The 56,559-nt window shown below is 61.6% G+C and carries 53 protein-coding genes and 1 pseudogene (2 of these 54 only partly in view); 28 read left to right on the top strand and 26 right to left on the bottom strand.

Translation table 11 applies throughout. The features are described 5' to 3' along the window. The 5 genes from E3Z29_RS27895 to E3Z29_RS27875 all read right to left on the bottom strand — a co-directional run. A protein-coding gene (locus E3Z29_RS27895; RefSeq protein ID WP_027612913.1) for a zinc-dependent peptidase crosses the window boundary here: on the bottom strand, positions 1-236 show its 5' portion. It extends 577 nt beyond the left edge of the window; only the first 236 of its 813 coding nucleotides appear in the window; it begins with the start codon at positions 234-236; the stop codon falls past the left edge of the window. A gap of 4 nt (positions 237-240) precedes the next feature. Next, positions 241-891, bottom strand: a complete 651-nt coding sequence (locus E3Z29_RS27890; RefSeq protein WP_003228594.1) for a DedA family protein — start codon at positions 889-891, stop codon at positions 241-243. Between the two features lie 346 nt (positions 892-1,237). Continuing rightward, positions 1,238-1,699 carry an N-acetyltransferase gene (locus tag E3Z29_RS27885; RefSeq protein WP_134787418.1) on the bottom strand — a complete coding sequence of 154 codons (462 nt, stop codon included), beginning with the start codon at positions 1,697-1,699 and terminating at the stop codon, positions 1,238-1,240. Positions 1,700-1,813: 114 nt separating this feature from the next. Then, positions 1,814-2,638: an ethanolamine ammonia-lyase subunit EutC gene (eutC, locus tag E3Z29_RS27880; protein ID WP_134787417.1), complete on the bottom strand. Its 825-nt coding sequence runs from the start codon at positions 2,636-2,638 to the stop codon at positions 1,814-1,816. Positions 2,639-2,643: 5 nt separating this feature from the next. Continuing rightward, positions 2,644-4,038 carry an ethanolamine ammonia-lyase subunit EutB gene (locus E3Z29_RS27875; RefSeq protein ID WP_096796313.1) on the bottom strand — a complete coding sequence of 465 codons (1,395 nt, stop codon included), beginning with the start codon at positions 4,036-4,038 and terminating at the stop codon, positions 2,644-2,646. 42 nt (positions 4,039-4,080) lie between these two features. Between E3Z29_RS27875 and E3Z29_RS30095 the strand changes: the two are divergent. Then, positions 4,081-4,170 (top strand): annotated as a pseudogene (locus tag E3Z29_RS30095) (DUF4381 domain-containing protein); the annotation flags it as partial. A gap of 59 nt (positions 4,171-4,229) precedes the next feature. Here the strand turns inward: E3Z29_RS30095 and eat are convergent. Both eat and E3Z29_RS27860 read right to left on the bottom strand, forming a co-directional pair. After that, positions 4,230-5,600 carry an ethanolamine permease gene (gene eat, locus E3Z29_RS27865; RefSeq protein ID WP_098965792.1) on the bottom strand — a complete coding sequence of 457 codons (1,371 nt, stop codon included), beginning with the start codon at positions 5,598-5,600 and terminating at the stop codon, positions 4,230-4,232. A gap of 303 nt (positions 5,601-5,903) precedes the next feature. Beyond that, positions 5,904-7,424 carry an aldehyde dehydrogenase family protein gene (locus tag E3Z29_RS27860; protein ID WP_025108675.1) on the bottom strand — a complete coding sequence of 507 codons (1,521 nt, stop codon included), beginning with the start codon at positions 7,422-7,424 and terminating at the stop codon, positions 5,904-5,906. 479 nt (positions 7,425-7,903) lie between these two features. On the opposite strand from E3Z29_RS27860, the gene E3Z29_RS27855 reads away from it, so the two are divergent. From E3Z29_RS27855 to E3Z29_RS27840, 4 genes are all read left to right on the top strand, one after another. Beyond that, entirely contained in the window at positions 7,904-9,811 is a 1,908-nt protein-coding gene (locus tag E3Z29_RS27855; RefSeq protein ID WP_134787416.1) for a sigma-54-dependent Fis family transcriptional regulator, read from the top strand. Between the two features lie 157 nt (positions 9,812-9,968). Next, positions 9,969-11,318 (top strand): UDP-N-acetylmuramate:L-alanyl-gamma-D-glutamyl-meso-diaminopimelate ligase, encoded by a 1,350-nt coding sequence (gene mpl, locus E3Z29_RS27850; RefSeq protein ID WP_096796310.1) that lies wholly within the window; start codon positions 9,969-9,971, stop codon positions 11,316-11,318. Then, positions 11,315-11,962: a flavin prenyltransferase UbiX gene (gene ubiX, locus E3Z29_RS27845; protein ID WP_134787415.1), complete on the top strand. Its 648-nt coding sequence runs from the start codon at positions 11,315-11,317 to the stop codon at positions 11,960-11,962. The genes mpl and ubiX overlap by 4 nt, the downstream gene beginning before the upstream one ends. Further along, positions 11,955-12,239: a YceK/YidQ family lipoprotein gene (locus tag E3Z29_RS27840; protein WP_096796309.1), complete on the top strand. Its 285-nt coding sequence runs from the start codon at positions 11,955-11,957 to the stop codon at positions 12,237-12,239. The genes ubiX and E3Z29_RS27840 overlap by 8 nt, the downstream gene beginning before the upstream one ends. Positions 12,240-12,356: 117 nt before the next feature. Here E3Z29_RS27840 and E3Z29_RS27835 read toward each other — a convergent pair whose 3' ends face one another. From E3Z29_RS27835 to E3Z29_RS27825, 3 genes are all read right to left on the bottom strand, one after another. Beyond that, positions 12,357-12,998, bottom strand: coding sequence for an oxidoreductase (locus E3Z29_RS27835; protein ID WP_134787414.1), 642 nt, complete (start codon positions 12,996-12,998; stop codon positions 12,357-12,359). Between the two features lie 27 nt (positions 12,999-13,025). Further along, a complete protein-coding gene (locus tag E3Z29_RS27830) occupies positions 13,026-14,753 on the bottom strand; it encodes a C13 family peptidase (protein ID WP_134787413.1) in 1,728 nt (575 codons plus the stop codon). A gap of 110 nt (positions 14,754-14,863) precedes the next feature. Next, positions 14,864-15,319 carry a MaoC family dehydratase gene (locus tag E3Z29_RS27825; RefSeq protein WP_003228575.1) on the bottom strand — a complete coding sequence of 152 codons (456 nt, stop codon included), beginning with the start codon at positions 15,317-15,319 and terminating at the stop codon, positions 14,864-14,866. A gap of 180 nt (positions 15,320-15,499) precedes the next feature. On the opposite strand from E3Z29_RS27825, the gene E3Z29_RS27820 reads away from it, so the two are divergent. The 3 genes from E3Z29_RS27820 to E3Z29_RS27810 are packed head-to-tail and all read left to right on the top strand — an operon-like array spanning position 15,500 to position 17,179. Further along, positions 15,500-15,862 carry a CidA/LrgA family protein gene (locus E3Z29_RS27820; protein WP_095139173.1) on the top strand — a complete coding sequence of 121 codons (363 nt, stop codon included), beginning with the start codon at positions 15,500-15,502 and terminating at the stop codon, positions 15,860-15,862. Then, positions 15,862-16,578, top strand: coding sequence for an LrgB family protein (locus E3Z29_RS27815; protein ID WP_134787412.1), 717 nt, complete (start codon positions 15,862-15,864; stop codon positions 16,576-16,578). The genes E3Z29_RS27820 and E3Z29_RS27815 overlap by 1 nt, the downstream gene beginning before the upstream one ends. 10 nt (positions 16,579-16,588) lie before the next feature. Next, on the top strand, positions 16,589-17,179 hold the full coding sequence (locus E3Z29_RS27810; protein ID WP_134787411.1) for an LON peptidase substrate-binding domain-containing protein: 591 nt from the start codon (positions 16,589-16,591) through the stop codon (positions 17,177-17,179). Positions 17,180-17,182: 3 nt separating this feature from the next. Here the strand turns inward: E3Z29_RS27810 and E3Z29_RS27805 are convergent, their stop codons facing one another. Continuing rightward, a complete protein-coding gene (locus E3Z29_RS27805) occupies positions 17,183-18,499 on the bottom strand; it encodes a bifunctional DedA family/phosphatase PAP2 family protein (protein WP_134787410.1) in 1,317 nt (438 codons plus the stop codon). 190 nt (positions 18,500-18,689) lie between these two features. Beyond that, entirely contained in the window at positions 18,690-19,388 is a 699-nt protein-coding gene (locus E3Z29_RS27800; RefSeq protein ID WP_096796304.1) for a DNA-3-methyladenine glycosylase, read from the bottom strand. Positions 19,389-19,565: 177 nt separating this feature from the next. Here E3Z29_RS27800 and E3Z29_RS27795 point away from each other — a divergent pair, with 177 nt between their 5' ends. The 13 genes from E3Z29_RS27795 to E3Z29_RS27735 all read left to right on the top strand — a co-directional run bounded on the left by E3Z29_RS27795 (position 19,566) and on the right by E3Z29_RS27735 (position 32,106). Next, positions 19,566-20,837, top strand: a complete 1,272-nt coding sequence (locus E3Z29_RS27795) for a glutamate-5-semialdehyde dehydrogenase (protein ID WP_095139181.1) — start codon at positions 19,566-19,568, stop codon at positions 20,835-20,837. Then, positions 20,806-21,528: a nicotinate-nucleotide adenylyltransferase gene (gene nadD, locus E3Z29_RS27790; protein WP_049827899.1), complete on the top strand. Its 723-nt coding sequence runs from the start codon at positions 20,806-20,808 to the stop codon at positions 21,526-21,528. The genes E3Z29_RS27795 and nadD overlap by 32 nt, the downstream gene beginning before the upstream one ends. Positions 21,529-21,600: 72 nt before the next feature. After that, positions 21,601-22,095 carry a ribosome silencing factor gene (gene rsfS / locus E3Z29_RS27785; protein ID WP_007960601.1) on the top strand — a complete coding sequence of 165 codons (495 nt, stop codon included), beginning with the start codon at positions 21,601-21,603 and terminating at the stop codon, positions 22,093-22,095. Positions 22,096-22,104: 9 nt separating this feature from the next. Next, positions 22,105-22,572: a 23S rRNA (pseudouridine(1915)-N(3))-methyltransferase RlmH gene (gene rlmH, locus E3Z29_RS27780; protein WP_003185785.1), complete on the top strand. Its 468-nt coding sequence runs from the start codon at positions 22,105-22,107 to the stop codon at positions 22,570-22,572. Positions 22,573-22,582: 10 nt separating this feature from the next. Then, the gene (mrdA, locus tag E3Z29_RS27775) at positions 22,583-24,478 is read left to right on the top strand and encodes a penicillin-binding protein 2 (RefSeq protein WP_096796302.1); all 1,896 of its coding nucleotides are present in this window, start codon (positions 22,583-22,585) and stop codon (positions 24,476-24,478) included. Positions 24,479-24,509: 31 nt separating this feature from the next. Then, entirely contained in the window at positions 24,510-25,613 is a 1,104-nt protein-coding gene (gene rodA / locus E3Z29_RS27770; RefSeq protein WP_166497270.1) for a rod shape-determining protein RodA, read from the top strand. A gap of 17 nt (positions 25,614-25,630) precedes the next feature. Beyond that, positions 25,631-26,641, top strand: coding sequence for a lytic murein transglycosylase B (gene mltB, locus E3Z29_RS27765; protein ID WP_134787409.1), 1,011 nt, complete (start codon positions 25,631-25,633; stop codon positions 26,639-26,641). Further along, positions 26,641-27,651, top strand: coding sequence for a septal ring lytic transglycosylase RlpA family protein (locus E3Z29_RS27760; RefSeq protein ID WP_007960588.1), 1,011 nt, complete (start codon positions 26,641-26,643; stop codon positions 27,649-27,651). The genes mltB and E3Z29_RS27760 overlap by 1 nt, the downstream gene beginning before the upstream one ends. Positions 27,652-27,838: 187 nt before the next feature. Further along, positions 27,839-28,996 (top strand): D-alanyl-D-alanine carboxypeptidase family protein, encoded by a 1,158-nt coding sequence (locus tag E3Z29_RS27755; protein ID WP_003228546.1) that lies wholly within the window; start codon positions 27,839-27,841, stop codon positions 28,994-28,996. Positions 28,997-29,081: 85 nt separating this feature from the next. After that, the gene (locus E3Z29_RS27750; protein ID WP_027612895.1) at positions 29,082-29,357 is read left to right on the top strand and encodes a DUF493 domain-containing protein; all 276 of its coding nucleotides are present in this window, start codon (positions 29,082-29,084) and stop codon (positions 29,355-29,357) included. Then, a complete protein-coding gene (gene lipB / locus E3Z29_RS27745; RefSeq protein ID WP_098965778.1) occupies positions 29,357-30,004 on the top strand; it encodes a lipoyl(octanoyl) transferase LipB in 648 nt (215 codons plus the stop codon). The genes E3Z29_RS27750 and lipB overlap by 1 nt, the downstream gene beginning before the upstream one ends. A gap of 25 nt (positions 30,005-30,029) precedes the next feature. Then, positions 30,030-31,028 carry a lipoyl synthase gene (gene lipA / locus E3Z29_RS27740; RefSeq protein WP_160768663.1) on the top strand — a complete coding sequence of 333 codons (999 nt, stop codon included), beginning with the start codon at positions 30,030-30,032 and terminating at the stop codon, positions 31,026-31,028. Between the two features lie 127 nt (positions 31,029-31,155). Continuing rightward, positions 31,156-32,106, top strand: a complete 951-nt coding sequence (locus E3Z29_RS27735; RefSeq protein ID WP_134787408.1) for an LD-carboxypeptidase — start codon at positions 31,156-31,158, stop codon at positions 32,104-32,106. Between the two features lie 126 nt (positions 32,107-32,232). On the opposite strand, the gene E3Z29_RS27730 is transcribed toward E3Z29_RS27735, so the two are convergent. The 5 genes from E3Z29_RS27730 to leuS all read right to left on the bottom strand — a co-directional run bounded on the left by E3Z29_RS27730 (position 32,233) and on the right by leuS (position 38,358). Further along, positions 32,233-33,555 (bottom strand): lytic murein transglycosylase, encoded by a 1,323-nt coding sequence (locus tag E3Z29_RS27730; protein ID WP_134787407.1) that lies wholly within the window; start codon positions 33,553-33,555, stop codon positions 32,233-32,235. Positions 33,556-33,616: 61 nt separating this feature from the next. After that, complete coding sequence (arfA, locus tag E3Z29_RS27725) at positions 33,617-33,781, bottom strand: alternative ribosome rescue factor ArfA (RefSeq protein WP_027612891.1); 165 nt, start codon at positions 33,779-33,781, stop codon at positions 33,617-33,619. A gap of 199 nt (positions 33,782-33,980) precedes the next feature. Then, entirely contained in the window at positions 33,981-35,018 is a 1,038-nt protein-coding gene (gene holA / locus E3Z29_RS27720) for a DNA polymerase III subunit delta (RefSeq protein WP_003228535.1), read from the bottom strand. Between the two features lie 39 nt (positions 35,019-35,057). Beyond that, a complete protein-coding gene (gene lptE / locus E3Z29_RS27715) occupies positions 35,058-35,663 on the bottom strand; it encodes an LPS assembly lipoprotein LptE (protein ID WP_134787406.1) in 606 nt (201 codons plus the stop codon). An 88-nt stretch (positions 35,664-35,751) separates the two neighbouring features. Beyond that, positions 35,752-38,358 carry a leucine--tRNA ligase gene (gene leuS, locus E3Z29_RS27710; protein ID WP_098965771.1) on the bottom strand — a complete coding sequence of 869 codons (2,607 nt, stop codon included), beginning with the start codon at positions 38,356-38,358 and terminating at the stop codon, positions 35,752-35,754. Between the two features lie 255 nt (positions 38,359-38,613). Between leuS and E3Z29_RS27705 the strand changes: the two genes are divergently transcribed. Beyond that, entirely contained in the window at positions 38,614-38,937 is a 324-nt protein-coding gene (locus tag E3Z29_RS27705) for a hypothetical protein (RefSeq protein WP_096796296.1), read from the top strand. A 105-nt stretch (positions 38,938-39,042) separates the two neighbouring features. Next, positions 39,043-39,804, top strand: coding sequence for a YdcF family protein (locus E3Z29_RS27700; protein WP_134787405.1), 762 nt, complete (start codon positions 39,043-39,045; stop codon positions 39,802-39,804). Positions 39,805-39,976: 172 nt separating this feature from the next. Here E3Z29_RS27700 and lnt read toward each other — a convergent pair whose 3' ends face one another. The 5 genes from lnt to miaB all read right to left on the bottom strand — a co-directional run bounded on the left by lnt (position 39,977) and on the right by miaB (position 45,461). Beyond that, on the bottom strand, positions 39,977-41,500 hold the full coding sequence (gene lnt, locus E3Z29_RS27695) for an apolipoprotein N-acyltransferase (protein ID WP_134787404.1): 1,524 nt from the start codon (positions 41,498-41,500) through the stop codon (positions 39,977-39,979). Between the two features lie 17 nt (positions 41,501-41,517). Further along, a complete protein-coding gene (locus E3Z29_RS27690) occupies positions 41,518-42,357 on the bottom strand; it encodes an HlyC/CorC family transporter (RefSeq protein WP_027612886.1) in 840 nt (279 codons plus the stop codon). 5 nt (positions 42,358-42,362) lie between these two features. Next, positions 42,363-42,857, bottom strand: coding sequence for an rRNA maturation RNase YbeY (gene ybeY, locus E3Z29_RS27685; RefSeq protein WP_096795275.1), 495 nt, complete (start codon positions 42,855-42,857; stop codon positions 42,363-42,365). Further along, positions 42,850-43,848: a PhoH family protein gene (locus tag E3Z29_RS27680; protein WP_003228522.1), complete on the bottom strand. Its 999-nt coding sequence runs from the start codon at positions 43,846-43,848 to the stop codon at positions 42,850-42,852. Before E3Z29_RS27680 ends, ybeY begins: the two co-directional genes overlap by 8 nt. 284 nt (positions 43,849-44,132) lie before the next feature. After that, positions 44,133-45,461 carry a tRNA (N6-isopentenyl adenosine(37)-C2)-methylthiotransferase MiaB gene (miaB, locus tag E3Z29_RS27675; protein ID WP_064589373.1) on the bottom strand — a complete coding sequence of 443 codons (1,329 nt, stop codon included), beginning with the start codon at positions 45,459-45,461 and terminating at the stop codon, positions 44,133-44,135. A 133-nt stretch (positions 45,462-45,594) separates the two neighbouring features. On the opposite strand from miaB, the gene E3Z29_RS27670 reads away from it, so the two are divergent. Beyond that, a complete protein-coding gene (locus E3Z29_RS27670; RefSeq protein WP_003185742.1) occupies positions 45,595-45,924 on the top strand; it encodes a DUF1820 family protein in 330 nt (109 codons plus the stop codon). Positions 45,925-46,090: 166 nt separating this feature from the next. On the opposite strand, the gene E3Z29_RS27665 is transcribed toward E3Z29_RS27670, so the two are convergent. The 4 genes from E3Z29_RS27665 to E3Z29_RS27650 all read right to left on the bottom strand — a co-directional run bounded on the left by E3Z29_RS27665 (position 46,091) and on the right by E3Z29_RS27650 (position 49,609). Beyond that, a complete protein-coding gene (locus E3Z29_RS27665; protein ID WP_003228518.1) occupies positions 46,091-46,645 on the bottom strand; it encodes a tetratricopeptide repeat protein in 555 nt (184 codons plus the stop codon). 225 nt (positions 46,646-46,870) lie between these two features. Continuing rightward, the gene (gene hemL, locus E3Z29_RS27660) at positions 46,871-48,154 is read right to left on the bottom strand and encodes a glutamate-1-semialdehyde 2,1-aminomutase (RefSeq protein WP_134787403.1); all 1,284 of its coding nucleotides are present in this window, start codon (positions 48,152-48,154) and stop codon (positions 46,871-46,873) included. 15 nt (positions 48,155-48,169) lie between these two features. Beyond that, positions 48,170-48,793 carry a thiamine phosphate synthase gene (gene thiE / locus E3Z29_RS27655; protein WP_134787402.1) on the bottom strand — a complete coding sequence of 208 codons (624 nt, stop codon included), beginning with the start codon at positions 48,791-48,793 and terminating at the stop codon, positions 48,170-48,172. Positions 48,794-48,811: 18 nt separating this feature from the next. Beyond that, positions 48,812-49,609, bottom strand: coding sequence for a hydroxymethylpyrimidine/phosphomethylpyrimidine kinase (locus tag E3Z29_RS27650; protein WP_003228511.1), 798 nt, complete (start codon positions 49,607-49,609; stop codon positions 48,812-48,814). Between the two features lie 473 nt (positions 49,610-50,082). On the opposite strand from E3Z29_RS27650, the gene E3Z29_RS27645 reads away from it, so the two are divergent. From E3Z29_RS27645 to E3Z29_RS27625, 4 genes are all read left to right on the top strand, one after another. Beyond that, entirely contained in the window at positions 50,083-52,437 is a 2,355-nt protein-coding gene (locus E3Z29_RS27645) for a hybrid sensor histidine kinase/response regulator (protein WP_134787401.1), read from the top strand. 97 nt (positions 52,438-52,534) lie between these two features. Further along, the gene (locus E3Z29_RS27640) at positions 52,535-54,184 is read left to right on the top strand and encodes an acyl-CoA dehydrogenase family protein (RefSeq protein ID WP_134787400.1); all 1,650 of its coding nucleotides are present in this window, start codon (positions 52,535-52,537) and stop codon (positions 54,182-54,184) included. A gap of 182 nt (positions 54,185-54,366) precedes the next feature. Continuing rightward, positions 54,367-55,866, top strand: coding sequence for an AMP nucleosidase (gene amn / locus E3Z29_RS27630; RefSeq protein ID WP_167734182.1), 1,500 nt, complete (start codon positions 54,367-54,369; stop codon positions 55,864-55,866). Between the two features lie 72 nt (positions 55,867-55,938). Then, a protein-coding gene (locus tag E3Z29_RS27625; protein ID WP_134787398.1) for a pseudouridine synthase crosses the window boundary here: on the top strand, positions 55,939-56,559 show its 5' portion. The gene runs 15 nt beyond the window's last position; 621 of the gene's 636 nt are visible here — the first part of the coding sequence; it begins with the start codon at positions 55,939-55,941; its stop codon lies beyond the right edge, outside the window.

Below are 56,559 nucleotides of genomic sequence, written 5' to 3'. Positions count from 1 at the left end.
AACTGGGCCTGGGCGGCGAGCAGCAGGCGTTGTTCCTGATGCAGTTCGACACCGGGCAGGGCGGTCAGGTGTTTTTCTTCGAGAAACAGCACGCTGGCTTCACGCAACCATTGGTCTTCGGCGGCGCTGATGCCGTCGAGAAAGCTCAGGTGATGGCGCACCCGTTGCCACAGGTCGTCGGCAATCGGGTGCCTGGCCAGAATGCGCCGGCGACGCCAGGCGCTCAGTGACCACATCGGATCAGTGGGTTTCGGCTTTCGCGCCGCCGAAACGGCTGCGCACCACGCCGATGATCATCGGCACCAGCGACAGCAGGATGATGCCAACCACCAGCAACGACAGGTTCTTCTTGATGAACGGCACGTTGCCGAAGAAGTAACCCAGGGTCACCAGGCCGCCGACCCAGAGGATGGTGCCGAACACGCTGAACGCGAAGAAACGCGGGTAGGGCATTTTCCCGACGCCGGCGACGAACGGGGCAAATGTACGGATGATCGGCAGGAAGCGCGCCAGGGTCACGGTTTTGCCGCCGTGCTTGTCGTAGAAATCGTGGGTTTTTTGCAGGTAGTCGCGACGGAAGATTTTCGAGTTCGGGTTGCTGAAGAGTTTTTCGCCCGCCGTTCGGCCGATCACATAGTTGGTGCTGTCGCCGAGGATCGCCGCGAGCATCAGCAGCCCGCCCAACAGCACCGGATCCATGCCACCGCCCGCCGCCACGGCACCGGCGATGAACAACAGCGAATCACCCGGCAGGAACGGCATCACCACCAGACCGGTTTCACAGAAGATGACAGCGAACAGAATCGCGTAGATCCACGGCCCGTAGTTGGTGACCAGCAAATCGAGGTACACATCGAGATGCAGGATAAGGTCGAGCGGGTTGAAATCCATGGGGGCACCTGTGGTGACGGCCCGACTCGGCAGGCCTGTGCGGATGATTCGGGTGTAAGCCTACAGCGAGGTGTAGTTTTTCTTACAAGCCGGAAAGCTCGGGATTATACGGTCTGAGAGGTGAAAAGCGCGTTGGTTTTGTAGCGAGGGATGTCGGGGTGTGAACAAATGTCAGGCAGGCATTGATGGTGGCGGCAAGGTTGGTGTGGCGAGGGAGCTTGCTCCCGCTGGAGGGCGAAGCACTCCCAAGCCTTGATTTGCCTGACCTGTTGAGATGACTGAGGTGGGGCCGCTTCGCAGCCCGGCGGGAGCAAGCTCCCTCGCCACAACAGGCCCTTGATGAGTGCTAGAGCTCGTCGCTGATCGGCAGCACGTAGTTCTTGAACTCGGTGTCTTCCTTGAAGCCAATGGATTCGTAGGTTTTCTGCGCCACCTCGTTGTTGCTGCTGGTGGAAACGCGCATGCGCACAGCCTGGGTTTCCTTGGCCATTTTCTTCGCGGTGCGGATCAGGTTGTCGGCCACCAGTTGGCGGCGGGCGTCTTCGGCGACATAGATGTCGTTGAGGATCCACACGCGCTTGAGCGACAGCGAGGAAAAGCTTGGATACAGCTGGCAGAAACCCATGAGCTTCTCGTCGTCATCATCGGCCAGGGCCAGATAAATCACCGACTCCTTGCGACGCAGACGTTTTTCGAGAAACGCGCGGGAGGAATCCGGGTAGGGCAGGGAACCGTAGAACTCGCGATATTTGACGAACAACGGGGTCAGCAAATCCAGGTGTTCGAGGGTCGCTTGAATAATCCGCATGATAGGTCTCGTCTTCAAGTGGCTGTCTTCAACTGCTCTGACGGCGATGGGAAACCCTGCGGCCGTGCATCGATCCTGCCTGAAAGCAGCGCAGAAACGCAATGCGGAAACGGTTCAGGTTGTGGGCGGATCGAGTAGGAAGTTTCCCTTCATGTCCGCACCGGCGTCCGACTCCAGCGTCTGCACCTGTGCTTCGTCCTTCAGATTGACCCCCGACAGCTGCCGCCGGCAGGCCTCGCGCATCAGATACAGCAGGCGATGCGCCGCCATGCCGTAGCTCAAGCCCTCAAGCCGCACGTTGGAGATGCAATTGCGGTAGGCATCGGTCAGCCCGACTTTTGGATTGTAGGTGAAATATAAACCGAGGCTGTCGGGCGAGCTGAGGCCCGGACGCTCTCCGATCAGCATCACGACCATTTTTGCACCCAGCAACTGACCGATCTCGTCACCGATGGCGACGCGGCCCTGTTCCACCAGCACTACCGGGGCAAGCGACCAGCCGTCGGCGCTCATCTGCTCCTCCAGGCGGGTCAGAAACGGCAGGGTATGCCGATGCACCGCCAGTGCCGACAGGCCGTCCGCCACCACAATCGCCAGATCGACCCCGCCGGGGTTGGCCTGCGCGTAATCCCGCAGGCTCTGCGCCGAGGTGTCGCTGAGCTTGCGCCCCAGATCCGGGCGTTGCAGGTAGCTGTTGCGATCAGTCGCGGCGCTTTGAAGCAACAAGGTCTCGCGCCCGCGCTCGCTCAGTTGCGCGCTGAGCCCGGCATGATCGAACGGCAGATGCACCGCATCCCGTGCCTGAGCGTGGGCGAACTGGAAATCCAGCTGGGCGCTGGTCGGCAGGCTGGTGCCGGTGCGGCCGAGGGCGATGCGCGCCGGGGTCAGGCGGCGCAGTTCCAGCCATGGGTTTTGCGGGTCGACAGGCGGTTTTTCCATAACACTCATCCCAGTTGCGCCAGCGCCTGGCGGAAGGCCGGCGGCAGGTTGTTGCCAAAGCGAACCTTGCCGTCCGCCTGGGTGAAGATGCCCATGTTCGCCAGCCATTGCTCGAACTCCGGCGCCGGCTTCAGGCCCAGGGTCTGGCGCGCGTAGAGCGCGTCGTGAAACGAGGTGGTCTGGTAGTTGAGCATGATGTCGTCGGAGCCGGGGATGCCCATGATGAAGTTGATCCCGGCCACACCGAGCAGGGTCAGCAGGGTGTCCATGTCGTCCTGATCGGCTTCGGCATGGTTGGTGTAGCAGATGTCGCAGCCCATCGGCACGCCGAGCAACTTGCCGCAGAAATGGTCCTCGAGGCCAGCGCGGATGATCTGTTTGCCGTTATAGAGGTATTCCGGGCCGATGAAGCCGACCACGGTATTCACCAGAAACGGCTTGAAGTGCCGCGCCACGGCATAGGCCCGGGTTTCGCAGGTCTGCTGGTCGACACCGTGGTGGGCGTTGGCCGACAGCGCGCTGCCCTGACCGGTTTCGAAATACATCAGGTTCTGCCCGAGGGTGCCGCGCTTCAGGCTCAGCCCCGCGTCATAGCCTTCCTGCAATACATTGAGGTTGATGCCGAAACTGGCGTTGGCCGCTTCGGTGCCGGCAATCGACTGGAACACCAGATCCAGCGGCACCCCCCGGTTGATCGCCTCGATCGAGGTGGTGACGTGGGTCAGCACGCAAGCCTGGGTCGGGATGTCATAGCGCTGAATGATCGCGTCGAGCATCTCCAGCATCGCGCAGATCGAGGCGATGCTGTCGGTGGCCGGGTTGATCCCGATCATCGCGTCGCCATTGCCGTACAGCAGACCGTCGAGAATGCTCGCGGCGATGCCGGACGGCTCGTCGGTCGGATGGTTCGGTTGCAGCCGGGTCGACAAGCGCCCGCGCAGGCCGAGGGTGCCGCGAAATTTTGTGACCACGCGGATCTTCTGCGCCACCAGCACCAGATCCTGCACGCGCATGATCTTCGACACGGCGGCGACCATTTCCGGGGTCAGGCCGGGGGCGAGGGCGCGCAGGCTGGTTTCGTCCGCCGCATCGCTGAGCAGCCAGTCGCGGAAACCACCGACGGTGAGGTGGCTGACCACGGCGAAGGCTTGTTTGTCGTGGGTGTCGATGATCAGTCGGGTGACTTCATCGGCTTCGTAGGGAATCAGCGCTTCCTGCAGAAAATGCGTGAGCGGGATGTCGGCCAGCGCCATTTGTGCAGCCACGCGTTCGCCGTCATTGAGCGCGGCAACGCCGGCCAGAAAGTCACCGGAGCGCGCCGGGCTGGCCTTGGCCATGACGTCCTTGAGGCTGTCGAAGCGGTAGGTCTGGGCGCCGACGGAATGGGCAAATGCGGCCATGGGGCGGTGTCCTCCTGATTCTGTGGGTAACTCGGTCTCCCTGTGGGAGCGGGCTTGCTCGCGAAGGCGTCGTGTCAGACGACATCGTTGTTGGATGACACGACGCCTTCGCGAGCAAGCCCGCTCCCACAGGGGACCTTCATGCACTTCTATATAGCGGGCACCGGGCGACAGGCCCGGTGCCGGTGCAACTAGATACCTTCGAGCATAGCGTCTGCCGGGGCTTCGGCGCGTTGCTTGGCGGTGAGCTGGAAGTACAGATAACCAGCGGCCATGAAGCCAAGGAACACACAGCCGATCAGCGTGTTGAACCACGCCATCGCCACCAGGCACACCACCGCCAGAAACAGCGCAATTGCTGGCACCACCGGATAGCCCGGGGCGCGGAAGGTGCGTTCCAGGTTCGGTTCGGTTTTGCGCAGTTTGAACAGGCTGAGCATGCTGATGATGTACATCACGATCGCGCCGAACACCGACATGGTGATCATCGCTGCAGTCAGGGTCATGCCTTGCAGATTGACCAGTCCATCGCTGTAGATCGCCGCGATGCCGATCACGCCACCGGCCAGAATCGCCCGGTGCGGGGTCTGGAAGCGCGACAGTTTGGCCAGGCTTTTCGGTAGATAACCGGCGCGGGCCAGGGCGAAGAACTGTCGTGAGTAACCGAGGATGATCCCGTGGAAACTCGCCACCAGGCCGAACAGGCCGATCCACACCAGCATGTGCATCCACGATGAGTTATTGCCGACCACCGCTTTCATTGCCTGTGGCAGCGGATCATTGATGTTCGACAGTTGACGCCAGTCGCCGACGCCGCCGGCCATCACCATCACGCCGATGGCAAGGAACACCAGGGTCAGAATGCCGCTGACATAAGCCTTGGGAATCGTGCGTTTCGGGTCCTTGGCTTCTTCGGCGGCCATGGCCGCGCCTTCGATGGCAAGGAAAAACCAGATCGCAAACGGGATCGCGGCAAAGATTCCGGGGATCGAGCCCAGGGTGAACTCGTTGGCACCCGACCAGCCGTTGAGCACGAAGTTGCTGAAGCTGAAGCCCGGCGCGACCACGCCCATGAACACCAGTAATTCGGCGACCGCCAGCACGGTGACCACCAGCTCAAAAGTCGCGGCGATGCTGACGCCGAGGATGTTCAGGGTCATGAACACGAAATACGCGCCGACCGCTGCCACCTTCGGATCAAGCTCCGGGTACTGCACGTTGAGGTAGGCGCCGATGGCCATGGCGATCGCCGGTGGGGCGAAGACGAATTCGATCAGCGTGGCGATGCCGGCGATCAGTCCGCCTTTTTCGCCGAACGCCCGGCGGCTATAGGCAAACGGCCCGCCCGCGTGGGGGATCGCGGTGGTCAGTTCGGTGAAGCTGAAGATGAAGCAGGTGTACATGGTCGCGACCATCAGCGCCGTGACCAGAAATCCGAGGGTGCCCGCGGTGCCCCAGCCGTAACTCCAGCCGAAGTATTCGCCGGAAATCACCAGGCCGACGGCAATACCCCACAAATGCAGGGTGCCGAGTGTGGGTTTGAGCTGTGTGGTGGAAGTCATAAGTCCTCTCTGTTTTTTATTGTTCGATCTGTTGGACTTTCGGGTGCAGCGGTTGAGGTGGATGGATGCTGTTCACGCAGCGGCAGTTTTTGTGCAAAACCTGAATGACGGGTACGCAAGGGCCGTGCCAGAGCGGCCAGGCCTTGTGTCGTGTCATTTAGGACGCCATCGCTGGCAAGCCAGCTCCCACAGGTTTATGTGGTGAACCCATTATTGAGATCGAATTCAGATCCCTGTGGGAGCGAGCTTGCTCGCGAAGGCGGTTGAACAGGCGACACAGAAATATCTGTATCGCCCCGGGTTTTAGAAGAAACCCAACGGATTGATGTCGTAGCTCACCAGCAGGTTTTTGGTCTGCTGATAGTGATCGAGCATCATCTTGTGGGTTTCACGGCCGACGCCGGACTTCTTGTACCCGCCGAACGCGGCGTGCGCCGGGTACAGGTGGTAGCAGTTGGTCCACACACGACCGGCCTTGATCGCGCGGCCCATGCGGTAGGCGCGGTTGATGTCGCGGGTCCACAGGCCGGCACCGAGGCCGAACTCGGTGTCGTTGGCGATCGCCAGGGCTTCGGCTTCGTCCTTGAAGGTGGTGATGCTCACCACCGGGCCGAAGATTTCTTCCTGGAACACGCGCATTTTGTTGGTGCCCTTGAGCAGGGTTGGCTGGATGTAATAGCCGGTCGCCAGATTGCCCTCGAGTTTTTCCACCTTGCCGCCGGTCAGCAGCTCGGCGCCTTCACCCTTGGCGATTTCCAGGTACGAAAGAATCTTGTCGAATTGCTGCTCGGACGCCTGCGCGCCAACCATGGTGTCGGTGTCCAGCGGATCGCCACGTTTGATTTGCAGGACTTTCTTCATCACCACTTGCATGAATTCGTCGTAGATCGACTCCTGCACCAGCGCGCGGGACGGGCAGGTGCAGACTTCGCCCTGGTTGAAGAACGCCAGCACCAGGCCTTCGGCAGCTTTTTCGATGAAGGTCGGTTCGGCCTGCATGATGTCTTCGAAGAAGATGTTCGGCGACTTGCCGCCCAGTTCCACGGTCGATGGAATGATGTTCTCGGCGGCGCATTTCATGATGTGCGAGCCGACCGGGGTCGAGCCGGTGAAGGCGATCTTGGCGATGCGTTTGCTGGTGGCCAGGGCTTCGCCGGCTTCTTTGCCGAAACCTTGCACCACGTTGAGCACGCCCGGTGGCAGCAGATCACCGATCAGCTCCATCAGCACGCAGATGCCCAGCGGGGTTTGCTCGGCAGGCTTGAGTACCACGCAGTTGCCGGCGGCGAGTGCCGGGGCGAGTTTCCACGCGGCCATCAGCAGCGGGAAGTTCCACGGGATGATCTGGCCGACCACGCCCAGCGGTTCATGGATGTGATAGGCCACGGTGTTGCCGTCGATTTCGGCAGCGCTGCCTTCCTGGGCGCGTAGGCAACCGGCGAAGTAGCGGAAATGGTCGGCTGCCAGCGGGATGTCGGCGTTGAGGGTTTCGCGGATGGCTTTGCCGTTGTCCCAGGTTTCGGTGATCGCCAGCAGTTCGAGGTTCTGTTCGATGCGGTCGGCGATTTTCAGCAGGATCAGCGAGCGCGCCTGCACGGAGGTCGCGCCCCACGCATCGGCAGCGGCGTGGGCGGCGTCCAGTGCCTTGTCGATGTCTTCGGCAGTGGAGCGAGGAAATTCGGCAATCGGTTGGCCATTCACTGGCGAGGTGTTGGTGAAGTACTGACCTTTGACAGGCGCGACGAACTCGCCGCCGATGTAGTTACCGTACTTGCTCTTGAACGAGACTTTGGCGCCTTCAGTACCGGGGTGAGCGTAACGCATGATTTGTTCTCCTTGGCTTTGTACTTATTAGAGAAACGCGCAAGTGCGCTTGCTATAAGCGTAGAGCAAAGGTCGGGCCACTGCCGTGCAGGGCAGGCAAATCAAGGCTTTGCGTATTTTTTGTCGGACGGGCGGGCGGCGCCTGTGATGGTTTCGGTACAGAGGGGGTGACAGTTTGTACCGCTTTTGGCACAGCCAGTGACCGGCTGGTCTTGCCAGCATTGCAATGCGCCGATGGCTGGAGGATGCTGACTGCCAATCGCCCAGATGCACCCCTTGTGGCGAGGGGATTTAGCGAAACGTCGCACCGCCCCGATCGGCTGCGCAGCAGTCGTAAATCCGGTGTACGCGGTGAATCTAAGAAGCCACGTTGGTTTGATTGGGGCTGCTTCGCAACCCATCGGGGATAAATCCCCTCACCACAAGGTATGTGCCAGCCAATAAAGAGGCGGCACTGATCTCGGGGAGAATAATAAGAAATGCACGATAACCATTTGAGTCGCCATGCCCAGCAGGTTCTCACCGTCAGTCAGGGCAAGCCGCACCTGCACGGGCCCGGTGCCGATCCGTCGATTGCCCGCTCGTGGCTGCGCTGTCTTGAGGACTATCACCTCGACCCGGCCCTGACCATGGCGCCCACCGTGCTCGAACACGGGCGCGTGCTTGAAAGCCGCGAACGCCTGCAACAGGTGTTGCAGATCGCCGGCAATGAAATGAGCAGCCTGCATCAACAACTGTCGGGCGCCGGTCATGCGGTGCTGTTGACCGACGCGCGCGGGGTGATCCTCAACTGCGTCACCGCACCTGCCGAGCGCAAAATATTCGAACGTGCCGGCCTCTGGCTCGGCGCCGACTGGAGCGAAGCCTGCGAAGGCACCAACGGCATCGGCACCTGCCTGGTCGAGCGCCAGGCACTGACCATCCATCAGGACGAACACTTTCGCGGCCGCCACACCGGCCTGACCTGCTCGGCGAGCCCGGTGTTCGACCCGCACGGCGAACTGCTGGCGGTGCTCGACGTGTCCTCGGCGCGCCACGACGTTTCGCGGCAGAGCCAGTTCCACACCATGGCGCTGGTCAATCTGTCGGCGAAGATGATCGAGAGCTGCTATTTCCTGCGCTGCTTCGATAACCAGTGGCTGCTGCGTTTTCACTTGCAGGCCGAATCCGTCGGCTTGTTCAGCGAAGGGCTGCTGGCGTTTGACGGGGAAGGGCGGATCAGCGCGGTCAACCAGAGCGCGCTGAACCTGCTCGGGCATATTCGCGGTGGTTTGCTCGGCAAACCGGTGGAAGCATTTTTCGATTGTTCGCTGGACGAGTTGCTCGGTCGGGCCAGCGCCAATGCCAGCGCCAGTTGGCCGCTGCGCACCCGCGACGGACGGCATCTGTTTGCCTTGCTGCGTGGCGAATCGCGCAAGCCGGCGCCGATCCTGCCGGCTCCGGTCGTGGCCAAGCCGCAAGCGCTGGCGGGCATTTGCCTCGGCGACGCGGCGCTGCAAGCGGATTTCCGCAAGGCGCTGCGGGTGTTCGAACGCGACGTGCCGCTGCTGATCAACGGTGAAACCGGCTCCGGCAAGGAAGCATTCGCCAAGGCTGTGCATCACGCCAGCCAGCGCGCCAACAAAGCCTTCGTCGCCCTCAACTGCGCGGCGATCCCGGAAAGCCTGATCGAGAGCGAGCTGTTCGGTTATCGCGGCGGCAGTTTCACCGGCGCGCGCAAGGACGGCATGCGCGGCAAGCTGCAGCAGGCCGATGGCGGCACGCTGTTTCTCGATGAGATCGGTGACATGCCGTTGGCGCTGCAAACCCGGTTGTTGCGAGTGCTGGAAGACCGGCAGGTGGTGCCGATTGGCGGCGAGCCGGAGGCGGTCAACGTGCGGATCATCAGCGCCACGCACCGTAATCTGCTGGAGCGGGTCGAAGGCGGCAGCTTCCGCGAAGATCTGTATTACCGGCTCAATGGCCTGGAGGTCGCGTTGCCGGCGTTGCGTGAGCGCAGCGACAAGTCGCAGTTGCTGGATTTCCTGCTGGCCGAGGAGGCCGGCGGCGAGACAATCGTGATCGACGAACCGGCGCGCCAGGCGTTGCTGGCCTTCACCTGGCCGGGCAACGTTCGGCAGTTGCGCAATGTCTTGCGCACATTGGCGGCATTGTGTGACGAAGGGCGAATCGGGCTGGAGGATTTGCCGGCGATGATTCGGCAGGGGCGGCCAACGCTGGAGCTGAAGTCGGTTGAGTCCGAGCATCCGCTGGAAGACGCTGAACGTCTGGCGTTGCTCGATGTGCTGGAGCAAACGCGCTGGCATATGACCCAGACCGCGCAGCAGCTCGGGGTCAGCCGCAATACCCTCTATAGAAAGCTTCGTAAGCACGCGATCTCCCGTTAAACCGCGTCGCGCCATTCGCGAGCAAGCCCGCTCCCACAGGATCAGCGCCAACCTTGTGGGAGCGGGCTTGCTCGCGAAGGCGTCGGCGCAGGCGAAACACCAGGTGCGATTTTCCCCACCCTACGCTAACCTGCGGCCATGTTTTACGAGGTCGACTATGCACATTCATATTCTGGGTATCTGCGGGACTTTCATGGGCTCGATGGCGGTTCTGGCCAAAGAGCTGGGCCATCACGTGACCGGCTCCGACGCCAACGTCTATCCGCCGATGAGCACGCAGCTTGAGGCCCAGGGCATTCAGTTGACCCAGGGCTACGACCCGGCCCAGCTCGATCCGGCGCCGGATCTGGTGGTGATCGGCAACGCCATGTCCCGCGGCAACCCGGCGGTGGAATATGTGCTGAACAAAGGCCTGCCGTACGTCTCCGGCCCGCAGTGGCTGGCCGATCACGTGCTGCAAGGGCGCTGGGTGCTGGCAGTCGCCGGTACGCACGGCAAGACCACCACCAGCAGCATGCTCGCCTGGGTGCTGGAACATGCCGGGATGAGCCCGGGGTTCCTGATCGGCGGCGTGCCGCAGAACTTCTCGGTGTCCGCACGTCTGGGCGGCACGCCGTTCTTCGTGATCGAGGCCGACGAGTACGACAGCGCGTTTTTCGACAAGCGTTCGAAGTTCGTCCACTACCGCCCGCGCACCGCGATCCTCAACAACCTTGAGTTCGATCACGCCGACATCTTCCCCGATCTGCCGGCGATCGAGCGGCAGTTCCACCACTTGGTGCGGACTATTCCGAGCGAAGGTCTGGTGATCCACCCGACCACCGAACCGGCCTTGCAGCGCGTGATCGAAATGGGCTGCTGGACCCCGGTGCAGACCACCGGCGTCGGCGGTCAGTGGCAGGTCAAGTTGCTCAAAGACGATGGCTCGGCGTTCGAAGTAATGTTCGAAGGCGTGTCCCAGGGCACGGTCGAATGGGAGTTGACCGGTCAGCACAACGTCGCCAACGCCTTGGCTGCGCTGGCTGCGGCGCGGCATGTCGGTGTGGTGCCGTCGATGGGCATCGCCGGCTTGAGCGCATTCAAGAACGTCAAACGCCGGATGGAGAAAGTTGCGGAAGTACGCGGCATCACCATCTACGACGACTTCGCCCACCACCCAACGGCGATCGCCACCACCCTCGATGGCTTGCGCAAGCGCATCGGCGACGCACCGCTGATCGCGATCATCGAGCCGCGCTCCAACTCGATGAAGCTCGGCGCGCACCGTGACGGTCTGCCGGACAGCGTAGTCGATGCCGATCAGGTGATCTGGTACGCCCCGGCCAACCTCGGTTGGGATCTGGGCGCCACTGCCGCACTGTGCAGCGTGCCGTCGATTGTCAGCGACTCGCTGGAAGGCATCATCGAACGCGTGAAGAGCCAGGCCCAGCCCGGCACCCACGTGGTGATCATGAGCAACGGCGGCTTCGGCGGTCTGCACGGCAAGCTCGCCGAGGCGCTGCAATGAACACTTTTTCCCAGAGCGGCGGTCCGGAACGCATCACGCTGGCGATGACCGGCGCGTCCGGCGCGCAGTACGGATTGCGCCTGCTCGATTGTCTGGTGCGCGAAGATCGTGAAGTGCACTTCCTGATCTCCAAGGCTGCGCAACTGGTGATGGCCACCGAGACCGATGTCACGCTGCCGCCCAAGCCGCAGATGATGCAGGCGTTCCTTACCGAATACACCGGGGCCGCCGCCGGGCAGATTCGCGTGTACGGCAAGGAAGACTGGATGTCGCCGGTGGCCTCGGGCTCCGGCGCACCAGCGGCGATGGTGGTGGTGCCGTGTTCCACGGGTACCTTGTCGGCGATTGCCACGGGCGCGTGCAACAACCTGATCGAGCGCGCGGCGGACGTCACCTTGAAGGAGCGGCGCCAGTTGATTCTGGTGCCGCGCGAGGCACCGTATTCGAGCATTCATCTGGAGCACATGCTCAAGTTGTCGAACATGGGCGTGACCATCCTGCCGGCCTCGCCGGGCTTCTATCACCAGCCGCAGACCATCGACGACCTGATCGATTTCGTCGTGGCGCGGATTCTCAATCTGCTGGGCATTCCACAGGACATGCTGCCGCGTTGGGGCGAGCATCATCTGAGCAGCGATGAATAAGCTGTTGATGATTGCGCTGGCGCTGCAACTGGCCGGCTGCGCCACCGCGCGCACGCTGGATGCGGCCAAGCCGGGGGCGCCGGTGGTGTATTCCGGGACACGCCTGGATTTGTACGCGATGAATGGCGGGTGCTGCGCGATGGATCGCTTCGGGGCTGAAGCGCCGAGTTATCCGGGAGTGGACCTGCCGGCGAGTGCGTTGCTCGATACGCTGTTGTTGCCGTTGTCGTTGCTGACCGTGATTGGCGTGGGGTTTCAGGCGACTGGCGGATTGTAGGGGAGTGTGGCGAGGGGATTTATCCCCGATGGGGTGCGCAGCGCCCCCAAAATCTGAAAAACGACGACTGCTGCGCAGCCGATCGGGGATAAATCCCCTCGCCACAAAGTACGGTGTTTACTTGCCGAGCTTTCGCAGCTCATCCGACTCGACGATCCGCACCCCATCCTGTTCTTCCAGCGCCAGGCGCCACATCGCCCGGGCCAGTTGGCAGGCTTCGATGCCGCGATATTTGCCGGGAATCAGTTTGGAGAACGGCGCCGCCAGTTGTTCGCCCAAGCGCGGCTCGGTGCGATCTCCCAGCAATAGCGATGGTCGGCAGATGGTCAGCTGCGGCCAGTCCTGTGCGCGCAATGCCTGCTCCATCTCGCCTTTGACACGGTTGTAGAAAATCGACGATTTCGGATCGGCGCCCAGCGCACTGATCACGATCAAGTGCCGCGCGCCCATCTCTCGTGCGCGTTTGGCGAAGGCCACGACCATGTCCAGATCCACCGCGCGGAAAGCGGCTTCGGAACCGGCCTTTTTGATCGTGGTGCCGAGGCAGCAATAGGCGATATCGACGCGACCACTGAGTTGCGGCAGAAACGCTTGTGGGTCGCCCACCGGGTTTTCCAGGTGCGGATGCTCCGCCAATGGACGACGGGACGGGGCGAGCACGCGGGTGATCGTCGGCTCGTTGAGCAAACGGTCGAGCAGATGTTCACCGGTCAGTCCGGTGGCTCCGGCAAGCAATACGTGCTGAGGCGTCAAGTACATAGTGTTTCTCCCTTGATACTGTTCAGCTTAGTTGCTGTTTGTTGCTCCGTCGTTCAATGCAGCACTCTGCAACGCTTTTCTGGCCTGCTGTTTACGCAGCAGTTGCCAGTGTGCCAGCACGGTTTTCGGTGCCCAGATCTGTGGCTCCGAGGCTTCGAAGTTATCCGCCAGTTCGCGCTCGGCGACGGTGGCCTTGGCCAGTTTGAAAGCCTGCTCTAGATCGTCGGTCTGGTTCAGGGCCTGAGCGAACAGGGCGTCGCCGAAGTAGGTGAAGTTGGCTTCTTCCGAGCAACCGAACGACACGCGATCGGCACGCGAGGCGGTCATTATCAGTGTGCGCTCATCTTTCAGCGCGGGGATGAAACCGCCGGAATAGCACGATGAAATCACGATCACCTTGTCGCGATTTTTCAGTGGCGCGAGCACGGCGGCGAGTTCGTCGGCGGGCAGATCGGCCAGCTCCATGCGCGGCTGATCGAGCACCAGCTCGTGTTCGGCGGTGCCGTGGCTGGTCAGGTAGATGAACACCAGGTCTTCCGGGCCGCTGCGTTCAGCCAAAGTCTGCGCGGCGCGGCGCAGGTTCTCGCGAGTGGCCATCGGCCGGTCGACGAGGTGGTCGCGGTGGTTGACCAGACGAATCTGGCCGTAGGCACCGAAACGTGTGGTGAGCATGTTGGCGACGTAGTCGGACTCGCGCAGGAACACGCTTTGCTTGCCGTCGCCACCGAGGGTCAGGGTGTACAGCTCGACTGCCGGCGTCGAGGCGGGCACGGCGGCCAGCGCGTTATCGAGTAGGCGGCCCTGGGCCAGAAGGCCGAGTTCGAGGGTGTCGGGCAACAGCTTGCCGTCGGCGTCACGTACGCGCTGGCCGTTGATCCAGGTACCGCTGAGCACGGTGCCGTCAGTCAGCACCAGGGTGCCGCGTCCGGCGTAGCTGTCGCCGTCGAACCCGCCGATGTAGAAGCTGCCGTCAGACAGGTTCAAACGGCCCTGACCGCTGAAGCGCCAGTCGTTGAAGTAGCCGATGTAGTGGCTGCCGTCGGCGCCGATCAATTCGCCCTTGCCGGTCAGCGCGCCTTCCTTGAACTGGCCGAGCCACACGTCGCCGTCGGCGTTCTCGTAGCGGCCCTTGCCGTGCAGCTGGCTGTTCTTGAAGCCGCCGACATAGATGTCGCCATCGGCGCTGTTGAAGGTGCCATTGCCTTCGAGCTGGCCGTTGACGAAATGGCCGCTGAAGGTATTGCCGCTAGAGTCGCCGCGCTGGCCTTCGCCGTTGGGTTTGCCGTGCGCGAACTGGCCCTGATAGGAGCTGCCGTCGTCCATTTCCAGACGGCCCAGCCCGGAATACTGGTCAGCCTTGAACTCGCCACGGTAGGTCATGGCGTTTTCCTTGAGGGTGCCTTCGCCATCGCGGCGGCCCTGCTTGAAACCGCCGGTGTAACTGCTGGCGTTGGTGGTCAGGCTGCCCTGGCCATCGAACAGCCCCTGCTGAAACTGACCGCGATAGACTTCGCCGTTGCTGCCGTGCCACTCGCCCTGGCCATGCCATTGGCCCTTGTCGAACTGCCCGGCGTACCAACTGCCGTTGGGGTAGTCGACCCGGCCCTGGCCTTGCAGCAAGCCGTTGACCAGTTCGCCGCGATAGCGTCCGCCGTCCGGCAGCCGTGCATCCGGGGGCAACAGCGATTCGCCGTCGCCGCACGCGGTGAGCATCAGGGTCAGGGCAAGGGGTGCAAGAGAAGCGAGTGGGCGCATAGCGGGATCCGGGCAATTAGGCGACCGAGTATGCCGCAGCTATGTGACCTTATACAGCCGGGAAAACAGCGCTGATGCGAAACAGCGTGCGCTGTTTCGCATCCCGTGACTCAAACGAAGCAGAGCGACAGCGGTTCTGCGATATAGGCCGGTTTGTCCGAGCCTTCTATCTCAAGCGTCGCGGTGGCCTTGAGCAGCCATTGACCGGGTTTTTTCTCGGTCACTTCGGCCAGATCGACCTTCAGGCGCACTTTTGAATTGACCTTCACCGGCTGGATGAAACGCACGCTGTCCAGACCGTAATTGACCACCATCTTCAGGCCTTGCGGCAGCACGAGGATGTCTTCCATCAGTTTCGGGATCAGCGACAACGACAGGAAACCGTGGGCAATGGTGCTGCCAAAAGGCGTTTGCGCGGCTTTGACCGGATCGACATGGATGAACTGATAATCCCCGGTGGCTTCGGCGAACAGGTTGATGCGCTCCTGATCGATGGTGAGCCATTCGGAACGTCCGAGTTCCTTGCCGACATAATCTTTGAGCTCTGCAACGGGAACATAGGGCATTGAGACTCTCCTTGGGTTCATCGGTTTTATAGTTTTTCAGGTGGGGGATTTGACCGCCCTGCGAACCACTGTAGATCAACATGGCGATTTGCTCCGGTCAACCGACCATGCTTTTGGCGAATGCCGATCCATAGCGCTGCCGTGCTTATAATGCCGAGGACTTGCGGGGGGAGATGTCTGATGTTGTTACGTGGCCTGACCATGCTGGTGCTGTTCCAATTGCTCGGCACGGCACTCAACCATTTGCTGTTGCCGGTGCTGCCGGGGCCGATCATCGGTCTGCTGCTGTTGCTGGTGTTCCTGATCATTCGCGGTGAAGTCGGCGAGCCGCTGAACCTCGCGGCCGGCAGTCTGTTGCGTTATCTGCCGCTGCTGCTGGTGCCGCCGGCGGTGGGCGTGATGGTTTATGCGAGCGACATTGCCGCTGACTTCTGGGCCATTGTCGGCGCGCTGGTGTTGTCGTTGATCCTGTCGATGGCCTTCGCCGGGGTGCTGATGCAACGCCTGGTCAAGCGCCATGCGCCGCACTCGGAGGAGTCGTGATGCTCTTCGATTGGCAAGGCGCCTGGGCTTCGGTGATCCATCATCCGCTGTTCGGCATCGGCATCACCCTCGGTGCCTATCAACTGGTACTGGCGGCGTTCGAGAAAACCCGCTGGATCTTTCTGCAACCGGTGCTGGTCTCGATGCTGGTGGTGATCGGCGTGCTGGTCGGCTGCGGCCTGACCTACGCCGAGTACCGCAAGAGCACCGAAATCCTCAGCATTCTGCTGGGCCCGGCGACGGTGGCGCTGGCGGTGCCGCTGTATCTCAACCTCAAGCGCATCCGCCAATTGTTCTGGCCGATTTTTACTACGCTGGTGATAGGCGGCGTGGTCGCCACGGGCATGGGCGTGTTGCTCGGCTGGTGGTTCGGTGCCGAACACATGATTCTGATGACCATGGCGCCGAAGTCGGTGACCTCGCCGATTGCCATGCTGGTGGCCGAGCAGATCGGTGGTGTGGCGGCGCTGGCGGCGGTGTTCGTGCTGATCACCGGGGTGATCGGCGCGATCTTCGGCCCGGCGCTGCTGACCCAGCTCGGCGTGCACAGCCCCGAGGCGCGCGGCATGGCGCTGGGCATGACCGCGCACGCGGTCGGCACTTCGGTGGCGTTGCAGGAAAGCGATGAGTGCGGCGCCTTCGCGGCGCTGGCGATGAGTCTGATGGGCGTGGCCACGGCGGTGTTCCTGCCGTTGGCGGTGTCGATGGTGGTGTAAGGAAATGTCTATGAGTCTGCCGCTTTTTCCGCTCAACACAGTGCTGTTTCCCGGCTGCAACCTCGACTTGCAGATCTTCGAGGCGCGCTACCTGGACATGATCGGCCGCTGCATGAAGCAGGGCGGCGGTTTCGGCGTGGTGTGCATCCTCGATGGCCACGAAGTCGGCGTTGCGCCAGAGGGCTTTGCCCTGGTCGGCTGCGAGGCGCGGATCACCGATTTTCAGCAACAGGACAACGGTCTGCTCGGGATCCGGGTGCAGGGTGGGCGGCGTTTTCAGGTGTTGCGCACGGAAGTGCAGCGCGATCAGTTGATCCTCGCCGACGTCGAGTGGCTGGACGATGAGCCGGAGCAACCGTTGCAGGACGAAGACGCCGATCTGGTGGCGCTGCTCAAGGCCTTGGCCGAGCACCCGATGGTCGAGGCGTTGAACATGGGCACCGAAGCGCTGGGGCAGCAGTCGCTGGCCAATCAGCTGGCGTATCTGCTGCCGTTCGCCGAAGAAGACAAGATCGACCTGCTGCAACTCGACGATCCGCAGCAGCGACTGGATGCGATCCAGGCGCTGCTCAATGAGCTGCAGGACGAGCTGTTCGCCTGAGTATCAGTAGGCGTAACGCAACATCGTGTCCGGCAGATGCCGCAGAACGAACAGGCTGAACAACGCCAGCAGCGCCGGCAGAACCAGCCACCAGACCTTGAACGGCATGGCGTTGAGCGGCGCCTTGCGCTGGCTCAGCCACAAGCCTGCCGCACATACGCATGCCGCCAGCATTGCGCCGGCCAGAATATCCGTCGGCCAGTGCGCCCCCAGATACACCCGTGACAAAGCAATCGACAGCGCCGGAATACAGCCGAGCAGCAGCCAGGTCAGGCGCATGCGCGGCGGTTGGCCGCGACCGGCGAGGACCGCCAGCACCAGAAACAGCGCGAACGAACCGGAGGCATGACCGCTGGGCATGCTGTAGCTGGTCAGCGGATCGGTCAGCACCTCCGGGCGTACCCGGGCGAAAAACTGTTTGGTGACGGTATTGAGGAGCGCGGTGCACAGCAGCACGCCACCGGCAAAGATTGCCTGGCGCCATTGCCGGCACAGCAGCAACAGACCGGTGAGCAGGGCGCTGAACATCAGCATATTGCGGAATTCACCGATCAGGGTGAACGTCACCGCGATTTCATCGAGCATCGGCTGCCGATGTTCCTGCACCAGGGTCATCACGCCCTGGTCGAGGGCGTGCAGATACGGATAGCCAATAAACAGGCCGATCAGAATCAACAGGCTCATGCTGCTGATCCAGATCGTCGCCCGGCGATGCTGGCGCAAGCTGCTGTTGACGCTCATGCCGACCATCACCGCAATACTGGCGGCAACGATGCCGGCCTGCAGCCAGAAACCTTCCGGCAGCGGCAAGCGGATCGCCGCTCCGGTGGCCCAACCCGGCAGCAGGTAGGCGACGCTCCAGCCGGCAGCGGCCAGCAGGCTGACGGCGGCGAAACGCGGGAAGGGCATGTCGCACATCCCGGCAACCATCGGCAGCATCGGCCGCAACGGGCCGATGAAGCGCCCGACCAGCAGGCTGGCGATGCCGTAACGCTGGAAGTAGGTTTCGGCCCCGGCCATCCATTCCGGATGGTGGCGCAGCCCCGGCAGGCGGCGGATGTTCTGATGGAAATGGCGGCCGAGGAAGTACGAGATCACATCGCCGAGTATCCCGCCGAGAAAGCCCAGCAGCAGGGTTTCACTCAACGACAGTGCGCCGCTGCCGGCGAGTACGGCCACGGCAAACAGCAACACCGTGCCGGGCACGATCAGCCCGGCAATGGCCAGACACTCCACGAATGCGACGATAAACACCGCAGCGGCCAGCCACTGCGGATTGGCGGCGAGCCACCCGGTCACGCTATCGAGCCATGGGCCCATACACACAACTCCATCAAATCTTCAATAAGTCCCGAAGGCTGCACAAAATATCAGCAATCACTCAGTACCCCTGTGGGAGCGGGCTTGCTCGCGAATGCGGTGTGTCATCAACGAGCTCGTATCTGACACGCCCTCTTCGCGAGCAAGCCCGCTCCCACAAGGGCGCATTGGGTTCAAAACCTGTGTCACTTCAGGACAGCAAAAAATAATCGCGACCTTCGACCTGGCCCCGGCGCAGCGGGTTCCGCGTGCACCACTGGGCATACGCGGCGTCGACGAAGCGGTACATCAGGTGTTCGTCGCGGCCATGGGGGATGCCCAGGCGGGTGGTCTGGATAATCTGGGTCGGCGCCGGCCCGGTGTCTTCCACCAGCATCAGCTCATGATCGAAACGCTTGGCGTCCCACATTGGCACCTTCAGCCCAAGCGCCTTGCACAGCAGCGTCTGCCCGGCGCAAAGCTTTTGCGAAGGACGCGGCCGGCCTTGGGCATCGGGATTGTTCAGCAGCATCTGCGCCAGACTCGCCGGCCCGCTGACCTCATCGACCCACGGGTAAGCGGACTTGATCAGCACCGCATTGCCCGGCCCCTGAGCGCTGAAGTTCAGCGAATCGCCACCGCGGGCGTAATACATATAGATGTGCCCGCCATCCAGAAACAAAGCCTTACGTTTTTCCGTATAGCCGAGCGATGCATGACTGCCTTTTTCCGCGCAGTAATAGGCTTCGGTTTCGATGATCCGGGCGCTGAGCCACAGATCGCCGACCCGGTGGCGGATGACTTTGCCGAGCAGATCGCGGGCCAGCACTTGCGCGTCACGGTCGAAAAAAGCGTCCGGGAGGCCCAGTGGCAGGCGCTCGGCGATGGCGCGATCGGTCAGGTTGGACATGGCAAACGGTGTTTATCCAGGCGAAGGAGGTCGTGATGATAACAATCCGCGGCTTAATTACGGCTGAACGTCGGCAAATTGCAGTCCATTTCGACCATCCGCCTGTCACCGCTGTTAGTCCCGGGACGCGACAGCTATAATCTGCCGCTTTCCTCTTTGCCAAGACCCCAGCAGACCATGACTGAGTCCGTTCTTGACTACATGACCCGATTGGGTCGCGCCGCCCGCGAAGCTTCCCGGGTCATCGGCCGTGCCAGCACCGCGCAGAAAAACCGCGCCTTGCAGGCTGCTGCCAATGCGCTGGACGCTGCTCGCGCCGAGCTGGCCGCAGCCAATGAACAGGATCTGGCCGCCGGTCGCGCCAACGGTCTGGAGCCGGCACTGCTGGAGCGCCTGGAACTGACCCCGGCGCGCATCGACGGCATGATCGTCGGACTGCGTCAGGTGGCGGCACTGCCGGATCCGGTCGGTGCGATCCGTGACATGAGCTTTCGTCCGTCCGGGATTCAGGTCGGCAAGATGCGCGTGCCGCTGGGCGTGATCGGGATCATCTACGAATCCCGGCCCAACGTGACCATCGATGCCGCCAGCCTGTGCCTGAAGTCCGGTAACGCGACCATCCTGCGTGGTGGCTCCGAGGCGATTCATTCCAACCGGGCGATTGCCGCGTGCATTCAGCGCGGTCTGGCCGAGGCCGAATTGCCGGCAGCCGTGGTGCAAGTGGTCGAAACCACCGACCGTGCCGCCGTCGGCGCGATGATCAGCATGCCCGAGTATGTCGACGTGATCGTGCCGCGCGGTGGCCGTGGCCTGATCGAACGTATCAGCCGTGATGCCCGGGTGCCGGTGATCAAACACCTGGACGGCATCTGCCACGTATTTGTCAGCGAGCACGCCGATCTGGCCAAAGCCCAGCGCATCGCCTTCAATGCCAAGACTTACCGTTATGGCATCTGCGGCGCGATGGAGACCTTGCTGGTTGATCAAAGTGTTGCGAAGGATTTCCTGCCGTCGATGGCTGCCCAGTTCCGCGAGAAAGGCGTCGAGCTGCGTGGCTGCGAACGCACCCGCGCGATCATCGACGCGGTGGCGGCCAGCGAAGACGACTGGAGCACCGAGTATCTGGCGCCGATCCTGTCGATCCGCGTGGTCGACGGACTGGATCAGGCCATCGAACACATCAACCATTACGGCTCGCATCACACCGACTCGATCGTCAGCGAAAACCTCGCCGACACCCGGCGTTTCGTCGCGGAAGTCGACTCGGCGTCGGTGATGATCAACACCCCGACCTGCTTCGCCGATGGATTCGAATACGGATTGGGTGCCGAGATCGGCATTTCTACTGATAAGCTGCACGCCCGCGGCCCGGTGGGCCTCGAAGGACTGACCTGCGAGAAGTACATCGTGGTCGGTGATGGCCAGTTGCGCGGCCAGGCGACGGTCTGACTTGACCGACCTCGACTTGACAGCGCCGCTGCCTGACGGCGAACTCCGACCCCGGCGCATCGGCGTACTGGGCGGCACGTTCGACCCGGTGCACATCGGCCATTTGCGTGGTGCGCTGGAAGTCGCCGAAGCGCTGCTGCTCGACGAGCTGCGCATGATGCCCAGCGCCCGGCCGCCGCACCGCGATACGCCGCAGGTGTCGGCGCAGGATCGGTTGGCAATGGTCGAGTGCGCGGTGGCCGGAGTGCCGCCGCTGGTGGTGGACGCCCGCGAATTGCAGCGGGACAAACCGTCTTACACCATTGATACCCTGGAGTTGATGCGTGCCGAAATGGCCGCCGAGACCCAGGTTTTTCTGCTTTTGGGCTGGGACGCATTTTGCGGCCTGCCCACTTGGCACCGCTGGGAAGAGTTGCTCCAGCATTGCCACATCCTGGTGCTACAGCGCCCGGACGCCGACAGCGAACCGCCGGATGCCTTGCGCAACCTGCTGGCAGCGCGTTCGGTGAGCGACCCGCTGGCCCTGAAAGGGCCGAGCGGACAGATTGCATTCGTCTGGCAGACACCGCTCGCGGTTTCCGCCACCCAGATCCGTCAACTGCTGGCCAGCGGTAAGTCGGTACGTTTCCTGGTGCCCGACGCGGTCCTGGCCTACATCGATGCGCACGGTCTGTACCGTGCGTCGAACTGAACAAGGCGTGCTTCACTGATACGAATCCACGTATCGCCAAGCCGCCGAATATACGAGCAAAACGAGTTTTATATGACTGACAAAGACGTAAGCAAAGTTAAGCGCAAAGGCACGTTCAAGAGCGCACCGCTGCCGGAAGTCGCCAACACCAACGAGCCGCTCAAGGGCGACGAGCTGGTCAAGGTTGCCGTGGCAGCTCTGGAAGACGTCAAGGCACAAGACATCCAGATCATCGATGTGCGCGACAAGCAGAGCATCACCGACTACATGATCATCGCCACCGGTACGTCCAATCGCCAGATCAACGCGATGCTGGACAAGGTCCGTGAAGAAGTCAAAAAGCAGGGCGCCAAGCCGCTGGGCGAAGAAGGCAAGGGCGACAGCGACTGGGTGCTGCTCGACCTCGACCTGGTGATCGTGCACATGATGACTGCCTCGGCGCGTCAGTTCTACGACCTGGAACGCCTGTGGGCCGGTGCCGAGCAAAGCCGTGCGGCAGACGCCAAGCACCACAGCCCGGAAAACACCCACGAGCATTTCACCAAGCTCAACAAAGACCAGCTGTAAGGGATTGCTGTGCGACTGCGACTGATCGCCGTCGGTTCACGCATGCCCAAGTGGGTGGAAGAAGGCTGGCATGAATATGCCAAGCGTCTTCCGTCCGAACTGGCGCTGGAACTGGTGGAAATTCCGCTCAATACCCGTGGCAAGAACGCCGACGTGGCCCGTTTCATCCGCCAGGAAGGCGAAGCCATGCTGGCCAAGGTCGGGCCGAACGAGCGGATCGTCACGCTGGAAGTCCACGGCAAGCCCTGGAGCACCGAGCAACTGGCGGTCGAACTCGACCGTTGGCGGCTGGATTCGCGCACGGTCAATTTCATGGTCGGTGGCCCCGAAGGGCTGGCGCCGGAAGTCTGCGCCCGCGCCGATCAGCGCTGGTCGTTGTCGCCGCTGACCTTGCCGCACCCGCTGGTGCGGATCCTGATCGGCGAACAGCTGTACCGTGCCTGGACCGTGCTGTCCGGTCACCCTTACCACAAGTAGTCCTGCTCTCATGTCTCAGCCGATCCGCATCAAGGACCACGAAAAGGACGCCCGCCTGGTGCGTAGCCGCGTCGTGTTCGGGGCCATTGCGGTCATGCTGTTGATCTGCGTATTGATTGCGCGGCTGTACTACTTGCAGGTGATCCAGTACGAGTACCACTCGACGCTCTCGGAAAACAACCGCGTCCACGTGCAGCCGATTCCGCCGACCCGCGGCTTGATCTTCGACCGCAACGGCGTGGTGGTGGCGGACAACCGCCCGAGCTTCAGCCTGAGCATGACCCGCGAACGTTCCGGCGACTGGCAGCAAGTGCTCGACGTGATCGTCGAAGTGCTGCAGCTGACGCCCGAGGACCGGGTGATCTTCGAGAAACGCATGCGTCAGGGGCGTCGGCCATTCGAGCCGGTGCCGATCCTGTTCGAGTTGACCGAAGAGCAGATCGCCCGGATCGCGGTGAACCAGTTCCGCCTGCCAGGGGTGGAAGTGGTCGCGCAGCTGGTGCGCCACTACCCGCAGGGCGCGCATTTTGCGCACTCGGTGGGTTACATGGGGCGCATCAACGAGAAAGAGCTGAAGACCCTCGACCCGGTCAACTACAGCGGCACCCACCACATCGGCAAGACCGGCATCGAGCGTTTCTACGAGCCGGAACTGCACGGCCAGGTGGGTTACGAGGAAGTCGAAACCAACGCTCGGGGCCGCGTATTGCGCGTGCTCAAGCGTACCGATCCGATTCCCGGCAAGGACATCGTCCTGAGCCTGGACATCAAACTGCAGGAAGCGGCCGAAGCCGCGCTGGGCGGGCGTCGCGGCGCGGTGGTGGCGCTCGATCCGAAGACTGGCGAAGTGCTGGCGATGGTCAGCCAGCCGAGTTTCGACCCGAACCTGTTCGTCACCGGCATCAGCTTCAAGGCCTATGCCGAACTGCGCGATTCCATCGACCGGCCGCTGTTCAACCGCGTGCTGCGCGGCCTGTACCCGCCGGGTTCGACGATCAAGCCGGCGGTGGCGATTGCCGGTCTCGATTCTGGCGTAGTGACAGCGTCGAGCCGGGTGTTCGACCCCGGTTACTACATGCTGCCCAACTACGATCACAAGTACCGCAACTGGAACCGCACCGGTGACGGCTTCGTCGATCTCGACACGGCGATCATGCGTTCCAACGACACCTACTTCTATGACCTGGCGCACAAGCTGGGCATCGATCGGTTGTCGGCCTACATGAACAAGTTCGGCATCGGCCAGAAGGTCTCGCTGGACATGTTCGAAGAATCCCCCGGCCTGATGCCGTCCCGCGAGTGGAAGCGTGCGACGCGCAAGCAGGCGTGGTTCCCGGGTGAAACTCTGATTCTGGGGATTGGCCAGGGTTATATGCAGTCCACACCGTTGCAACTGGCGCAGGCCACGGCGCTGGTCGCCAACAAAGGCATCTGGAACCGGCCGCACCTGGCCAAGACCATTGAGGGCGCCAAACCGGTAGACGAGAACCCGATGCCGGACATCGTCCTGCGCGATCCGTCGGACTGGACCAAGGTCAACCACGGCATGCAGCAGGTGATGCACGGCGCCCGGGGTACTGCGCGCAAGGCAGCAATCGGTGCGCAATACCGCATCGCCGGCAAGTCCGGTACCGCTCAGGTCGTCGCGATCAAACAAGGTGAAAAATACGACCGTTCCAAGGTTCAGGAACGCCACCGCGACCACGCCTTGTTCGTTGGTTTCGCCCCGGCCGACAACCCGAAAATAGTGGTTTCGGTGATGGTCGAGAACGGTGAGTCCGGCTCCGGTGTCGCCGCGCCAGTGGTGCGTCAGGTCATGGATGCCTGGCTTCTGGATCAGGAGGGTCGATTGAAGGCCGAATACGCCGGTCCTATCAGTGCGGAGGCTACGGCCCGTGATGAATAATTTTGATCGCATGCTCTCTAGCGAGGATGTGATGCGTCGCCGGGCGACGCTGCTGCAACGCCTGCATATCGATGGCCCGCTGTTGATCCTGCTGCTGATCCTCGCTGCGGGCAGTCTGTTCGTGCTGTATTCGGCCAGTGGCAAAAGCTGGGATCTGCTGGGCAAACAAGCCACTTCGTTCGGCATCGGCCTGGTGTCGATGATTGTCATCGCCCAGTTCGAACCACGGTTCATGGCGCGTTGGGTACCGCTCGGTTACGTGATCGGCGTGGTGCTGCTGTTGGTGGTGGACATCATGGGCCACAACGCCATGGGCGCGACGCGCTGGATCAACATCCCCGGGGTGATCCGCTTCCAGCCCTCGGAGTTCATGAAGATTCTGATGCCGGCGACGATTGCCTGGTATCTGTCCAAACGCACGCTACCGCCGCAACTCAAGCATGTCGGCATCAGCCTGATGCTGATCGGCGTGCCGTTCATTCTGATCGTGCGCCAGCCTGACCTTGGTACGTCACTGCTGATTCTGGCCGGCGGCGCGTTCGTGCTGTTCATGGGCGGGCTGCGCTGGCGCTGGATCCTCAGCGTGCTGGCCGCCGCCGTACCGGTGGCGATCGCCATGTGGTTCTTCATCATGCACGACTACCAGAAGCAGCGGATCCTGACCTTCCTCGACCCGGAAAGCGATCCGCTCGGCACCGGCTGGAACATCATCCAGTCGAAAGCCGCGATCGGTTCCGGCGGTGTGTTCGGCAAGGGTTGGCTGCTGGGCACCCAGTCGCACCTGGACTTTTTGCCGGAAAGCCACACCGACTTCATCATCGCCGTACTGGGCGAGGAGTTCGGCCTGGTGGGCATCTGCGCGCTGCTGCTGATCTATCTGTTGCTGATCGGTCGCGGCCTGGTGATTACCGCCCAGGCGCAGACGCTGTTTGGCAAATTGCTCGCCGGCGCGCTGACCATGACGTTTTTTGTTTATGTTTTCGTCAACATCGGTATGGTCAGTGGCCTGTTGCCGGTGGTGGGGGTGCCGTTGCCCTTCATTAGCTACGGAGGAACTTCGCTGGTGACACTGCTGTCAGCGTTTGGGGTTTTGATGTCGATTCATACGCATCGCAAGTGGATCGCACAGGTTTGAATAAGGTGAAGAGTTCAATGCAAGTCATGCGCAGCTGGGCGACTCGTTACGCGCCGTGGGTCGGCCTGGTCGGCATCCTTGGCAGCGCGCAGGAAGCGCTGGCCGGCGATTACGAAGGCTCACCGCAGGTGGCCGAATTCGTCGGTGAAATGACCCGCGACTACGGTTTTGCCGGCGAGCAACTGATGGCGGTGTTCCGCGAGGCGCAGCGCAAGCAGGCGATTCTCGACGCCATCTCCAAACCCGCCGAGCGGGTCAAGCAGTGGAAAGAATATCGCCCGATGTTCATCACCGACGCGCGCATCGCCCGTGGTGTGGACTTCTGGCGCCAGCACGAGGCCGTGCTGGCCCGTGCCGAGCAGGAGTACGGTGTACCGGCACAAGTCATCGTGTCGATCATTGGCGTCGAGACCTTTTTCGGACGTAATACCGGCAATTACCGGGTGATTGATGCGTTGTCCACGCTCGGTTTCGACTATCCTCCCCGTGCCGAATTTTTCCGCAAGGAATTGCGTGAGTTCCTGCTGCTGGCCCGTGAAGAACAGGTCGATCCATTGACCCTCAAAGGCTCGTACGCCGGGGCGATGGGCCTGCCGCAATTCATGCCGAGCAGCTTTCGCGCCTATGCGGTGGATTTCGACGGTGACGGTCACATCAATATCTGGACCAATCCGGACGATGCGATCGGCAGCGTGGCCAGTTACTTCAAACGGCATGGCTGGCTCGCCGGGGAACCAGTGGTCAGTCGCGCCGATGTGCGCGGCGAGCAGGTCGATGAAGGCCTGACCACCGGCATCGAGCCGACGAAAACGGTCGGAGAGTTGCGGGCGTTGGGCTGGTCAAGTCATGATGCGCTGCGCGATGATATGCCGGTTACTGCATTTCGCCTCGAAGGCGACAACGGCCCTGAATACTGGATGGGCCTGAAGAATTTCTACGCGATCACGCGTTATAACCGCAGCGTGATGTACGCCATGGCCGTACATCAACTGTCTGAAGAGCTGGTAAAAGCACGGGGCGTCAAGTAATGCGGGCATTGCCTATCAATAAACCCCTGAAGCTGGTGGCATTCGCCGCGTTGGCGGTGCTGGTCGCCAGCTGTTCGACCAGCCGCGCGCCAACCCAGAAGACCTCGTCCACCGCCGTACGTGCGCAGCCGGGGCTGGACATCAACCGCGCGCACAAAGACGGCGCGCCGTGGTGGGATGTCGATGTTTCGCGCATCCCCGACGCCACGCCGACCCTGCACACCGGCCCCTACAAGGCCAACCCGTACACCGTGCTGGGCAAGACCTATTTCCCGTTGCAGGAATCCAAGACCTACGTCGCCTCGGGTACGGCGTCCTGGTACGGCACCAAGTTCCACGGGCAGAACACCGCCAACGGCGAAGTGTATGACCTGTACGGCATGAGTGCCGCTCACAAGACTCTGCCACTGCCAAGTTACGTTCGGGTGACCAACCTGGACAACAACAAGAGCGTGATCCTGCGGGTCAACGATCGCGGGCCGTTCTATTCGGACCGGATCATTGACTTGTCCTACGCGGCCGCGAAGAAGCTCGGTTATGCCGAAATCGGCACCGCGCGGGTCAAGGTCGAGGGCATCGATCCGCAGCAATGGTGGGCCGCCAAGGGCCGTCCGGCGCCGCTGATGCTCAACGAGCCGCAAGTCGCGCAGAATAGCGCCCCGGTGATCACGGCGTCGGCCGGTACCATCGAGCAGTGGACCCCGCCGCCGCAGCAACATGCCTCTGATACTGTCCCTGTACAGATCAGCGCAAAAAAAAACGCTTCTGCACCAGCGTCTGGCCAGTATCTGCAGGTGGGCGCGTTCGCCAACCCGGACGCTGCAGAACTCCTGAGGTCGAAGCTCAGCGGGATGGTGAGCGCTCCGGTGTTCATCAGCTCGATCGTGCGCAATCAGCAGACCCTGCACCGGGTACGCCTGGGGCCGATCGGGTCGCCGGGTGAGATCGCGCAGGTGCAGAACAGCGTGCGCCTGGCCAATCTCGGCTCGCCGAGCGTGGTCACCGAGTAAGAAACGTAGCACTTGATTGACGGTTCACTTGCGGTTTTGGGGGGTGAACCAGGTTGTTGGCTCGTCGAAGAACAAAAGCCCGGCAAGGGTGACTGGAGTGAGCAACTGAACACGCGATGGCCCGTTAGAAGGCTGTCTGAATAGTTTTGCCTTCGGGCAAGTTTCCATTAGCGATTTCGAGAGACGGATGAACATCACCACCTTTGCCAAACGCCTGTGTCTGCTAGTCCCGCTGCTCCTCTCGCCAGCCGCTTTCGCGGCCGAGATGATGCCGTCGCCACCTCAACTGGCTGCAAAAGCCTACGTGCTCATGGACGCCAGCAGCGGCAACGTGCTGGTGGAGAACAACGGTGACCAGCGTCTGCCGCCAGCCAGCCTGACCAAACTGATGACCGCGTACATCGCTACGCTGGAAATCCGTCGCGGCCAGATCGGTGAGAACGACCCGGTGACCGTCAGCGAAAACGCCTGGCGTACCGGCGGTTCGCGGATGTTCATCAAAGTCGGCTCGCAAGTGACCGTCAGCGACCTGCTGCACGGCATCATCATCCAGTCCGGCAACGACGCCAGCGTGGCGCTGTCCGAGCACATCGCCGGCAGCGAAGACGCGTTCGCCGACCTGATGAACAAGACGGTCGCCGATCTGGGCATGACCAACTCGCACTTCATGAACCCGACCGGTCTGCCGAACCCTGAGCACTATTCGTCGGCTCACGACATGGCGATCCTGGCGCGCGCGATCATCCACGAAGACCCGGCTCACTACGCGATCTACTCGCAGAAAGAGTTCTTCTGGAACGGCATCAAGCAGCCTAACCGCAACCTGCTGCTGTGGCGCGACAAAACCGTTGACGGTCTGAAAACCGGTCACACCGACGAAGCCGGCTACTGCATGGTGTCCTCGGCTGTCCGTGATGGCCAGCGTCTGATCGCCGTGGTGTTCGGCACCAACAGCGAAGTGGCCCGTGCTGCTGAAACCCAGAAGCTGCTGACCTACGGTTTCCGTTTCTTCGAAACCCAGACCTTCTACCAGAAGGGCACCGAACTGGCTCAGGCCCCGGTGTGGAAAGGCACCACCAGTCAAGTCAAGGCCGGCCTGGCTGAAGACCTGACCATGACCCTGCCAAAAGGCCAGCTGAAAAAGCTCGCTGCCAGCATGACCATGAACCCGCAACTGACCGCGCCAATCGCCAAGGGCGACGTGATCGGTAAAGTCGAAGTGAAACTGGACGACAAGGTAGTGCACAGCGCTGACCTGATCGCTCTGGACGCTGTCGAGGAGGGTGGTATCTTCCGCCGCATGTGGGATAGCATCCGTCTATTCTTCTACGGCTTGTTCAACTGATTTGTGTTGACCTGCATGGCCCCGCCCCGATCCGGTGCGGGGCCATGTGCGTTACCACGGCTTGCGCTCTAGAGGCCGTTACGCCATGACCGATACCGAAGTAAAGGCGCCAAAGATCGAATTTCCGCAGACTGATTATCCGATTAAGGTGATCAGCGATACGGGCGTCGGCAACAAAGACAAGATCATCGACATCGTCAAGAAACACGCGACCATCAATGATGAGCGCATCGACGAGCGTCAAAGCAGCAACGGCAAGTACACCACCATTCAGCTGCACATCGTCGCGACAGACCAGGATCAGCTGTACAACATCAACAGCGAACTGCGGGCTTCCGGTTTCGTGCACATGGTGTTGTGATGCCAGGCACGCTGGGCTTTCGCGAACTTGGCCAGATGGCTTACGAGCCGGTCTGGCATGCCATGCAACGCTTCACCAACGAACGCGGCAGCGATGCCGCCGACGAAATCTGGTTGGTCGAGCACCCTCCGGTGTTCACCCAAGGCCAGGCCGGCAAGGCCGAACACCTGTTGCTGCCGGGCGATATCCCGGTGGTACAGGTCGATCGCGGCGGGCAGGTGACTTATCATGGCCCGGGCCAATTGGTGGCTTACCTGTTGCTGGATGTGCGCAAGCTGGGCTTTGGCGTACGTGATCTGGTCACGCGCATGGAACACTGCCTGATCGAATTGCTGGACAGCTACGGCGTGACCGCTGTAGCCAAGCCAGATGCTCCCGGCGTCTACGTCGACGGAGCGAAAATCGCTTCTCTGGGTTTGCGGATTCGCCACGGTTGCTCCTTTCATGGCCTGGCCCTGAACGTGGATATGAACCTGGAGCCGTTTCGACGGATTAATCCCTGCGGCTATGCCGGGCTGGCAATGACCCAGCTGAGCGACCACGCAGGATCGATTGAATTTGCCGAGGTAAGTGCCCGGCTGCGCGCGCAGCTCGTCAAACACCTCGACTATGCTGAGCAGACGACCCTGACGGGCGGAATCGACTGATATGACTACTGATGCAGTGCAAACCATGATCCCGACGCTCGACGTGACCGAGCGCCCGGCCCCGCGTCCCAAGGTTGAAGCCGGCGTCAAGCTGCGCGGCGCCGAGAAGGTTGCACGCATCCCGGTAAAGATCATTCCGACCACCGAACTGCCGAAGAAACCCGACTGGATTCGCGTGCGCATCCCGGTTTCGCCGGAAGTCGACCGGATCAAGAGTCTGCTGCGCAAGCACAAGCTGCACAGCGTCTGCGAAGAAGCCTCCTGCCCGAACCTGGGCGAGTGCTTCTCCGGCGGCACCGCGACCTTCATGATCATGGGCGACATCTGCACCCGTCGTTGCCCGTTCTGCGACGTTGGCCACGGTCGTCCGAAACCACTGGACGTCAACGAGCCGGAGAGCCTGGCGATCGCCATTGCCGACCTCAAGCTCAAGTACGTGGTGATCACCTCGGTTGACCGCGACGACCTGCGTGACGGCGGTGCCCAGCACTTTGCTGATTGCATCCGCGAGATCCGCAAGCTGTCGCCGAACGTGCAGCTGGAAACCCTGGTCCCGGACTACCGTGGCCGCATGGACATCGCCTTGGAAATCACCGCTGCCGAGCCGCCGGATGTGTTCAACCACAACCTGGAAACCGTGCCGCGCCTGTACAAGGCTGCGCGTCCGGGTTCGGATTACCAGTGGTCGCTGACCCTGCTGCAACGCTTCAAGCAGATGATGCCGCACATCCCGACCAAATCCGGCCTGATGCTGGGTCTGGGCGAGACCGACGAAGAAGTCATCGAAGTCATGAAGCGCATGCGCGAACACGACATTGACATGCTGACCCTCGGCCAGTACCTGCAACCGTCGCGCAGCCACTTGCCGGTGCAGCGTTTCGTGCACCCGGACACCTTCGCCTGGTTCGCCGAGGAAGGTTACAAGATGGGCTTCAAGAACGTTGCTTCCGGCCCGCTGGTACGTTCCTCGTATCACGCCGACGAGCAGGCGAAACTGGTCAAGGCTGAACTGCTCGGTTCCTGATCCGGCGCTGATAGCCTCGAAAAATACCCGCTTCGGCGGGTATTTTTGTTTGGGCCTGCCACGCACTCTTTTGTTTGTCTCTGTACCTGACTACTGTGTGTTCATGAATTCACAGGGAGACCCATGGATGACCGTTCGACCGACTCACACCCTTTTTCCGCATAAGCCTGTGCCGGCGCTGCCGTCCGAAGGACTGATCGGTGTGATTGCCCCCGCCGGCCCCGGTGCACTGGACACTGACAAGGCTGTGCAGTGGATGCGTGCCCGCGGCTATGCACTGAAGGTGTTCCCCGGTGTCTACGAGAAGGACGGCTATCTGGCCGGCAGCGATGACGTGCGCCTCAACGACCTGCACGCCGCTTTCGTCGACCCTGAAGTCGACGCGATCATTTGCCTGCGCGGTGGTTACGGCACGCCGCGCCTGCTGGACCGGATCGATTACGACTTGCTGAGTCGTCACGCCAAGCCGTTTGTCGGCTACAGCGACATCACCGCACTGCATCTGGCGATCAGTCGCTACGCAGGGTTCGTGACCTTCCATGGCCCGCTGCTCAATGCCGACCTGCTGGGCGACAAGGAGCCACCTACCGTCACCCCATTCTTCGCCATGTTGCGCGGTCAGTTGAAGGCGGGGAGTGTGTTGAGCCATCCGGTGGCTTATCCATTGACCACGGTCGAACCTGGCATCGCTCACGGGCGTTTGCTTGGCGGCAATCTGGCGATGATTGCCTCGACGCTGGGCACACCTTATGAGATTGACGTCGAGGGCGTGATTCTGCTGATCGAAGACGTCAACGAGCCGCTATATCGGATTGACCGTTTGCTCACGCAGATGCGCCTGGCTGGCAAGCTGGCCAGATTGCGCGGTGTGCTGGTGGGGGATGTCGCCGGGGTGGATGTCGAGGCGTTGAATCGCTTGCTCAAGCAGACCTTCGAGCCGTTACGGATTCCGGTGCTGTCGGGGTGGCGCAGCGGGCATTGTGATCCGAACCTGACGCTGCCGATGGGGGCGCTGGTTCGCTTGGATGCCGGGAAGAAGGAATTGATGTTGGAACAGGATGTAGTGATCAAACGCTAGGGTTTGGTTGCCAGTGAGTCAGTCTTCGGGAGCAAGCCCCCTCCCACATTTGATTTGTGTCGTACACGGAACCAATGTGGGAGCGGGCTTGCTCGCGAAGGCGGCATCAGCCATACGACGATCTTTCTATTGGGAGCGCAGGCTCTCAAGCAACTTATGCGTCGGATAACCATCCGCCGGCCAGCCAAACGACTGCTGGGCACTGCGGATCGCCTTGCGGGTATTGGCGCCAATAATCCCGTCCGCCGTGCCCGCATCGTAATTACGCGCGCTCAGCAGGTTCTGCAATTCGATGCGTTCGGAACGGCTCAGTGGCAGATCGTCTTTCGGCCATGTGCCATTGATCAGGCCTGCGCCATTGAAGCGCTCGGACAACAGACTGACCGCCAGTGCATAGGACGACGAGTTGTTGTACTTGAGGATCGCCCGGAAGTTATCGAGGATCAGGAACGCCGGGCCACGGTAACCGGCCGGCAGCAGCAGGGCGGCAAACAGCTGTTCCGAGCCGGCCGGGGCCTGACCGCCATTGGGCAGGATCACGCCCAGTTGCCGCCATTCAGCGACGGTCTTGCGAATCGCGCCATCGGCCAAGGTGTAGTTGAAGCCACTCGGCAGTTGCACTTCGAAGCCCCATGGCTGACCACGCTGCCAGCCGGAGCTTTGCAGGTAATGCGCTGTGGAGGCCAGGGCATCGGCCGGGCTGCCCCAGATGTCGCGGCGACCGTCACCGTCGAAATCCACGGCGTGGGTGTTGTAGGTGGTCGGAATGAACTGGGTCTGGCCCATCGCACCCGCCCACGAGCCGAGCATCTTTTCTGGCGTGATGTCGCCCTGTTGCAGGATCTGCAGCGCCGCGATCAGTTGTGCATGAGCAAATGCGGGGCGACGGCCTTCGTAGGCCAGGGTCGCCAGCGAGTTGATCACCGATTTGGTGCCCTGGAACTGACCGAAGTTGCTTTCCATGCCCCATACCGACACCAGTGCCTGGCGATCCACGCCATAACGCTGTTCGATGCTCTGCAGGATGTCGGCGTACTGGCTGATCAGCGCCTGCCCCTTGCGCACTCGCAGCGGCGACAGGGCGCCATCGAGGTATTCCCATACCGGACGAGAGAACTCCGGCTGACTGCGGTCGGCTTTGATCACGCTGGCATCGAAGCTGACATTGGCAAACGCGCGGTCGAACAGATCGGCGCGGATCCCGGCTGCCAAGGCATCCTTGCGGAAACCCGCCTGCCATTCGGCAAAGGTCTGGGTTGGCTGAAGATCAAGCGGGTCAGCGGACGGCACTACCGGCGGGATGATTGCCGGGGCTGTTGCGACAGGGGCGGCTTGAAGGGGTTGCGCATCGGCGGCGGTAGGTTTTTCCGCGCAGGCGACAAGCAGAATGAAGCTGGAGGCAGCGATCAGTTGGCGAACGGGCCAACGACGGGAAAGACTGAAGGGCATGCACAGTTCCAGGGGATACGAATCAGGTGCAGACCTTAACATGACCAGGGGGTGCTGTGCTTCAGGCAGCCAGAAAGTAAGAAGCCTCCCAGCTATTAGACTGGAAGGCTTCGCGGCGGTAGCTGCCTTTACCCTTGGTTGGTCGTTCCTGGCGACTGCGGAACAGGGGTTGGGCGATGATGGATTTGGCCTTGTTCGGGCCATGTTTCGATGGCTTTTTGCTCATGAGGGTTCTCTCGGTAGGTGGGTGCTGCGGGGCGAATAATCTGCCGAAGCCGCGCGTCTGTCCAGCCTCTATTGCGTAGGAATATTCTGACGCCTTCGCGAGCAAGCCCGCTCCCACAGTCGACCGAGTTCTATCATGTGAATGCGATCGACTGTGGGAGCGGGCTTGCTCGCGAAAGGGCGTTATGCGGTTGAACGTCTTACTCGGCGGGCAGTGAAAGACGCTGGCCCGACATCAACAGCGCCAACCGGCTCAGACTCATCCACGGCGAACCGGCGGCCTGACCCTTGATCTGCGCATCGATGCGCTGGGCTTCGAGCAACAACTGCGCCCAGCGTTGCGCCGAGTAGCGTTGCAGGGCTTTGCTCATCAGGGGTTTGCGCTTGTCCCAGACTGGCGGTTTCGCCTGGCTGAAGCACTTGTCCAGCGGCGTGCCCTGGCTGTACTGCAGCGAGATATTGGCCAGCAGGCGCAACTCCCGCGCCAGTGCCCAGAGAATCACCGGTGGCTCGACGCCTTCACCGCGCAGGCCTTCAAGCATGCGCAAGGCGTGGGCCGGTTCGCCGTTGAGTACGGCGTCGGTCAGGCCAAACACGTCGAAGCGCGCACTGTCGGCCACCGCGGCCTGCACGGTTTCGACGGTGATCTGCCCACCTTCGGCCATCAACTTGAGCTTTTCGATTTCCTGCGCAGCGGCGAGCAGGTTGCCCTCGACGCGTGCAGCAATCAATTCCACCGCGTCCTGGCTGGCCGACAAACCGGCTTGCGACAGACGCTGGCGGATCCAGCTCGGCAACTGGTTGGCATCCACCGGCCAGATCTGGATGAACTGGGTCTGCTGGCCTTCGACCAGGGCCTTGCCCCACTTGGTTTTCTGCGCACTGCCGTCGAGCTTGGGCAAGCTGATCAGCAGCACCGTGTCTTCAGCGGGGCGCGAGCAGTATTCGATCAGCGCGGCAGCGCCCTTGTCACCGGGCTTGCCCGAAGGCAGGCGCAGTTCCAGTAGGCGTTTTTCGGCGAACAGCGACATGCTGGCGCCGGCCTGCAACAAGGTCCCCCAATCGAAATTGGCGTCGGCGGCGAACACCTGGCGTTCGTCGAAACCTTGCTGGCGGGCAGCACTGCGAATGGCGTCGGCGGCTTCCTGGCACAACAGCGGGTCATCGCCGCTGATGATATAGACGGGCGCGAGCGCGCCTTGCAGGTGTTTGCCGAGTTGAGCGGGAGCGAGCTTCATAAGAGAGGGCGAACGGGGTGCCTGAGCGCCCCGTACGTCTTACTGCTGCGGCAGTTCGAGCGGCGACTGACGCGGGGTTTCCGCTTCAGCTTTCTGTGCCGCCTTCAGCGCGTCGGCTTCAGCCCGGGCACGGTCGTTGGCCGCTTGCTGCAATTGCTGCAGTTGGCCCGGCGTCAGCTGTTGCAGGCGCAGCATCATGCGCTGAACCAGTTCGCGACGGGTTTCGCGACGGGCGTCGTTGGCTTCCTGATCGGAGCCGACGAGGTTGTTGCCGTCGTGGATGAACACTTTCTGCACTTCAAGCTTGTCGCTCAGCAGGTTCAGATTGTGTTCGCCTACGATGTCGTAGTTCAGCACGGTGGTCACTTGGTACTCACCCGTACGACCGGCGCCAGCGTAGCTGAGGATGCGCTGGTTTTCCTGTTCGTCAGCCAGATACAGCTTGTACGGTGCACCGCTGTAGACCTTGACGCCGCTGGACTCCAGCACCTGACGCAGTTGGGTGACGGTATCGCCATACGCGTTACGGGCGCTCAGATCGAGCTCTTTGATCGACAGTTCGTTGGTGCCGGTGCCACGCAGCTGGAAACCGCAGGCGCTCAGCAGAACGGCGAGGCCCATCACCAGCAGATTGCGTTTGATCATTGTGTTGCTCCCCTTGAAACCATGTGGGCCGACCCTGCGGCCCGAAAGGTTTTACAGTGCGTCAGGCGAACCTGACGCCCAATCCAATTTAGCTGGCGACGATGTTAACCAGTTTCCCTGGTACAACGATCACTTTGCGAATGGTCAGACCGTCGACGAAACGCAGCACGTTTTCGTTGGCGCGGGCCGCAGCTTCAACTTCTTCGCGGGTGGCGCTGGCCGGCATTTCGATCTGGCCACGCAGCTTGCCGTTCACTTGAATGACCAGTTGCAGGCTGTCCTGCACCAGTGCGCTTTCATCGACCGCAGGCCAGCCGGCATCGATCACCGGGTCAGCGTGGCCCAGTTGATTCCACAGCTCATGGCTGATGTGCGGCGTAATCGGAGCCAGCAACAACGTGACAGCTTCCAGACCTTCGTGAATCAGCGCGCGGTCCTGTTCGGTGCCTTGCGCAGCTTTTTCCAGCACGTTCATCAGCGTCATCACCTGAGCGATAGCGGTGTTGAATTTGTGGTTCTGGCCGACGTCATGGCTGGCCTGTTTGATGGCCAGGTGGATGGCGCGGCGCACGGCTTTCTGCTCGTCGTTCAGGCCGGCGATGTCCAGCTTGCCCGGCAGGCCCTGGGTCACATGGGCCTGCGCCAGACGCCAGACGCGCTTGAGGAAGCGGTGCGAGCCTTCAACGCCGGAGTCCGACCATTCGGCGCTCATGTCAGGCGGCGAAGCGAACATCATGAACAGGCGGCAGGTGTCGGCGCCGAACTGATCGATCATCGACTGTGGGTCGACGCCGTTGTTCTTCGACTTGGCCATTTTCTCGGTGCCACCGATTTCCACCGGCAAGCCGTCGGATTTCAGTTTGGCGCTGATGACCTTGGCCTTGCTGTCACGCTCCAGTTCCACGTCCGCCGGGTTGAACCAGGTGTAGGCACCATTGGCTTCGCGGCGATAGTAAGTTTCGGCGATCACCATGCCCTGGGTCAGCAGGTTCTTGAACGGCTCGTTGGAGCTGACCAGACCTTCGTCACGCATCAGCTTGTGGAAGAAGCGCGCGTACAGCAGGTGAAGAATGGCGTGTTCGATACCGCCGATGTACTGATCCACCGGCAGCCAGTGGTCGGCCGCGGATTTTTCCACCAGGCCACCTTCGAAGTGCGGCGAGGCGTAACGGGCGTAGTACCACGAGGACTCGACGAAGGTGTCCATGGTGTCGGTTTCACGCTTGGCAGGCTGGCCGCATTTCGGGCAACTGCACTCGTAGAATTCCGGCATGCGTGCCAGCGGCGAACCGGCGCCGTCCGGCACCACGTCTTCCGGCAGAACCACCGGCAACTGGTCTTCCGGGACCGGCACGTCACCGCAAGTGGCGCAGTGGATGATCGGGATCGGGCAACCCCAGTAGCGCTGACGGCTGATGCCCCAGTCGCGCAGGCGGAACTGGGTACGCGAGGCGCCGAGGTTTTTCTTGATCAGGGCGACTTCCATGGCGTCGAACGCGCCGGTGAAGTCCAGGCCGTCGAACTCGCCGGAGTTGATCAGCGTGCCGTGCTCGCCGTAGGCGTCTTGCCACGGAGCCGGGTTGTTGTCACCGGAGCTGGTGCGCACCACCGATTTCACCGGCAGGTTGTATTTGTGGGCGAATTCGAAATCGCGCTCGTCGTGCGCCGGAACCGCCATCACCGCGCCGTCGCCGTAGTGCATCAGCACGTAGTTGGCGACCCATACCGGGAGTTTTTCACCGGTCAGCGGGTGCTCGACGAACAGGCCGGTCGGCAGGCCTTTTTTCTCTTGAGTGGCGACGTCGGCTTCAGCCACGCTGCCGCCCTTGCATTCAGCGATGAACGCTTGCAGCTCAGGGTTGTTCTGCGCGGCCTGGGTCGCCAGCGGGTGCTCGGCAGCCACGGCAACGTAGGTCGCGCCCATCAGGGTGTCCGGACGGGTGGTGAAGACCTTGAGGGTGCCTGCTTCGCCGATCGAGTCGACGTTGTACGGGAACTGCACTTCCATGCCGCGGGATTTGCCGATCCAGTTGCGCTGCATGGTCTTGACCTGTTCCGGCCAGCCAGTCAGTTCGTCGAGGCTCTCCAGCAGCTCATCCGCGTAAGCGGTGATCTTGAAGTAGTACATCGGGATTTCGCGCTTTTCGATCAGCGCGCCGGAGCGCCAGCCGCGACCGTCGATCACCTGTTCGTTGGCCAGCACGGTCTGGTCGACCGGGTCCCAGTTCACGGTGCCGTTCTTGCGGTAGATCACGCCTTTTTCGAACAGGCGAGTGAACAGCCATTGTTCCCAGCGGTAGTAATCCGGCTTGCAGGTGGTCACTTCACGGGACCAGTCCACCGCGAGGCCCAGGCTGCGCAGCTGGGACTTCATGTAGGCGATGTTTTCGTAGGTCCACTTGGCGGGCGCCACATTGTTCTTCATCGCGGCGTTTTCCGCCGGCATGCCGAAGGCGTCCCAACCCATCGGTTGCAGAACGTTCTTGCCTTGCATGCGCTGGTAGCGGGAGATCACGTCGCCGATGGTGTAGTTGCGCACGTGCCCCATGTGTAGCTTGCCGCTGGGGTAAGGGAACATCGACAGGCAGTAGTAGGTTTCCTTGCCTGGCTGTTCACTGACTTCAAAGGACTTTTGCTCGTCCCAGAACGACTGGGCGGCGGCTTCGATTTCACGGGGCTGATATTGTTCGTGCATGGCTACTTTTGTACTGGATAGGGGTGGCCTAATCCTCTTCAACGCGCCCTCCGGGGATGCTCCGGACAGGCTGGAAGTGGAATGACAGGAAGCGCCGTAGCATACATGACCGCGCTTGGCCTAGGGAAACCCTGATTACAGCTGTCTGGCCCCGGAAAACCGTGGCGAGGGCCGTTGGTCGCGGCGTTCAGCCGGTTTGTGCAGCGAAGCTAAGCTCTTATTGGGGAGTGAGTCTTATCTTCAATGAGGTGAGGGATGGTGGAGCAACGGCAAAAAAACGTGACGAAACCCGAGTTGTATGAACGGTTGATGGATCGTCTGGGCATGGCGCTCGACGCTGCAAAAACCGCTGGCCGGCTGCGCGATGAGCGCCCCGTGGAACTGGAATTGCGTGGCTTGAGCCCCGCCGAGTTCAAACTGGTCAAGGCCTATCTGGATCGCAGTGAGCGTGAATCGCATGGATACCTGTCGCAGGCAGTGAAACAGCTCGATGCAGCACATTCAGCCAAGGTCATCTGGCTCAAGGACAAGGCGCCCGGCAGAGACACCGTAAAGGTTCGTTCTGTGCAGGCCAAGTAATCGCATGGCAGGTCAAGTAACGGATCTTTTCCAACAGGATCCTACCTATCGGTTGTAACGTTTCATTAACACTCTTAGGCTTCGGGCATCTCTGGAGATGCCCTGATGCCTTTTCGTTATTTCATCAAACAACTGCTCTTGCCGCCCGGCATTCTTTTGCTGCTGTTGCTGGTCGCCTGGTGGCTGCGTCGCTCCCGGCCACGGCTGGCTGGCCTGTGTTTTGCCCTTGGCCTGGGTGGTTTCTGGCTGATGAGCCTGCCGGTGGTGGTGCAATGGGGCGCCAAAGCGCTGGAGCGTGAGCCGCCGCTGCCCCGTGAGTCGTGGTCGATATTGGCGCAGCGCGCCGATGCCATCGTGGTGCTGGGTTCCGGGCGCGAGCGCGGCGATCTGGCCTGGGGCGAGGACCAGCCAACCGGCGTGGGGCTGGAGCGTCAGCGCTATGCGGCGCGACTGGCCAAGGCCTCCGGGCTGCCGATTCTGACCAGCGGTGGCCTGCATTACGGCACGCCGCCGACCGAGGCGAAGCTGATGGCCGATTCGTTGCGCGATGATTTCGGCGTGACCACGCGCTGGCAGGAAGGCGAGAGCCGTACCACCTGGGAAAACGCCAAATTCAGCGCCGACATCTTGTTGCCCCAAGGCATCAAGCGCGTCGTGGTGGTCACGCAGGCCTGGCACATGCCGCGCGCCGTGTGGTGTTTCCAGCAGGCAGGATTCGAAGTGGTGCCGGCGCCCGTCGGGTTTCTCGGAACCGATAATGCGCGCCCGTTTGGTGGCTGGCTGCCGGAGTTCAAGTCGATCTGGCAGAGCGGGCAGTTGCTGAATGAGGCGGTGGGGCAGGCGGGGTATTCGTTGTTTTACCGCTAAGAGCACTGTTTTGATAGGGCTTCCGTGGCGAGGGGATTTATCCCCGATGGGGGGCGAAGCCGCCCCAAAACCTGCATCTCGGACTTTCAGGTAAATCGAGTGCAATGGATTTGCGATGACTGCGTCATCGATCGGGGATAAATCCCCTCACCACAGTGTTTATGGATCGCTTTTAAAGGGTTTTCGACATCCGGCTCGCCATCAGCGCCCAGCCAAACAGCAGCACACAGACGATGATCAGCGGCCATGAACGCCATTGCAGGTACGGCGTCAGGTTGTGCATCGGCACCACTTCGCCATACAGAATGCCCTGTTCGAACTGCGGGATCTGCTCGGTGATCTGCCCGAACGGGTTGATCAGCCCAGTCACGCCATTGTTCGTAGCACGGATCATCCAGCGGCCTGCCTCAAGTGCGCGCATCTGCGCCATTTGCAGGTGTTGCAGCGGGCCGATCGAGGTGCCGAACCAGGTGTCGTTGCTGATCGTCAGCAGCAGATCGCTGCGTGCCGACAGCCCAGCGGCGAATTCCGGGTACACCACTTCGTAGCAGATGAATGGCGCGATTTGATAACCCTTGGCCTGCAGCAACGGCTGATCCGCCGGCCCGCGAGCGAAGTCGGACATCGGCAAGTCAAAGAACGCGATCAACCCGCGCAGCAGATCCTGCAACGGTACGTACTCACCGAACGGCACCAGTTTCTGCTTGAGGTAGGTGCCATCACCTTCGCCGACCACGGTGATGCCGTTGAAGAAGCGTTTTTCGTGACGAACCGTCTCGCGGATCGGCACCCCGGTGATCAGCGCCGATTTACGCTCGGCGGCGAAGTTACCCATCATGTTCAGGTAGCCCTCGGCGGACTCCTTGAGCACCGGTACCGCGGTTTCCGGCCAGATCAGCAGGTCCACCGGCTTCGAGCGAAAACTCAGGTCGCGATACAGCGCCAGTTGCGCGTTAAGCTGCGCCGGATCCCATTTCATGCTTTGTTCGACGTTGCCCTGAATCGCAGCGACGCTCAGTGCCGGGCCGGACGGACTGGTCCAGGCGTGGCCCTTGAGCGCAATACCCGCCACCCATGGCCCGACCAGCAACAGCAAACCGGCCGCGATAAAGCCTTTACGACCGGTTTGCAGCAGGCGCGGTGCGTTGTAGATCAGCGCCGCAGTCAGCGCCAGAACGAACGACACCAACCACATGCCGCCCACCGGCGCGAGCCCGGCCAATGGGCCGTCGAGCTGACTGTAACCGGAGTAGAGCCATGGAAAACCGGTGAGAAACCAGCCACGAAACGCTTCCTGACCGACCCACAGCGCGGCAAACGCCAGCGCATCGGCCAACGGTGCCTCGTTGCGGCGCAACCAGCGCGCCCAGACCCACGCGGGCAGGGCGAAGAACAGCGCGATCGCTGCGGTGAACAGCAGCATCAGGAACCCGGCCAGCAGCACCGAGGCACCACCGAAGTGGTGGATGCTGTAGTAGATCCAACTGGTGCCGGCGCCGAACAGGCCGAAACCGAAACACCAGCCACGGCCCAGCGCCTGACGCGGTTTCAGCTCGCGCAGGCCGGCGTAGAACAGCCCAACCGCGAGTAAAGCCAGCGGCCAGATGTTGAACGGGGCCAGGGCGAAGGTGGTGATTGCACCGGCCGCCACGGCCAGCAGGTTACCGGGCCAGCCGGGGCGGGTTGTCCAGCGCATTTCAGTCCTTAGATTTCTTACCGGGCGATAGGGGTCAGTCGCAGCAAATGAATCCGACGGCTGTCGGCGTTCAGGATGCGGAAACGATAGGCGCCGATTTCAGTGATTTCGTTGCGTTTTGGCAAGTGCCCGAACGCGCTCATCACCAGACCGCCGACGGTGTCGAACTCGTCGTCGGAGAATTCGCTGTCGAAGAACTCGTTGAAGTTCTCGATCGGTGTCAGGGCCTTGATCAGGAAGTCACCGCTGGGCAGCGGCTTGATGTAGCTGTCTTCTTCGACGTCGTGCTCGTCTTCGATGTCGCCGACGATCTGTTCCAGCACGTCTTCAATCGTCACCAGGCCGGCGACGCCGCCGTATTCGTCGATGACGATGGCCATGTGGTTGTGGTTGGCGCGGAATTCACGCAGCAACACGTTCAGACGCTTGGACTCCGGCACGAAGGTGGCCGGGCGCAGCAGGTCCTTGATGTTGAAGCTGTCGCCGTTCTCCTTGAGGATCAGCGGCAGCAGATCCTTGGCCAGCAGCACGCCCATCACGTCGTCGTGGCTTTCGCCGATGACCGGATAGCGCGAGTGGGCCGAGTCGACCACGGCCGGGAGGAATTCACGGGGTGTCTGGTTCGCCTTGATGCTGATCATCTGCGAGCGCGGCACCATGATGTCGCGTACTTGCAGGTCAGCCACCTGAATGGCGCCTTCGACGATGGCCAGCGCTTCGCTGTCCAGCAGTTTGTTCTGATGTGCATCACGCAGCAGCTCAAGCAGCTCCTGACGGTTCTTCGGCTCGTGGGCAAAAGCCTGGGTCAGTTTACCCAGCCATGACTTCTGCCCGTTGCTCGATCGATCTTCGCTCATAGCGATTACTCTGAATCCTTTGTTGTAACGATAGGGGATGTTTCGGCTTCGTCGTCCGCGTACGGATCGGGATAGCCCAGTTCGGCAAGCAACTCGCGTTCCAGTGCTTCCATTTCTTCGGCTTCGTCGTCATCTATATGGTCGTAACCGAGCAGATGCAAGCAGCCGTGAATGACTAGATGTGCCCAATGGGCCTGGAGTTCCTTGCCTTGTTCGGCAGCTTCGCGCTCGACCACGGCCACGCAGATCACCAGATCGCCGAGCAGCGGGATGTCGAGAAACTCGTCAGGGACTTCGGCCGGGAACGACAGGACGTTGGTCGCGTAATCCTTATGGCGCCAGGTGTGATTCAGCTCACGACCTTCTTCCTCATCAACCAGACGAATGGTCATTTCCGAGTCGGCGCTGCGCTGGCGCAGGGCCAGTTCGCACCATTTGCGGAAGTCGGCTTCACTCGGGGCGTTCGCTTCGGTAGCGATTTGCAGATCCAGCTCAAGCATCGCGCGAGGTTTCCTTGGCGGCTTCGGCACGGGTCTCGAAGCGCTCGTAGGCCTCGACGATCCGCTGCACCAACGGGTGACGAACAACGTCTTTGGGTTGGAAATGCGTGAAGCTGATGCCCGGAACGTCCTTGAGCACTTCGATCACATGGTGCAGCCCGGACTTGGTGCCGCGCGGCAGGTCGACCTGGGTGATGTCGCCGGTGATGACCGCGGTGGAGCCAAAGCCGATCCGGGTCAGGAACATTTTCATCTGCTCGACAGTGGTGTTCTGGCTTTCGTCGAGAATGATGAAGCTGTTGTTCAGCGTACGACCGCGCATGTAGGCCAGCGGCGCGACTTCGATCACCTGGCGCTCGATCAGCTTGGCCACATATTCGAAGCCGAGCATTTCGTAGAGGGCGTCGTACAGCGGGCGCAGGTACGGGTCGATCTTCTGACTCAAGTCGCCGGGCAGGAAGCCGAGTTTTTCACCCGCTTCAACCGCAGGACGCACCAGCAGGATGCGGCGGATCTGCTCGCGCTCCAGGGCATCGACGGCGCAAGCTACGGCCAGATAAGTCTTGCCGGTACCGGCCGGACCAATGCCGAAGTTGATGTCGTTGCCGAGAATTTCCTTCACGTAGCGCAGCTGATTCAAGCCGCGTGGGCGAATCATGCCTTTCTTGGTGCGCAGGGCGACGGAGGCTTCGGCGGGGGCGTGGTTGTCCAGTTCGACAACAGCCGATTCCTGAAGGAACAGGTGCACCATGTCCGGCGACAGCTCGGTACCCTTGGTTTCGCGGTACAGGCGGCGCAGCAGGTTTTCCGCAGACGTGGTGTGCTTGGGGTCGCCGATCAGCTCGAACTGGTTTCCGCGGTTGCGGATCTCGATGGCCAGGCGCTGTTCGATCAAGCGCAGATGCTCGTCGAATTGCCCGCACAGATTGGCGAAGCGGCGAGCCTCAAAGGGCTCGAGGATAAAACGATGTGGTTCTATGGGTGCGTTCAAGGTCGTATTTAGCCGCCCTGGGGCAATTAAGATGAAATCAAGGATAACGCCAGTGGCGTGGGTGCGAAAGCTCTTAAATATCGATGCGAGTCTGGAAAGCCTTTCTGTTGCGGGTGGAGTTATCTGTGGCGAGGGGATTCATCCCCGATGGGCCGCGGAGCGGCCCCAAAACCAGAGCTTTCGGTATGGCAGATTCACCACAACTTCAGCTTTGGGTCGGCTGCGCCAACCATCGGGGATAAATCCCCTCACCACAACAGCCCTACTACAGAAGACGCGCGGTGTTATTGGATCAACGAGCCGCGCAGCGAGTGCGGTTGCGCCGCGTCGATGTGCACGTCGGCGAACTGGCCGATCAGGGTCGGATTATCGCAGCGGAAGTTGACGATACGATTATTCTCGGTACGCCCTTGCAGCTCGCCCGGGTCTTTCTTCGAGTAGTCGGTGACCAGAATGCGCTGGATCGAACCGACCATTTGTCGGCTGATCTCGAACCCTTGCTGATTCAAACGATGCTGCAAGGCGTTCAGGCGTTCTTTCTTCAGCTCTTCCGGGGTGTCGTCGGCCAGATCGGCCGCCGGGGTGCCCGGGCGCTGGCTATAGACGAACGAGTAGGAGAAGTCGAAACCGACGTCGGCAATCAGCTTCATGGTCTGTTCGAAGTCTTTCTCGGTCTCGCCAGGGAAGCCGACGATGAAGTCCGAACTGATGCAGATCCCCGGTACCGCAGCGCGCAGTTTACGCAGCTTGGATTTGTACTCCAGCGCGGTGTGGTTGCGCTTCATCGCCGCGAGGATCCGGTCGGAACCCGACTGCACCGGCAAGTGCAGGTGTTTGACCAGCTCCGGCACTTCGGCGTGGGCCTGGATCAAGCTGTCGGAGAACTCCAGCGGGTGCGAGGTGGTGTAGCGGATGCGGTCGATGCCGTCGACAGCGGCGACCACGCGGATCAGCTCGGCCAGATCGGCCAGGCGACCGTCATGAGTCGTACCGCGATAACCGTTGACGTTCTGCCCGAGCAAGGTCACTTCACGCACGCCGTTCTCGGCGAGGTGGATGATCTCGGCAATCACGTCATCGAACGGCCGGCTGACTTCTTCGCCACGGGTGTAGGGCACCACGCAGAACGTGCAGTATTTGCTGCAGCCTTCCATCACCGACACGTAAGCGCTCGGGCCGTCGATGCGCGGCTCGGGCAGGTGGTCGAATTTTTCGATTTCCGGGAACGAGACGTCGACTTGCGGCAACTTGCTGCTGCGTGCGGCGTCGATCATTTCCGGCAGACGGTGCAGGGTCTGCGGGCCGAAGACCACGTCGACATACGGCGCGCGATCACGGATCGCCGCGCCTTCCTGGCTGGCCACGCAACCGCCGACGGCGATCACCATGTCCGGATTGGCCAGTTTCAGTTCACGCCAGCGGCCGAGCTGCGAGTACACCCGATCCTGGGCACGTTCGCGGATCGAACAGGTGTTGAGCAGAATCACGTCGGCGTCTTCCGCACGGGCGGTGACTTCCAGGGCCTGATGTTCGCCCAGCAGATCGACCATGCGCGAGCTGTCGTACTCGTTCATCTGGCAACCGTGGGTTTCGATGTAAAGCTTCTTGGCCATGGAGTAAGGTCGTCACCTGATTCAAAGAACCGCGCATTATAGGGAACAAGCCCTCAGGTTCCTACCGCTGTGCGTCCGGCGGCTATGCTATAGTTTGCGCCCTCATTTTTATCCCCGATGTTATCCCCCCGCCATGACCAAACGCGAAGCTCCAATCTATAAGGTGATTTTCCTCAACCAGGGCCAGGTGTTCGAAATGTACGCCAAGCAGATCTATCAAAGTGATCTGTGGGGTTTTCTGGAAGTGGAAGAGTTCGTCTTTGGCGAGCGCACGCAAGTGGTGGTCGATCCGAGCGAAGAGAAGCTCAAGGCGCAGTTCGAAGGCGTGGTGCGCAGCTTTGTGCCGATGCATTCGATCGTGCGCATCGACGAGGTGGAACGTCTGGGCACCCCGAAAATCAGCGAAGCCCGTGGCGCGGTCGGCAATGTGATGCCGTTTCCGATGCCGATGCCTGAGAAGTAAGCCCGGATCTGGATTTGAAATGATTTGTGGCGAGGGGATTTATCCCCGATCGACTGCGAAGCAGTCGCAAGTCCATTCAGCAAGGTATGTCAGAAGGAGCTTGATTGCAGGGTTTTGGGGCTGCTTCGCAACCCATCGGGGATAAATCCCCTCGCCACAAAAGCTCCTATGGCAATGGCGAAAACGGCGTACGCCCATCGGCGCTCTGCAGTTCCATCAGGTATTTACGGAAAATTTGCCCGAGCACCTGGGTCGCGGTTTCGAGGTCTTCGCGGGACATTTTTTCGGAGACTTCGTCGGCGGTGTCCAGCGCATCTTCGGCGCCGTTGACCGCGGCCATCTTCAGCACGATGTACGCCTGAATGTTATTGGCCTGCACGCCTTCGCCGTGGAAGAACATGGTGCCAAGCTTGAACTGCGCCTGAGCATGGCCTTGCAACGAGGCTTTTTCGAAATAGCTCAGGGCTTGATTGAGGTCGCGTGGCGCATTCTTGCCGTCGTAGTAGAACTCACCCAACTCGTATTGCGCTTGCGCATCCCCTTCGTCCGCCGCTTTCTGACAGGCGGCCAGTGCCTGCGTGACGTCTTGCGGCTGAGTGTTGAGGGTGCAACGACCCATCGCCGGGATCAACAACGAGTTGCCGCCTGCTTGTGCATGCGCGAGCAGGGGCTGAAGGAGCAACAGGCAGCCCAAGGCAAGGGTGCGGCCGGTGCGGTTCATGGGAATCGACTTACCTCTGAAGGGCACGCGGACCCATCGAGGGATCCAATAAGCGCGCATTATGAAATAAGCAGGGCCAACCTTACAAAGTCTTTACTCGTTTTTCTGCTGCGCGGGGAATATATCGGCCACTTTCTGGCGGATTTTTAGCAGAGGCGTGGGAAAAACAGCGTGGGTGTAGGTGAAAGCTGACGCTGGCCATGGCCAACGTCAGCGGTACGGCGATTACTTCAGTGCAGCGAAGGCACGTTCGGCAGCGTCCAAGGTGATTTTCAGCTCGGCTTCGCCGTGGGCGATCGAGGTGAAACCGGCTTCGAATGCACTCGGTGCCAGGTACACGCCGCCTTCCAGCATCAGGTGGAAGAAGCGACCGAACAGTGCTGCGTCGCTGGCCATCACGTCTTCAAAGGTGACGATGTCGTCGGCGCCGCTGAAGTACAGGCCGAACATGCCACCCGCTTGCGTGGTCACGAACGGAATGCCCGCGGCATCGGCGCGTTGTTGCAGACCGTCGAGCAGGCGCGTGGTGTAGTCGGTCAGCTCGGCGTGGAATCCTGGGCGGCTGATCAGACGCAGCGTGGTCAAACCGGCGGCCATCGCCAGCGGGTTACCCGACAGGGTGCCGGCCTGATACACCGGGCCCAGCGGCGCGATGCGCTCCATGATTTCACGCTTGCCGCCGAAGCAGCCGACCGGCATGCCGCCACCGATGATCTTGCCGAAGGTGGTCAGATCCGGGGTCACGCCGTAGTGCGCCTGGGCGCCGCCGAGGGCAACGCGGAAACCGGTCATCACTTCGTCGAAAATCAGCACCACGCCATGCTTGTCGCACAGCGAACGCAGGCCTTCAAGGAAACCCGGTGCCGGCGGTACGCAGTTCATGTTGCCCGCGACTGGCTCGACGATGATGCAGGCGACGTCCTGACCGACTTCGGCGAGCATCTTTTCCACTGCGTCGATGTCGTTGAACGGCAGGGTCAGGGTGTGTTTGGCGAACGCGGCCGGGACACCGGCGGAGCTTGGTACGCCCTGGGTCAGCGCGCCGGAGCCGGCCTTGACCAGCAGGCTGTCGGAGTGGCCGTGGTAGCAGCCTTCGAACTTGATGATGCTGTCACGACCGGTGTAACCACGGGCCAGACGAATCGCACTCATGGTCGCTTCGGTGCCGGAGCTGACCATGCGCACCATGTCCATCGACGGCACCAGCGAGCAGACCAGGTCGGCCATCTCGGTTTCCATCGCGGTCGGCGCGCCGTAGGACAGGCCGTGTTGCAGTTGATTGCGCACTGCATCGAGCACGTCCGGGTGGCTGTGGCCGAGGATCATCGGCCCCCACGAACCGACGTAATCCACATAACGCTTGTCGTCTTCGTCAGTGACGTAGGCGCCTTCGGCATGCTTGAAGAACAGCGGTGTGCCGCCCACGCTCTTGAAGGCGCGAACCGGCGAGTTCACGCCACCGGGAATGTGTTTCTGGGCATTGGCAAACAGGGTTTCGGAACGAGACATGTTCGGGCTCTCAAATCAGATTTTCAGAAGTTCGTTGAAGGCGCGGGCGCGGCGGGTCACTTCGGCGGTGCTCTGGGCACCGAACAAACCGTGGACCACCGCCAGCAGGTCGACCCCGTGGGCCACCAGCGGCGCGGCGTTGTCGAGGGTGATGCCGCCAATCGCGCAGACCGGCAGATGCAGCTTGCGTTTGGCCTCGTCGAGCAGATCGAGGCTGCAGCTTGGCGCGCCGGGTTTGGTGTTGGAATTGAAGAAGCGACCGAAGGCGACATAGCTCGCGCCTTCTTTGGCGGCTTGCTCGGCCAGTTCGAGTTGCGCGTGGCAGGTCGAACCGATGATGGCTTTGGAGCCGAGCAGGGCGCGGGTCGGCGACAGCGGGCCGTCGGTCTGCCCCAGGTGCACGCCGACGTTGAGGCGTGCGGCCAATTCGGCGTCATCGTTGATGATCAACTGCGTCTTGTAGCGTTCGCACAGATCGCGTAGCGCTTCGGCCTCGCGCAGACGGCGGGCCTCGTCGCTGCTTTTGTCGCGGTATTGCAGCAGGGTGACGCCGCCTTCCAGCGCCGCCTCCACATACGACAGAAACTTGCCCGCCAGCAATTGGCTATCGGTGATGGCGTACAGGCCACGGAGTTTCATCAGGCAGACCTCACGACGTTACGAGCAAAAATCCAGCGGCAGGCGACGCGGCACGAACTGGCCTTTGCCCAGTTGTTCGGCATCGCGCAGGGTGCGCCAGGTGTAATCCAGTGCAGTACGCACCGCGCTGGCGAGGTTTTCACCCTGGGCCAGCCGACCGGCGAGGGCGCTGGCCAATGTGCAGCCGGAACCGTGATAACTGCCCGGCAAACGCTGGCAATAGAAGGTTTCACGCAGGCCGTCACGGCTGTACAGGCGATTGTGGATTTCAGTTTCGTCGCCATGGCCGCCGGTGATCAGCAGGTGTTTGACGAACGGCAAGAGCTTTTCCGCGCACTCGTCCGCAGTGCCTTCGGGCAGTTCGGCGAGAATCCGCGCTTCGGGAAGGTTGGGGGTGGCAATGATCGACAGCGGCAGCAGACGCTCGCGCATCGCATAACCGACTTCGTCCTTGCCCAGGCGTCCGCCGCCGCCGGCACGCAGCACCGGGTCGCAGACCACTGGCAAGTGCGGGTGCGCAGAGAGCAGTTCGACCACGGTGTCGACCATTTCCAGCGAGCCGAGCATGCCCAGTTTGACCGCAGCGACTTCGGAGTCGTTGAGCACGGCATTGGCCTGGGCCAGTACCCACTCACGGTCGAGGACGCGGAAGTCAGTGACGTTGACGGTGTCTTGCACGGTCAGGGCGGTGACGGCCGGAGCCGCATGGCAACCCTGCGCGAGCAGGGCTTCGATATCTGCCTGCAAGCCGGCGCCACCACTGGGGTCGTGGCCGGAGAGACAGAGGACAACGGGGCGGGAGCTGTAGATATTCATGGTGCGCGAGCTTACCACCAAACCTGATTTTGGGGTTCAGTCCTGAAAGCGTTTGGCTAGAGATTGTCTGACACATTGCGGCCATTAGTCGGGTAGCAATTGTGGCGAGGGGATTTATCCCCGATGCGCTGCGAAGCAGTCACAAATCCATTCTACGAATCATGTCTGAAAGAATCTGGCTGCATGGTTTGGGGCCGCTTCGCGACCCATCGGGGATAAATCCCCTCGCCACAAAGGTATTCACTACATCCGCCGTTGTAGTGAGTTGACCAACTCAACAGCTCTAGCCCGCAGCTTTGCTCTGAAACGCCCGTTCTAGAGCCTTTGTAGGAAAAATTTCGATGGTGCTCAATGGCCATCAACGGCTATGCTAGTCTGGATCCAAACCAATAACAGGTAATACCGGTTTTACGTCTACTCAAAGGGAATGGGGGGCTTCCTGACACAACCGGACGAGCCACGCTGGGGCTTCAATGCGCTATTTGCTGATGTTGCTGTTCTGCTTGCCCCTCCTCGCAAGCGCCGTCGAGTTCGACGAAAATACCCAGAGCCTTCCCCTGGGTCGCTCCTTGCAAGTGTTCGAAGACCCGAGCGGTCAGGCGAACATCGCCGACGTCCGTGCTCAAGCGGCGGCGGGCAATTTCAAACCCCATGACAAAGCCACGCTCAATGCCGGTTACTCGCGCTCGGCGTTCTGGCTGAAGATCGACCTGCATTACCGTCCGAACAATCCGGCCGCCCAGCGCACCTGGCTGCTGGAACTGGCGTATCCGCCGCTCGATCACCTCGACCTTTATACGGCCGATGCCAATGGCGACTACCGGCTGATCCGGCAGACCGGCGACGCCTTGCCGTTCGCCAGTCGCGAGATCCGGCAGAACAATTACCTGTTCGACCTGACCTTCGCCCCTGACCAGCAAAAAACCGTGTACCTGCGCCTGGCCAGTGAAGGTTCGATTCAGGCGCCGGTGACGTTATGGTCGAGCACCGCGTACCTCGAAGACCAGCCGGTGCGCCTGTATGTGCTGGGGATCATCTATGGCGTGCTGCTGGGGATGCTGGTCTACAACCTGTTCATCTACCTGAGCGTGCGCGACACCAGTTACCTCTATTACATCTTCTACATCGCCTCGTTCGGCCTTTATCAACTGTCGGTGAACGGCGCGGCGGTCGAGTATTTCTGGCCGGACAATCCGTGGTGGGCCAACGCCGCCACACCGTTTTTCATCGGTTGCGCCGGGTTGTTCGGCAGCCAGTTCGCCCGCAGTTTCCTGCAGACACGAACCCACAGCCGCTGGCTCGACTATCTGCTGATCGCCCTGATCGCGTTCGGCGCGCTGGTGGTCGGGCTGTCGCTGATGACCAGTTACGCATTGTCGCTGCGCCTGGCGACCCTGTTGGCGCTGGTGTTCACCGTGGTGATCTTCGCCGCCGGGATTCTCGCCTGGTGGCGCGGCTTGCGGGTGGCGCGTTATTTCATCATTGCCTGGTCGGCATTCCTGCTCGGCGGCATCGTCAATACGCTGATGGTGCTGGGCCTGCTGCCGAACGTGTTCCTGACCATGTACGCCAGTCAGATCGGTTCGGCGATCGAAGTTGCGCTACTGTCGCTGGCGCTGGCCGACCGCATCAACGCGATGCGCGAGCAACAGGCGCAGACCCTGTTCGACGCCGGGCAGAAGCTCGAAGTGCTCAACCAGCAACTGGCCCACAGCAACAAGCTCAAGGATGAATTCCTCGCGACCCTGACCCATGAATTGCGCACGCCGATGAACGGTGTGATCGGTTCGCTGGAACTGATGCAGACCGTCGAGCTGGAGCCTGAACTGGAGCAATACCAGCAAACCGCCGCCGGCTCCGCCCGGGACATGATGCGCATGGTCAACGGCATCCTCACCCTCACCGAACTGCAGGCCGGCAAGCTCAAGGCGACGCCGGGCATCTTCAGCCTGCGCGCGGTGGTCGAGGCCTTGCGCGTGCAGTTCGATGGCAACGCGGCGAGCAAGTCGCTGGACTTCAAAGTCGAGGTGCTGCCGACCCTGCCGGATCGCTTGCACGGCGACAGCGCAAAACTGGCGCAATGCCTGGAGTGCCTGCTGGACAACGCGATCAAGTTCACCCGGGTCGGTGGTCTGGCGCTGCGGGTGACCGGCAAGCCGACGGCGGACAACCGCTTGGCGTTGTCGTTTGCGGTGATCGACACAGGCATCGGTTTCACCGATCTGGGCGAGGCGACGATGTATCAGCGCTTCTTCCAGCTTGATGGCTCGATGACCCGCGAATACGGCGGGCTGGGCGTGGGGCTGGCGATCTGTCGGCAACTGGTGGAACTGCTCGGCGGCAAGCTTACGCACCGCTCCCAACCAGGCAGCGGCAGCCGTTTTCAACTGGATGTCGAGTTCGAGCTGCCGGAAGTCGAAGCGGCACCAACCGCGGACGCGCTGCACGAGCGCAGCCGTGCGCCGCAGGATTGCACGGTGTTGCTGGTGGATGACAACAGCGTCAACCAACTGGTGATGCGCGGCATGCTGCTCAAACTGGGGTTCCGCGTACGCACGGCGGACAACGGCGCGGCGGCGCTGGATTATCTGCAGCGCGAGGCCTTCGATGCGGTGCTGATCGATTGCCAGTTGCCCAGCCACGAAGGGGCCTCGTTGTGCTGCCAGATTCATGGGTTGCCCGGCTGCGCCAATCTGCCGGTGTTCATGCTGGCCCTGGGCACGGATCGCGAGCACTGCGCACCGGGCACGCACATCGATTACCTGAACAAGCCGGTGAAATTCGAAGACCTGCAAACGGCGCTGGAGCGTCGGGTGCTCAGCGCGTAATAGGGTGAAAGCGCCGACAGTTCGGCGCATATGACACTTTGATCAACCACGGGCCGGTGCTTAACTGAATCCCTTGGCTGACCAAAGGAGCCCCGTCATGAACCTGCATCAGTTCGCCGAAACCCACGAAGTCACCAACCAGCCACCGTCGCTGGATGGCGCCAACCTGTACCGCATCGACCTGCCGCTGCAGGAGTGGTCACGCCGTTTCGGCGCCGGGTGGGCCGAGTCGCGGATCGATGCCTACGGTGCGCTGGCCGGCGGACCGCTGATGGCAGCCGGGTTCCTCGCCAATCAGAACAAACCGGTATTCGTCAGCCATGACCGTTACGGCCATCGCATTGATCTGGTGGAGTTTCATCCGGCCTATCATGAGCTGATGCGCACTGCGATCGAACATGGCCTGACCTCGTCCCCCTGGACTCATCCGCAGGACGGCGCGCATGTTGCCCGCGCCTCGATGAGCTATCTGCACAGTCAGGCCGAGGCGGGCAGCGGTTGCCCGTTGACCATGACCTTCGCCAGCGTCCCGGCCATGCGCTTGCAGCCGGATCTGGCCGAACAGTGGTTGCCGAAGATCCTCGCCACCGAATACGACCCGCGCAACGTCGGCATGGCGCACAAGGCCGGCGTGACCCTCGGCATGGCGATGACCGAGAAACAGGGCGGCACCGATGTGCGGGCCAACACCACCAAGGCCTATCCGGTGGGTGCCAGTGGCCCGGGCCAGGCCTATGAACTGGTCGGGCACAAGTGGTTCTGCTCGGCGCCGATGTGCGATGCGTTCCTCACGCTGGCGCAGACCGACAAGGGCCTGACCTGCTTCCTGCTGCCGCGCCATCGCCCGGACGACACGCGCAATCAGTTCTACATCCAGCGCCTGAAAAACAAACTCGGCAATCAGTCCAACGCCTCCAGTGAAGTGGAGTTCCGTGGCGCTTTGGCGTGGATGGTCGGCGAAGAGGGGCGTGGCGTGCCGACCATCATCGAGATGGTGGCGATGACCCGTTTCGATTGCATGGTCGGCTCCAGCTCGCTGATGCGTCAGGCGCTGACCCAGGCCAGTCACCACTGCGCGCACCGCATGGTCGGCGGCAAACTGCTCGGCGAGCAACCGTTGATGCAGAACGTGTTGGCCGATCTGGCGCTGGAAAGCGAGGCCGCACTGGCGCTGAGCCTGCGCATGGGCAAGGCGCTGGATCATCTGGATGACCGCCATGAAGCGCAATTCGCCCGGCTGGTGACGGCGGTGGGCAAATACTGGATCTGCAAACGTGCCCCCGGAATGATCAACGAAGCCGCCGAGTGCATGGGCGGTGCCGGGTATGTCGAGGAGAGCATCCTGCCACGGCTGTATCGCGAAGCGCCGGTCAACTCGACGTGGGAAGGCTCGGGGAATGTGCAGTGCCTGGACGTGCTGCGTGCGCTGTCGAAAGAACCGGGTGTGCTCGACGTGTTGTTCAGCGAATTGGGCGATGGGCACGGCGACAAGCGCCTGGCCGCGCATATCCAGCAGTTGCAGGCGCAGTTCAAGGACACCAGCGATATTCAGTATCGGGCGCGGCAACTCACCGAAGACATCGCGCTCGGTTTGCAGGCCAAGCTATTGCTGGAGGCCGGCAACTCGGCGGTCAGCGACGCGTTCATTGCCAGCCGCCTGAGTGGCGGCGGCCGGGTCTACGGTGCATTGCCGCGTGGGCTGGACGTCGAAGCCATCCTCGCTCGCGCAACCCCCCAGGGTTTCTGACCCAACACAAATCCCCTTGTGGGAGCGGGCTTGCTCGCGAATGTGGTGTGTCAGTCAATGGATAGGTCGACTGACACAGCGCATTCGCGAGCAAGCCCGCTCCCACAGGGGATCTCCATTGACAGGGAGATTTGGGTACAGCCACAACGCCACTGTTCCCGTGAGACCACGATGCAGGCAAGATGAAGCTCTGCAAGTCAGAACACAGGAAGCTGATCGTGACCGAAGCGTTTATTGTCGTTCAAACCGCCGAACAAGCCGTGGACCGTCTGGCCGAGCTGCATGAGCGGGCCACCACTGCGCTGAACTCGGCGCTCAAGCGTTACCTCAAGGATCGCGTCGAGCCTGACGCCGAACAGCGTGCCCTGTTTCGTTATCCCGAACTGCGTCTGACCTACCTGTGTCAGGGCGAAGTCCCGCAGACCACCCGCGCCTACGCCAAGGTGCAACTGCCGGGCACCTACAGCGTCACCGTCACCCATCCCAAGGCGTTCCGCAAATACCTGCTGGAACAACTGGTGCCGTTGATGCACGACTTCACCGTGACCGTGGAAGTCGGTGTCAGCCAGCAGAATATTCCGTACCCGTACGTAGTCGAGCAGGGCGATGAACTGGCCGGCTCCGGCGTCACCGCTGCGGTGCTGGCGCGGGTGTTCCCGAGTACCGACCTGTCCGCCGCCACCGATGGCATTGCCGACGGTCTCTACGACTGGGAAAACACCGATCCGCTGCCACTGGCGCTGTTCGATGCCGCGCGCGTCGACTTTTCCCTGCGTCGTCTGGTGCACTACACCGGCAGCGACTGGCGGCATGTGCAGCCGTGGATTCTGCTGACCAACTATCACCGCTACGTCGACCAGTTCATCGTTCATGGCCTGGAACAACTGCGCAACGACCCGCGTTTCGTGCGCATGGTGCTGCCGGGCAACGTGATCATCGAGAAGGGCATGGATCACGGCGAAGCGTCGGCGATTGCCGCCGGCGTGGTCTGGCACCGCTACCAGATGCCGGCCTATCACCTGATCGCCAATGACGGCCACGGTGTGACCCTGGTCAACATCGGCGTCGGCCCGTCCAACGCCAAAAACATCACCGACCACCTGGCGGTGCTGCGTCCGCATTGCTGGCTGATGATCGGTCACTGCGGCGGGCTGCGTCAGTCGCAGACCATTGGCGACTACGTGCTGGCTCACGCCTACATGCGTCGCGACGGGATTCTCGATCGCGTGGTGCCACCGAACATTCCGATCCCGGCACTGGCCGAAGTGCAACTGGCGCTGCAGCAAGCCGCGGCCAATATCACCGGCGAGAAGGGCGAGGAGCTGAAAAAACGCCTGCGCACCGGCACCGTGCTGACCTACGACGACCGCAACTGGGAACTGCGCTGGGCGCAGGAACGTCCGCTGATCAACCTGTCCCGCGCCGTGGCGGTGGACATGGAAAGCGGCACCATCGCCGCCCAGGGTTATCGCCTGCGGGTGCCGTACGGCACGTTGCTGTGCGTTTCGGACAAACCGCTGCACAGTGAAATCAAGCTGCCGGGCTCGGCCAACGCGTTCTATGAGCGTGCGGTCAGTCAGCACTTGAAGATCGGCATCGCGGCGGTGGATCTGCTGCGCACCGAACTCAACTCGCTGCACTCGCGCAAACTGCGCAGCTTCGACGAGCCGCCGTTCCGCTAACGGTTAGTCGTGGTCATTTGGCGGTCGGGGCACTAGCATTAGCAGCCCTGATCGCTAAATGTCTGTTCTCTTATGTCCCGTCCCCCGCGTCCACCTTCCCGCCGTCCCGGTGCGAAGCCATCCTCCTCGGCTCCACGTCGTGTCGCCAAAGCGCCGCCGGCCGAGCCGAAGCTGATCCTGTTCAACAAGCCATTCGATGTGCTGACGCAGTTCAGCGACGAAGGCGGGCGGGCGACGCTCAAGGATTACATTGACGTGCCCGGTATCTATCCGGCCGGGCGCCTTGATCGCGACAGCGAAGGCTTGTTGTTGCTGACTAATGACGGCCAGTTGCAGGCGCGCATCGCTGATCCGAAACACAAACTGGCGAAGACTTACTGGGTGCAGGTCGAAGGCGTGCCGACAGGCGAGCAGTTGCAGCGTCTGCGCGAAGGCGTCGAGTTGAATGACGGCATGACTTTGCCTGCCGAGGCGCGGCAACTGGAGGAACCTGAACTGTGGCCGCGCAATCCGCCGGTGCGCTTTCGCATGACGGTGCCGACCAGTTGGCTGGAGCTGGTGATTCGTGAAGGGCGCAACCGTCAGGTACGGCGGATGACCGCCGCGGTGGGGTTGCCGACGTTGCGGCTGGTGCGGGTGCGGATTGGCGACTGGACGCTAGAAGGGCTCGATCAGGGCCAGTGGAAGGAAGTG

This window comes from Pseudomonas sp. S150, assembly GCF_004526365.1.
Lineage (GTDB): Bacteria > Pseudomonadota > Gammaproteobacteria > Pseudomonadales > Pseudomonadaceae > Aquipseudomonas > Aquipseudomonas putida_A.
The sequence above is the reverse complement of the archived record's forward strand: the minus strand, read 5'-3'. Positions and strand labels throughout refer to the sequence as shown.

Bases quoted from the DNA above. Each gene is read 5' to 3' on its own strand.
- E3Z29_RS27805 (WP_134787410.1), bottom strand. From the start codon at position 18,499: ATGGGCCCATGGCTCGATAGCGTGACCGGGTGGCTCGCCGCCAATCCG.
- E3Z29_RS27885 (WP_134787418.1), bottom strand. From the start codon at position 1,699: ATGCGGATTATTCAAGCGACCCTCGAACACCTGGATTTGCTGACCCCG.
- lipB (WP_098965778.1), top strand. From the start codon at position 29,357: ATGCCAGGCACGCTGGGCTTTCGCGAACTTGGCCAGATGGCTTACGAG.
- E3Z29_RS27640 (WP_134787400.1), top strand. From the start codon at position 52,535: ATGAACCTGCATCAGTTCGCCGAAACCCACGAAGTCACCAACCAGCCA.
- mpl (WP_096796310.1), top strand. From the start codon at position 9,969: ATGCACATTCATATTCTGGGTATCTGCGGGACTTTCATGGGCTCGATG.
- E3Z29_RS27755 (WP_003228546.1), top strand. From the start codon at position 27,839: ATGAACATCACCACCTTTGCCAAACGCCTGTGTCTGCTAGTCCCGCTG.
- E3Z29_RS27860 (WP_025108675.1), bottom strand. From the start codon at position 7,424: ATGCGTTACGCTCACCCCGGTACTGAAGGCGCCAAAGTCTCGTTCAAG.
- E3Z29_RS27795 (WP_095139181.1), top strand. From the start codon at position 19,566: ATGACTGAGTCCGTTCTTGACTACATGACCCGATTGGGTCGCGCCGCC.
- lnt (WP_134787404.1), bottom strand. From the start codon at position 41,500: ATGCGCTGGACAACCCGCCCCGGCTGGCCCGGTAACCTGCTGGCCGTG.
- lipA (WP_160768663.1), top strand. From the start codon at position 30,030: ATGATCCCGACGCTCGACGTGACCGAGCGCCCGGCCCCGCGTCCCAAG.
- E3Z29_RS27735 (WP_134787408.1), top strand. From the start codon at position 31,156: ATGACCGTTCGACCGACTCACACCCTTTTTCCGCATAAGCCTGTGCCG.
- E3Z29_RS27645 (WP_134787401.1), top strand. From the start codon at position 50,083: ATGCGCTATTTGCTGATGTTGCTGTTCTGCTTGCCCCTCCTCGCAAGC.
- E3Z29_RS27825 (WP_003228575.1), bottom strand. From the start codon at position 15,319: ATGCCCTATGTTCCCGTTGCAGAGCTCAAAGATTATGTCGGCAAGGAA.
- rodA (WP_166497270.1), top strand. From the start codon at position 24,510: ATGCGTCGCCGGGCGACGCTGCTGCAACGCCTGCATATCGATGGCCCG.
- mltB (WP_134787409.1), top strand. From the start codon at position 25,631: ATGCAAGTCATGCGCAGCTGGGCGACTCGTTACGCGCCGTGGGTCGGC.
- holA (WP_003228535.1), bottom strand. From the start codon at position 35,018: ATGAAGCTCGCTCCCGCTCAACTCGGCAAACACCTGCAAGGCGCGCTC.
- mrdA (WP_096796302.1), top strand. From the start codon at position 22,583: ATGTCTCAGCCGATCCGCATCAAGGACCACGAAAAGGACGCCCGCCTG.
- E3Z29_RS27855 (WP_134787416.1), top strand. From the start codon at position 7,904: ATGCACGATAACCATTTGAGTCGCCATGCCCAGCAGGTTCTCACCGTC.
- E3Z29_RS27820 (WP_095139173.1), top strand. From the start codon at position 15,500: ATGTTGTTACGTGGCCTGACCATGCTGGTGCTGTTCCAATTGCTCGGC.
- E3Z29_RS27730 (WP_134787407.1), bottom strand. From the start codon at position 33,555: ATGCCCTTCAGTCTTTCCCGTCGTTGGCCCGTTCGCCAACTGATCGCT.
- miaB (WP_064589373.1), bottom strand. From the start codon at position 45,461: ATGGCCAAGAAGCTTTACATCGAAACCCACGGTTGCCAGATGAACGAG.
- E3Z29_RS27690 (WP_027612886.1), bottom strand. From the start codon at position 42,357: ATGAGCGAAGATCGATCGAGCAACGGGCAGAAGTCATGGCTGGGTAAA.
- E3Z29_RS27830 (WP_134787413.1), bottom strand. From the start codon at position 14,753: ATGCGCCCACTCGCTTCTCTTGCACCCCTTGCCCTGACCCTGATGCTC.
- E3Z29_RS27840 (WP_096796309.1), top strand. From the start codon at position 11,955: ATGAATAAGCTGTTGATGATTGCGCTGGCGCTGCAACTGGCCGGCTGC.
- amn (WP_167734182.1), top strand. From the start codon at position 54,367: ATGAAGCTCTGCAAGTCAGAACACAGGAAGCTGATCGTGACCGAAGCG.
- ubiX (WP_134787415.1), top strand. From the start codon at position 11,315: ATGAACACTTTTTCCCAGAGCGGCGGTCCGGAACGCATCACGCTGGCG.
- E3Z29_RS27890 (WP_003228594.1), bottom strand. From the start codon at position 891: ATGGATTTCAACCCGCTCGACCTTATCCTGCATCTCGATGTGTACCTC.
- arfA (WP_027612891.1), bottom strand. From the start codon at position 33,781: ATGAGCAAAAAGCCATCGAAACATGGCCCGAACAAGGCCAAATCCATC.
- thiE (WP_134787402.1), bottom strand. From the start codon at position 48,793: ATGAAACTCCGTGGCCTGTACGCCATCACCGATAGCCAATTGCTGGCG.
- E3Z29_RS27705 (WP_096796296.1), top strand. From the start codon at position 38,614: ATGGTGGAGCAACGGCAAAAAAACGTGACGAAACCCGAGTTGTATGAA.
- E3Z29_RS27665 (WP_003228518.1), bottom strand. From the start codon at position 46,645: ATGAACCGCACCGGCCGCACCCTTGCCTTGGGCTGCCTGTTGCTCCTT.
- E3Z29_RS27650 (WP_003228511.1), bottom strand. From the start codon at position 49,609: ATGAATATCTACAGCTCCCGCCCCGTTGTCCTCTGTCTCTCCGGCCAC.
- E3Z29_RS27835 (WP_134787414.1), bottom strand. From the start codon at position 12,998: ATGTACTTGACGCCTCAGCACGTATTGCTTGCCGGAGCCACCGGACTG.
- eat (WP_098965792.1), bottom strand. From the start codon at position 5,600: ATGACTTCCACCACACAGCTCAAACCCACACTCGGCACCCTGCATTTG.
- leuS (WP_098965771.1), bottom strand. From the start codon at position 38,358: ATGCACGAACAATATCAGCCCCGTGAAATCGAAGCCGCCGCCCAGTCG.
- E3Z29_RS27750 (WP_027612895.1), top strand. From the start codon at position 29,082: ATGACCGATACCGAAGTAAAGGCGCCAAAGATCGAATTTCCGCAGACT.
- nadD (WP_049827899.1), top strand. From the start codon at position 20,806: ATGGCCAGTTGCGCGGCCAGGCGACGGTCTGACTTGACCGACCTCGAC.
- eutC (WP_134787417.1), bottom strand. From the start codon at position 2,638: ATGGAAAAACCGCCTGTCGACCCGCAAAACCCATGGCTGGAACTGCGC.
- E3Z29_RS27700 (WP_134787405.1), top strand. From the start codon at position 39,043: ATGCCTTTTCGTTATTTCATCAAACAACTGCTCTTGCCGCCCGGCATT.
- lptE (WP_134787406.1), bottom strand. From the start codon at position 35,663: ATGATCAAACGCAATCTGCTGGTGATGGGCCTCGCCGTTCTGCTGAGC.
- E3Z29_RS27875 (WP_096796313.1), bottom strand. From the start codon at position 4,038: ATGGCCGCATTTGCCCATTCCGTCGGCGCCCAGACCTACCGCTTCGAC.
- E3Z29_RS27760 (WP_007960588.1), top strand. From the start codon at position 26,641: ATGCGGGCATTGCCTATCAATAAACCCCTGAAGCTGGTGGCATTCGCC.
- ybeY (WP_096795275.1), bottom strand. From the start codon at position 42,857: ATGCTTGAGCTGGATCTGCAAATCGCTACCGAAGCGAACGCCCCGAGT.
- hemL (WP_134787403.1), bottom strand. From the start codon at position 48,154: ATGTCTCGTTCCGAAACCCTGTTTGCCAATGCCCAGAAACACATTCCC.
- E3Z29_RS27800 (WP_096796304.1), bottom strand. From the start codon at position 19,388: ATGTCCAACCTGACCGATCGCGCCATCGCCGAGCGCCTGCCACTGGGC.
- E3Z29_RS27810 (WP_134787411.1), top strand. From the start codon at position 16,589: ATGAGTCTGCCGCTTTTTCCGCTCAACACAGTGCTGTTTCCCGGCTGC.
- E3Z29_RS27815 (WP_134787412.1), top strand. From the start codon at position 15,862: ATGCTCTTCGATTGGCAAGGCGCCTGGGCTTCGGTGATCCATCATCCG.
- E3Z29_RS27670 (WP_003185742.1), top strand. From the start codon at position 45,595: ATGACCAAACGCGAAGCTCCAATCTATAAGGTGATTTTCCTCAACCAG.
- rsfS (WP_007960601.1), top strand. From the start codon at position 21,601: ATGACTGACAAAGACGTAAGCAAAGTTAAGCGCAAAGGCACGTTCAAG.